This window comes from Streptomyces sp. NPDC091412 (assembly GCF_044756885.1).
GTDB lineage: Bacteria > Actinomycetota > Actinomycetes > Streptomycetales > Streptomycetaceae > Streptomyces.
Genome location: NZ_JBIVTV010000011.1, coordinates 24,034 through 80,061 on the forward strand (window position 1 = coordinate 24,034; position 56,028 = coordinate 80,061).

Sequence of the window (56,028 nt, forward strand, 5' to 3'; positions counted from 1 at the left end):
TGCCTTTATGTCTCCGCGTGGGTGTCGGCGTCGGGGGCGGGGGGGGGGGGGGGTGCGGATCCGGGCCTGTGCCGGGTGCACGCCCCCCCCCCCGCCGCCAGGCAGGCGTTTGACGTCACGGTGCACACCTGTGGAACGCCCGGGTACCGTGCGGTGCTCCGGTCACGATGAGCAGGGGCCCGTTGTGCACTCCGTCTATTGAGCAAGCAGCTTGGCCGAGGTGAACCGGTCTTCGGTCGTCACATGCTCCCGCAGGATCCGGGCGCGAGCCTGCCGCTTCCCCCACGGCAGGGCGTGTGCGGCGGCGGCGCACGCCGTGTCCGTGAGCGAACTCGCCGGCCGTGCCCTCCTGTCGGCGTCGGGTGAACCGTGACCCACTTTGGCCGCGTGAGTTCGCCGTCAGTGGGCCAGAGTTCGACCGTCTCCGAGACCTCCGCTCCGGAACGGACCGCATAACGGGCCTGCCACTCAGGCGTCTGCTGCTCGGGGCGGACGCGGACTTGCCTTCCCCGAGTTCTCGTGGGGAAAGACCCACGTTCCGAGCGCTTCCACGGGAGCGTCCAGCGTCACCTGCCGGAGCTGAACCAGCGGTGCAGGGCTTCGTGCACGCTGTCGGGCAGTGCACTGAGCTCCTCGATCGCCTCCCGGTCTCCTGGCCAGGGGGCGATCCCCGCCGCGGTCAGCGCCGCAAGCAGGTCCAGCCGCCGCAGGTCACGAGGATCGACACGGGAAGCAATGCGGGCTGCAGAAACGGGCGGGGCCAGCAGGAAGTCCTGCTCCGCGGCACGGTCCCACACTCGATCGGCTGACGCGGTGAAAGTCTGCATGATCTTGCTCCGTTCTGTGTGCGCTTCCTTTTCACGGCCCCGCCGTCCCCGCGGGCCGAGTGTCCTGCGGCTTCCTTCTCTACGGGCCTTGACCTTCTGGCGCGGCGGGCAGATCGATTCGCCGACCGACGGCAGCCGCCTCTTCGGCCCGTTGCAATGATCGGCACCAGGGACAGTCCGCTCCCGCGTAGTTCCCGCCTCGGCCGCCATGCAGGCACCAGGCGGCCACCGGCTCGGCGGGGCCGGGTACGAACTCGTCTCGCTCCACCGGGTCATTGCGCATGCCAGATCAACCCCATACAGCCAAACCCGTTGCGGGCCACCATCACCCGCAGACGAGGCCGTAACCGACAGGGCACTTCGTCCCCGAAGGGAATCAGATGTGTCTCCCCCAGCCTGTCGGTGACCGGCACGCATCGCATCCGTGCTACGGCACCCGGCGGCGCCCTCACAGCAGGGTGGCCGACCACCCGCCGGCCGTGGAGCGAGCAGCTGACCTCAACGTACGAGCCCGTGTGGCGCGCCTGGCACGCCCTCGCCCGCACCGTCCAAGCCGCCGTTACCGCACGGCGATCCCCACGTCACCGATACATCGGTACCGAGCGCGAGGAGAAGAACAGCGTCGCCATCGCCTCCAACGAGTCGTTCGGCAAAGCGCACATGATCCGGCGAACGTGTGCGAGGCGGCGCCGAAAGTCAACGAGTTCAGGCTGGAGGTTCCGCTCCGCCGACGACTGCGGCGGCGGTCAGTGCCACCAGGTTCTGGGTCCAGCAGTCTGACTGCTTGGTGGCGACATCGGCGCCGCAAGCCGCGCAGACGAGATTGGGGCCGTCCTGACCGTCGAGTCCGCAGCAGCCGTTGCGACGCCCGCGGTCGGGGTGCGGAGCCGTTCCCGGCACGTCGTCGGGATGCAGGATGAAGAGACTGGCGTCGTGGCTGATCGCATAGGTGCCCCGGGCCATCCGCGGAGGGGCGACCCGATGTCCGGGTCGCTTTTCGATGTCCCGCGAAGGCCGTGCTTTCTTGAGATCCCCAGTGAGTGGCTGTCGGCAGTTCGTGCAGGTGAAGAGGGCCATCGGGACATTGTGCCGGTCAGCGGCGCCCGACCAGGAGATTACCCCTGGGCTATGGGAGCCGACCAGCGTCGACGTGGTCGGCGAGGTAGATGATGACCCCCTTCGGAATCCATGCCGAGGGCTGCGGCGACGAGCTTGGGACTGAATCTCCGAGACGACCAAGCCGCGCGTTTCCTGGGCTCGGGTGGCTTGTGGCAACAACGGCTCCGGGCTGCGTCACCCATGCAGCGCATCGCTGGCTCCGCCGCCTACCTGAGCCTGATGCGCCGGCTCTGCGTCTTCATCGACGAACGCTCCGAAGCGAGATATCGGCAGGACACCTCGTGGCGGTCCCGTGTGACGGCGGTCATGGAGGGTGCCCACGCACCCGGACGGCCCCAACAGCCGAGAGTTGGCTGCAATCTGCCCCTCGTCCATCGCCGCTTTAGGACAGAATCTGACCGCTATGGCTCATAGCGTGGTCCTTGACCGACGGAACAGGAATACCGAAAGGCGAAGACCATGACCGTCAACAAGCTGACCACCCGCGACCTGGCCGGGGCCCCGGCCGTCACCGGTGAGCGCGCCGACTTGCTGGAGATGCTGGCCAAGCACCGGCACTTCCTGCGCTTCACCACACGTGACCTCACCGACGAACAGGCCGGGCTGCGGACCACCGCCAGCGAGCTTTGCCTGGGCGGCCTGATCAAGCACGTCACCGCGGTCGAGCGGAACTGGGTGGACTTCATCCTGAACGGCCCCTCGGCGATGGGAGACTTCACGGCCATGACCGAGGCCGACTGGGCCCGGCGGGCCGACGAGTTCCGGCTGCTGCCCGGTGAGACGCTGACTGGTGTATTGGCCGACTACGCCGAGGTGGCCCGCCGGACCGACGGCCTGGTCGCCACTCTGCCCGACCTGGAGGCCACGCGGCCGCTGCCGAAAGCCCCGTGGTTCGAGCCCGGCGCGCAGTGGTCGGCCCGCCGGGTGCTGATGCACATCATCGCCGAGACCGCTCAGCACGCCGGCCACGCCGACATCATCCGCGAGTCCCTGGACGGCGCCAAAAGCATGGGCTGACCGGCGGCGCGGTCAAGGGCTGGCGGCGGTTGCCAAAGGAGCCACAGCCGGATCGCGGCGCCGGTGACCGGTCCGTGGAAGGCATACGCTCTCTTGTCGTACCAGGTCGCTACGGCCCGGAAGTCCTTGAGTGCGTTGATGGTCCGCTCGACTTCGTTCCTGCGGGCATAGCGTGCCCGGTCGAAACCAGCGGGGCGCCCGCCTCGGCCACCGAGCCGTCGACGGTTGGCCCGCTGGTCCCGGCGCTCGGGAATCGTGTGCCGGATCTGCCGCCGCCGCAGGTACTGCCGGTTCTGGCGTGAGCTGTACCCCTTGTCGCCGCACGAGTGATCCGGACGCGTCCGCGGATGCCCGCCGGCCCGGCGCGGGACCCGGCTGGCTCGGTGAGGCCGAAGGACTCCAGGTCGCCTGCTTGACGGGAATCCAGACGATGAGCTCCAACCATCGACGCCGACGACCTGCCCACCGGGGACCCCCCTGCCAACGGAGCGACCGCGGACTCCACGCCCGCCCCGCCTCCGACACCTAACTCCCCTATGGGCATCCCGGCCTGCGGCCGACGGACCTGGACCTCGGCGGTGTCCAGGCGGAGTTCGATTCCTTCGGCATGGGCGTAGGCGAAGCCCAGGTCGAGCTTGCTGCCGTCGACGACGCACGGCAGTGCACGGGCGCCAGCGCCAAGGCGCAGGAGCGTTCCCTTGCGCGGTGGGAACAACCGATCCCGCCAGCGCTGTTGCACCAGCCGAGGGACTGGCGCCGCGCGGACGGGCAGCAGAGAGGCCAAAAGATCGTCCGGCCGACGTGATCCGGGGGCTCCCGGGCCGCGGTACGCCCGGTCACTCGATATCGGGGCGACCCCTTATACGCCTGCCGCAGACTCGGACCGCGGCCTTTTCACGCAGGAGGACTGTTTCATGAATGACCGGCCCTTGACGCTCATGGCGGTGCACGCCCACCCCGACGATGAGGCCACTGGCACGGGAGGTGTCCTCGCACGCTACGCGGCGGAGGGCATCCGCACGGTCCTCGTGACATGCACTGACGGCAGTTGCGGTGACGGACCGGGGGGTGTCAAGCCGGACGACCCCGGGCACGATCCGGCAGCCGTTGCCTTGATGCGGCGTCAAGAGCTTGAGGCGAGCTGCAACATCCTGAAGGTCAGTCATCTGGAGACACTGGACTACGCCGACTCCGGGATGATGGGCTGGCCGGCCAACGATGCCCCCGGATCCTTCTGGCAGACACCAGTGGAGGAGGGCGCTGCCCGACTCGCGGAACTCTTGCGCCGCTACCAACCCGATGTGGTCGTCACCTACGACGAGAACGGCTTCTACGGCCACCCCGACCACATCCAGGCACACCGCATCACGATGAAGGCGCTGGCGATGACCATGGCGACAGCGAAGGTGTACTGGACGACGGCGCCCCGCTCGATGATGCAGCGGTTCGGGGAGGCCATGCGCGAGTTCGGTGCGGACTGGCAGGAGCCGGATCCCGCCGAGGCCGCCGCGATGGCCGAGATCGGACTCCCCGACGAGGAGATCACCACCTGGGTGGACACCACCGCGTTCGGCGGTCAGAAGTTCGATGCGCTGGCCGCGCACGCCAGCCAGGGCGAGAACATCTTCTTCCTCAAAATGGGCCAGAAGAGGTTCACCGAATTGATGGGCGTCGAGACCTTCGTACGTGTCCAGGACACCACCGGCGCGGCCGTGCCCGAGAACGACCTCTTCGCCGGCCTGCGCTGATCCGCCCGCCTTCCCGGGGCCTGAGAAAGCTCATGGTCCGTACGGCTCGATCGAGCGTGCTCACACACCCGGAGGCTTGTTCACGTGGGTTCCGCTCCGGCGGCCCCTGATCATCAGGGTGGCCCTGCTCAGTGGCGTGGCGGTTACGAGGACGCCAGTCCCCCACCCGGGCAGGGCCATTGAGCGAGAAACGTTCGACAGGGCTGAGCGGGGATCAACCTGAGGCAGTCGCCGGCTTCGGCGTCACACCAGCGAGAGCCAGGGCGTGGGCCGGGCGTGCTGAAGGTGCCTGACCCTCGCACTCGCTCTCGCTGGGAAGTGTCAAGAATCCGGCCTCCGATGAGAGCCCGACACTAGAGCAGGTCGGCCCCCGTGCCCAGACGGCGGCGGCCTGGCGACCGCGTCACCACCTGCCCCTCACTCCCGGAGGCAGGAGAATCGGCGGCAGCCCGTTCCGCAGCCGTACGGCCTCGCTCGCGGCTGTCGCCCATAGGCGACAGCTCCGGCTCGGCGGCGGGTCGGGGACCGGTGCCCAAGGGGCGGCGGGGAGTGATCACGGCCCGAGTCTCCCAGTTCGCCGGATGGTCCAGCACGACGGACCCAGCCAAAGTGCGGCAGCATGGACGCTTGGCCGTCCGCGTTCACGGTCACGGGGGCGGTCTGCTCGCCTCCCGGCCGAAGCCGATCGGCGGAGCCTCCGGTAGGCCACCAGCACGCCCTACGCCTCCCTCCTCACCGCGGTGAGGACGAGCCAGCCCGCTGCCGCGCCGACCGCGTACCAGAGCAGGTCGGGCGCGTTGAAGGTGGAACCGAGTACGAGGCGGGCGACGGCACTGCGCCGGGAGAGCTCCGCCGGCACCTCGCTGAGCTGCAGGAACTCGATCCCCCAACTGACGGCCAACGCACTCGCGGCGGCCGTCAGGGGCGTCACCCGGGGCGCCACCAGAACGACGAGGGTCACAAGCAGGACCGTGTACAGCGCGTCTCCGCCATATTTGCCCGCGCTCCCCGCCGTCACGGCCCTGAGTCCCAGCCCCGCGGCGACGGTCATCACCGCGGCCGCGGCCGCCGCCAGGCGGATCCGTACCGCGGCGGCGGCGCCTGCGGCGCGGTCCTGGCTTCCGGGCGGTGAGGGCACGGGGTCATACTGCCGGATGTCCCGTGCTCGAAGCAGCTGCCCCCCCTCGGCCACGGCCGGCGGTGCGGTCTCCTCGCGCTCCCGCGATGGCGATCACACAGCGCCTGCTCCAGCAGCGCGACATTCGCCCGGTGATCGCCGAACGGGGTCAGTCCCACGCTTCCGCCCTGGGCATCTTCCGCTGGGTCGTCGAACGCGCCGTCTCCTGGCTCCACGGCTTCCGCCGCTTACGCATCCGCCGGGAAGGACGCGACGGCATCCACGAGGCTTTCCTCGGCCCCGCCGCCTGCCTGATCACCCACCGACACGTCCAACGCCCTTGTCGGGACCGCTTATTCGACGACGAGGTCCACCGGGATGTTGCCGCGGGTGGCGTTGGAGTACGGGCAGACCTGGTGGGCCTGCTCGACCAGCTTGCGGCCGGTGGCCTTGTCGATGCTGTCGGGCAGTTCGATGCGGAGGGTGACGGCGAGCGCGAAACCCTCGCCCTGCTTGCCGATGCCGACCTCACCGGTGACCGCGGCATCACTGACATCCACCTTCGCCTGCCGGCCGACCACCCCGAGGGCGCTTGCGAAGCAGGCGGCGTACCCCGCGGCGAACAGTTGCTCGGGGTTGGTGCCCTGCCCGTTGCCGCCCATCTCCACCGGGACGGCCAGCTGCAGGTCGAGCTTGCCGTCGGAGCTGACGGCGCGGCCGTCCCGGCCGTGAGTGGCGGTGGCGACGGCGGTGTAGAGCGTGTCCATGGGGGATCAAGACCTCTCGAAGCGAGACGAGTACCGGTTGCGCTGCACACACAAGTAGAGCACACAATTGAGTTGTGCACAATCGAATGGCCGGTGTCCGGTTATCCTGGCCGTATGACTACCGAGGTTCCGCCCAGCGCCCCACCGGACGAGGCGTGGCTGCGTCTGGACCGCCAGATCTGCTTCTCGCTGCATGCCGCCTCGCGTGCCTTCAACGGCGTCTACCGCGTGGTCCTCAAGGAGCTCGGGCTTACCTACCCGCAATATCTGGTGATGCTGGTGCTCTGGGAGCAGGGCGACACGCCCGTGAAGCGGCTCGGGGAACATCTGCGGCTGGACTCCGGCACCCTGTCCCCGCTGCTCAAGCGGCTGGAGGCGGCCGGTCTGGTGCATCGGGAGCGCAGCGCGCGTGACGAGCGGTCGGTCGAGGTGCGGCTCACCGAGGAGGGCGCGGCGCTGCGCGAGCGCGCGCTCCGGGTGCCGCACCGGATCGGCGCGGCGACCGGCTTCACCCTCGACGAGATCCGCGAGCTGCGCGCCCGCCTCGACCGGCTGACCATGGCGCTTGACGCGGCGGCCCTGGAGGAGGCTCCCGACTGCGGGTGACAGCTGCCGGACATGAGAGGGGCGCGGAGTGGGACCGGAGGCGTATGGACCGATGTGCGCGACGAGCCCCCCGTTACCGGTTGTCGTGGCTCCGCACTGGGGCCTCCGGCCTTCGGGCCCCGCATGACTTCCCTCTCCTGTTGTCGGTGATCCGGGGGAGGCACCGGATCCGGCCCTGACCTCGATGCCAGGAGTCGGTGTCAGGACCGGGGCCCGCATCCTGATCGAGGTCGGCCCACGTCGTGGATGCGGGCCCGCCGGGCACTGCGGTTCGCGTCGTCCACCGTGTACGGACAGCGTGCGGTGGAGTTCGGGCGGCTTGGGGTGGTGTGGTCCTCCACGGGCCTGGCCTGAGCCGCACGGGTGGATCCAGCGCTCGGCGGGGAAGCCGAAGAACGCCAGCAGCTCGGCCTCGTCGTCCGTGACGGCTCACGGGGTTTGAGGTCACTTCTTCGACAGCCAGGGGCTGAGGGCATCGATGAGCCGGTCGAGCGCGGGCTCGTCGCCGGAGCGGTCCGTCATGACTGTACGACCGTTGAACTGCAGCGTGTACTGGAGCATGTCGGCCGCCCCCATGTCCATGGTGAAGTCGGGAACGTCGGCCAGAGCCGGATCTCCGAGCAGCGTACGCAACTCCGTGAACTGGGCCGCGCTGGTGTGGCGGACGGCCGGCTGGCCTTTCTCGCTGGCGTAGACGGTGCCATCGCCCCGGAGGATGACCAACTGGTGGACGCCCGCGAAGCCGCCGGTGACGGTCATGGACACCAGCTTCTGATCGGGCCCGGTGACGGGGACCGGGCTCGGGCTGCCGGGAGCCGAGGGGGACGCGGAGCCAGTGGTTGAGTTGGGTAGCGGCGAGGCGGCGGAGGTGGTCACGCCACCGGTCGATGCGGCTGTCGGCGGCTCCGCAGCCCCGCCGCCCTCGAACGAGCAGCCGAGCAGGCCCAGCAGACCGGCCGTGAAGACCACCACCGCCGCCGCCGCGACCGCACCCCTACCCAGCACAGCGCCCCCCTGCCCGCCAATTCCCTCAACTGCACTGTGAATACCACGGAACCGCCCGTTCCGACTGCCTCCGATGGCGTCGGCGGCGATCTGCGGACCACCGACAGTGGAGGTGCCGGCCTTCTCCCAGGAGCAGTTCGGTCTGCTCCTGCTCGGTCACCACGTCCCCCGCCGCCAGACCGACCGCGGCCAAGCCTCGGCCTGTCCAGAACCCGGGTGGGACACCGGTCTCATCCTGCGCGGCGCGCAGCGGCTTGCCCGTCGGGCGGTGGCCGTCACTGACCATCACGCTGCGGAAGAAGTACGGTCAACCTCGCGGACCGACCTGAGCTTTGCTGAGCATCCGGCCATGGAAACCCGCCCGCGACCAGCGGAGAAGCGCGACCCAGGGGGCTTCCCGCCTGCTCCGCCACCGATCCCGACACCGCAAGCCCACCTGGCCTGGTCAGCCACCGACCTGGGAGCGTTCTCCTGGGGAACGCTCCCAGGGCTCGTCGGCGGTGGCCGGGCTCATGGGCCCCTGCTGTCCGTGGACTGTCACGAACCGCGCGGGCGGCCGGACGTCGGCCATGCGCCGCTCCGGGCCGCGCCGCCGCAGCACGAGGTACCCGCAGAACGCGGCCGGGCCGAAGAAGATCTGCGCGGGCACGATCTGCGGAAGGTGTCCGGTGAGCGCCTCGACCGTGACGGGTGTCAGCGTCGGGACGAGCGCGCCGAACACGGCGACCAGCCCAAGAGCCCAGGTCAGCCCCGCTCGTCCGTACGCCTTGTAGGCCACGGTGGTGAAGAGGGCGTACACCAGGAGGTCGCCCATGCCCACGACGGCGCCGAACTCGCCGACGCGCAGCCCCGCCGACGGTGCGAAGGCGTAGCCCTGCACCGCGTCGAACAGCTTCTGGGTGAGGGGGACGACGGTGGCGAAGAACAGGTCGTACACGGCGAGCGCCAGCGCGAACCGGGAGACGTGCCGCAGCTTCAGGCCGCCCTGCGCGTTGAGGTTGGCGGCGCCAATCGCCATCAGCATGATGACCAGGCTGTTGACCAACCAGTACGGGGTGGCATGGGTGGGATCGTCCTCGGCGCCGCGCGCGGTGAGCCAGTCGGCGACCAGCAGACCGGCGATGAGCGACCAGCGCACCGGTCCCCGCCGGACGGCCGGCCCGTAGCCGACCGCGAGACCACCGGCCAGGGTCAGCCCCAGCAGGGGAGGCAGCAGCCAGCCCGGGAGGGAGAGATACAGGAACGGCAGTACGACGACGAAGCCCATCATGATGACCATGTCGTTGCCGTTGAACACACCGACGGCCGGCCGGGGCAGGGTGACCCGGCGGAAGTAGGCGACCGAGGCGAGCGAGACGCCCAGGGCGACGGCGAGGGTCACGAGGACGAAGAACGCGCTCTGTGCGGCGGTCATGCTGCGCGCCCGGCGGAGGCGAAGCTGTTCTCGACCAGATCGCAGCGGTAGCGCCGCAGCTCACGTCCTTCTCCCGGGACGACCTCGACGGTGGCGTCGAGGCCGGCCTTGGCGAAATGACGCGCGATGTCGCTCGTCTCCGGCACCGATGAGGCGGCCACGTCCACATGCAGCCGTCCGTCCACCACGTCGGCGCGGTGACGCACGGGCCAGCATGCGCCGGGCAGCGCGTCGAGGACCTCGATGATCTCGCGCGGGGTCACCGGACCGTCCTGGGTGCGCAGCACATGGTCCGCCTTTCCGAGGATGTGCGAGGTCGCCGGCACGTTCGCCATCTCGCAGGTGCGCGGTGCGTCGGGCAACTGCCGCACCAGGTCTCGGGTGTCGTAGCGGAAGAGCGGCATGCACTCCCGGTACGGGAAGAAGGGAGTGGCGACGATCGTGCCGAGCGCTCCGGGCGCGGCCGGTGCCCCGGTGTCGAGGTCGCACACCTCCACGAGGCCGATGCCGGCGTCGATGTGAAGGTGCCGCTGTCGGCAGATGGCGCCGGCCACCGGTGTCACCTCGGTCATGCCGTAGCCGTCGCTGACGGGGGCGCCGAAGGTCTTTTCGGCGGCCTCCGCAAGGGCGGACGAGAGCACCTCGCTACCGACATTGATGCGGCGCAGCCGGAAGTCCGCGGGACCGAGTCCCCGTTCGCGGGCCAGGCGGGTCAGCTGTCCCAGATAGCTCGGGTAGGTGACCATCAGGGTCGGCGCCGATGTGCCGGTTCCCGCCATGAGGTCCAGCGTCTCGGCCGGTGGGACCAGGCCCACCATGCGGATCGCCGCCCCTGCCAGGCGGGCGACCTGCATCTCCGCGTACGCCGTGCCGGTCGCCCGGGAGCTGATGTTGAACTGGACCAGGTCGGTGGTGCGGACGGTGCCGCGCAGCACCTGGGAGAGGGCGACGAGCGCGGGCCACAGGCGTTCCTCGTAGCGGGAGTACCAGACCTCGGTGGGCCGGCCTGTCGTCCCGGTGGTCCGGGAGGCGAGGAAGGGCTCGCTGCACAGGAAGTCGCGGGCCCGCTCGACCAGGTCGGCCTTGGTGGTGACGGGCACGGCGGTGATGTTCTCGAGGGTCAGTGCGGCCGGGTCGACTCCGGCTGCCGCGAAGTGGTCGGCATAGAAGGGCGACTTGGCCTCGAGGCGTTTCGCGGTACGGCGCAGGGCCTTGTTCGTGAGGTCGGTACGCATCTGCGGGTCTGCGGCGGCGCCGCGCAGCAACTGTTCGACGTCCTCGCCGGGGGAGCCGAATTCGGCAAGTGTCGCCAGCGCGTCATCGACGAGTCTTTCGGCAGAGCGCACATTGATCGGACGGCCGAGCACCATGGCCAGCGCCATCCGGAACTGCCGTATCCCCGCGTCGAACATGGTCCTCCCCCGCCCGTCCCGACCCTCACCATGCCGGGGTGGGCGGCCGTGACCGTCCACCCCGTTCCCGCGTCAGCTGGGGCAGTTCGTGAACAGCACCGCAGCCAGGGAACCCATGACGTACTTCGTGTGCTTGAGCGTGGAAACGATCGCGGACATACGAAAACCCCCTTGTGTCGCTCAAAACCTGAGCCCTCACCGGTCAGCGAAGGCACACCGATACTCAAGTGGTGCAATATCTGCTGTCAAGGACTCGTCACACGATCAGACTTGTGCTGTCAAACATTCAATCGGCCCGTTTTTACGGCGCGTTCGCGCCACGGCGTGATCCGGAGACCCCGACCGGGCATGCCACCCCCGGCCCTTGACAGTCTCGGGGACGCAGGCCTGCTTGGCGACCTCGCCAAGCACAGCGTCACCACTCCTCGCTCATGTCCTCGCCGGTATCGAACGCGTAGACGTCCTTGTGCGCGCACACCACCAGTCGCCCGTCGGGGGCGTAGTCCAACGCGTTGATCTCGACCGGGCCGGGCAAGGTGAAGGTGTCGACGGGGCGATCGGCGACACCGGGCGGCCATCGGTCGCAGTCCGTCTCCGAGACGGTCACCCGGCCCGTGTCGTCGCCCGTTGCCACAAACAGGCGCCCGCCCAGCGTCCGCGCCGCGAGGGTGGTCACCGCAGTCGGGTGTTCCGCGACGACGGTGCCGTGACCAGCTGCGCCGTCCCAGATCCGTACAGTGCCGTCGTCACCCGCGATGACGGCCAGGGGGCGGCCGTGGGAGCGGACGCAGGCCAGCGCTCTCGCCGCCGACGGGCTGCGAAGTTCCCGGACGTCGTCGGCAGCGCTGAAGGGGCGCCACAGCCGTACGGTTCCGTCCGACTGGGCGGAGACGACGGCGAGCGGCCCGTCCTGCGGCGCGCACGCCAGTGCTGTCACCCGGGCGGTGTGTCCGGACAGGTCGCGCAGTACGGTGCCGGTGACCATGTCCCACACCCGTAGGCAGTGGGTGTGATCCGCCGTGACCGCGACGGGACGGGTCTCGTGGTGGCCGACGGCGGCAGCCGTGGCCCAGCGGGGCACATGCCGCTCCATCGTGTTACCGCTTGCCAGGTCCCACACCTCTGCCGGCCGGTTGACGGCCCGCGTCAGCACGAACGCGCGGTCGTTGACGGTGGCGGACGCGATGCCCGTGAACGTGGAGAGGTTGTCGCTGATGTGGCGCAGGGCGGGAGCCCCGGTGTCCGTCCGCCAGCTACGTATCGTGGTGTCACGGCCCGTCGTTACCACCACCGGCCGCTCACCATGCCTCAGGGAGGTGACGGCGGTGATGGCCTGGGTGTGGCCCTCGTTGGAGGCGCCGGGCGGCGGGGTCAGGTCACAGAGGTGGAGAGAGCCGTCGGCCGCGCCCACGAGGGCGGTGGTGGCGCCCCGGCCGGGGGTGTCGGTGTGCAAGGTGGTAAACGGTCCCGTCGCCGTGGGGCTGTTCGGTGCCCCGCCGCCGATCGGTCGCCGAGGCACTGATGAGGCGACCAGTCGGCGGGTTTCCAGGTCGAGCACGTGCAGCGAGGCATCTTTGCAGGCCAGGATGGCGGTGGGGCGGCCACCCAACTGCGTGCAGGAAACGGCGGTCGCGGGCGACGGCAGTACCAGGGCACCCACGTCCCGTGGCGGGGCCAGGCGGCGCAGGGACCAGATGCGCACCGCCTGCCGGTCGGCGGTGACGGCAACGGGCAGGCCGTGTACGAGGATGCAGCCGACCGCGTCCAGCGGCGGACGGCCCGGATCGGCGGCGGAGGCCACGCTCACTTCCTGTGCCGGATCCCAGACATGCAGGATGCCCTTGTGGTCACCGACGACGATCGCCTTTCGGCCCAGTCGCGAGGCAGCGGTGGCTGCCGTGGGGTTCGCGTCGACGGTTACCGTCGCCAGATTCCCGGGGCAGCCGTCCGGCAGAAGCAGCCGATGCGCGAGTGGTGTCGCGGTGGCGAGGTCCCAGGCTTGCAGGACGCCGTCCTCGGAAGCGCTCACCACGACGCGGCGGCCCCGAAGATCGAGGGTGACGAGGCTGGTTATCGCCGCCCTTTCGTCGTCGCCCGACGAACGGCCTGCACCGTTCGTGCCGCCGGTCATGAGGTCGTTGACGTACACAGCACCCGCCGCGGTGCCGGTCACCAGCAGGGCATGGCTGCCGAGTGTCGCGGCGGTCAGTGCTGTGAGGGGCTCCGGGGTGCCGGGAACGGGCAGGTCGAGCGGTCGGCCCGTCGCCAGGTACCAGGCGCGGAGCTCCTCGCCGTCGGTGGCGACGGCGACGTCCCGTCCGGCGAGCGCCGTACGGCCGACCGCGGTGATGGGCCTGCCGGAACCGTCAGCCAAGGGCTGTACGGACAGAGCTGCCTGGGAACTGCCCGCTGCCGCCCAGACCGGCCTCAAGCGGCCGGGCCGGAACCCCGCGTTCAGCCGGTCCAGCAGAACGGTGTGCCGGTGCCGGGCGGCATCACAGGCGAGGATGTGGCGGCGTTCCTCCGGACCCATTGATCTGTGCAGGTCGAGATGGTCACGGTAGACGGCCGCGGCCAAGCGTGCCGTGTCGGAACGCAGTCCGTGCAGCAGCGGGGCCAACCCCGAGGGGTGGGCGTGGACCAGGAATCCGGCATCATTGACCAGCTCTTCGAGGCGTCCGGCTGCGGCCGCCTTGGCGGGCAGACGGCGCAGGACATACGGGTCCGCCTCGGGCCACAGCCGCATGCCGTCACCGTCGCGCGGGACGGCGCCCAGCAGCCGCCGGTACCAGCGGTCCTCGGCGTCCTGGGGCGCGTCCCGGCGGAGGTCATCGGCGAGCGCCTGGTGATAGAGCCGGTAGACGCAGCGCCCGTCCTCGTCGAGGCTTTCGACCAGGTACGGGCCGACGGCGTCGCTGCGCAGCAGCTCGAGCAGGCGCTCGGTGGTTTGGCCGATCCGGTGCTGAAAGGGTGTCGCGAGTACGGCCCAGTGAGGCAGCGGCATGCCCTGGCCCTCGGCGTACGCCAGCGGCAGCAGCAAGTCCCTCACACGGACCACCTCGCGGGGCGGGAATTGCTGGGCGAGGGCCCAGCGGAAGGCCCGGCCGATTGCCGCCGCAGGACCGCCCGCGGTATCGGGTGGAGGCAACGCTACGGGCTGGGCGGCACATGGGGGCGCGGCGGTGGCCGTTGCGCGGGCAATGAGTCGCGCCACCAGATAGAGGGGATGGGCGGCGTGTGCGATCTCGGCGGCGGCGTGGACGATGAAGACGTCAGGAAGGTTCGTGTCGCTGCCGGGGCCGTGAGGGGCACGCAGCAGCCGCTCGGAGTAGGCGACGAGGTCATCGACGTCCGTCCATGCCGGATCGGCGAGGTTCATGACGTGGACGGGAAGCTCGGCACCGGTGATGGCGCCGACGATGTGCGGCCGAGTCCCGACTATCAGGCGGAGTTTGGGCGACTTGGCGGCCAGATGGGCAAGGAAGCGGGCGATGCGCCGCTCCTCGTCGTGCGCGACACCCGACTCGTCGAGCGCGTCGACGACGACGGTGGCGACGGAGTCCAGGCGGGCGAGGCGGTCCCGCAGTCCGGACTCGGTCGGCTCGGTCGCTTCCACAGCGGCGGCGAGGGCGGCGATGACCTGGGGCAGTGTCAGAGCGCGGGCGTGCACGGCGACGGTGATGACCCCAGGCCGCGGTTCTGTACCGGGCGCCACGGTGTCGGCCGGGATGCTGTCGCGTACACCAGGGTCGGACAAGGCGACCAGCCGGCCGAGGACTGCGGACTTGCCCACGCCGGGCGGGCCGGTCACGACGAAGACGCGGACCTCACGGTCACTCTCCCCACTCAGCCAGCCGGCGAGCCGTCGCAGGGCGCGGATGCGGCCGGTGAAGTAGTGGCCGATATCCCTGACCGTCTGTCGCCCGGTGCCCCGCGGAGCGAAGTGCTCGGCGAGATCCGCTTGCCGACGGCGTTGTTCGGCGAGTTCGAAAGGGGCGGCGCGGCCAAGGCGGCGGACGAAGTGGCGCTGTTCCGCGACGTCGAAATCGCGTCCGTCCGTGCGCAGTTCCGGTACGTAGTGCGGGTTCGGGAAGAACCCGGAGGTCGGATCGCCGTCCACGGTGTCGTCGCACAGCTGGGCCCAGTCGGCCCTCTGGTCGACGCCGCGCCGCCGGAACTCCGCGTTCAGCATGCCGGCGAGTTCGGGCAGGCTGATGTGACTGGCGCGGTGACCCAAGCGCGCCTCATCGGTGAGGACGTGGGCGAGCGCGGCGCTGAAGGCGCCGTCCTGTGCCTCGTCGGTGATTCGAGCAGCGCTGAGTACTCCGAAGGACTTCAGGAATCGATGGTTGGCGCCCGGTGCATGGGCGAGGGCGAGCTTGGCCTGTACGGCATGTTTCACGGCATCCACCGCGCCTTGGCCGGCATAGCAGGCGTCCAAAACGAGCAAGAGCCGACGGACGCCCTTCAGGGTGGGCAGTTCCACGAGGTGGTGGGCCGGGAGCGCACTGAGCCGGACCTCGGCGGAGTCCGGGTCGGAGTCAGCGCACATGAGGTAGTGGGCGCCGCCCTCTTCCCGACCGTGACCGCTGTAGTAGACGAGGAGGGTGTCGTGGTCCTCGAAGCCGTCGGTGAGCCAGCGCAGCAGGGGCCGCAGTACATCGTCAGGAGTCCGTGGGTCCAGCCTGCCGCTGGGGAAGGCGGGCACCGGTTCGTATCCGAGTGCGACGAGGGTGTCGAGGACGGCCGGCAGATCCTTGCCGACGCCGGGCAGTGCGGGCAGCTCGTCATGCGTATAGCGCGCAACACCGAAGGCCAGCACATAGCGTCGCGGCGTCGCCTCGCTCATCAGGACGCCACAAGCCCCTCGCCGATCGCCGCGCCGGTCTCGCGGGCGGTCAGGTGGCGCAGCACATCGTGCACCTTCCAGCCGTTGTCCACGGCGATGTCGCGGAGTGCGGCGCCGGGTTTCACGCCGGTCGGCACAGGATGGGGCTGATGGGGCCCGAACAATCCGGTCAGCTCCTTCACCGACGCGACCACGTCGTGCCGGTCCGCGAGGTTGGACCAGCGCTCCAGGCCGACCGGCCATTGCCCGCGTCCGGCGACGGGGGCAGGGCGCAGACGGTCGAAGACGAGGGTGGGCATGCCCAGCGGGGAGCCGAGGGTCACCAACGTGCGCACGGGCCAATCGGGATGAGCGCACAGGCTCTCGTACGCGACGACGGAGCCCAGCGAGTGGCCGACGAGCACAGTGGTGTCGGAGCCGATCCGGGCACCGACGGCCGCAGTTGCACGGGCCCGCACAGTGTCGTCGGTGAAGTAGCGGCGCACCTGGCGCAGCACCCCCAGCAAGAACCGCTCGGCCACTGGCCCGGGCAGGAAGGAGGAACGCAGCAGGATGTTCATCGCGCGCTGGAGGCTGCGCGGGGTGGGAGCTTTGGTCACGGCGGAGGAGGAACGGCCCTCATCCCGTGCGGCGGCGCCCGCCATGACCTCGAGCAGCGCCTGCTCATAGGGATCGGTCAGGTCGGTGACGGAACGCGGCGCCGGTGGCTCCCCCTTGCTGCCGGGCGCACGGAAGACATCTCCGTAGAACGCGACGTCGATGTCGTCCGGTGCAAGGGTGCGGCCGGTGGCATTCCCCGCAGCAGCGGCAAGCTCGACGCCATCAGCAAGCGCGGCGGCAATGGGGGCTCGCAGGGACCGCCGTCCGACGTACTCCTGCCCCACTCCGTGCACCACCACGACACGCGCCACGCCGCCGCCCCCGTCCTGCCACAGCTGTGACTCCATCATCCCCCAAGTAGCACTGCATGACACGGCAGTTGAGGTCCGCGCCGCCGGAGCGCGGCATGAACCCAAGGTCGCCCGGGGGCTCGGTGAACTACTGCCGGCGCTCGGCGTCCGGCGGTTCGGCCACGCGGAGGCACTGCTTCGGAAACCCGGTCGGTCCTGTACTGGGTGGTCGGCGTCACCGACACCGGAGCCCCCGCCACGGCACCGGTCGGATGCGATGCGCCCGATCCGCCCCCACGAGGTGGTCGGCATGATCGCTTACGTGGCGTCGGAGCAGGTCTCGGCGACCACGGGCAGGGCGCTCGGCGTCGACGGCGGCCTCGTCCCCACGATCCTCCCCTGACGGGCGCTCGGCATGGCGCCGATGCGCGTGTCGGACGGCTTGCACCCGTCGCGTCCGCGAGAGTGATCCACGGTGCCCGTCCTCTGCGCCCTGTTCGCTCCTCGGCGCGTCGAGCAACGTGCTTCCATTTGCCTTACCCCGCGTCTGCAATTATTGTTTCCACCAGTATGTTGCTTATGCATGTATCTGCACCGTACATCCGGCTCTGACGGGGTACCGCCGTCCATCCACTGCCACGGCCCCGCCGGCAGAGCCCGAGCCGCAGAGGCAGTCCGTCCACTCATGCCTCACCCCCGTGCCGGGATGCCGTCACGCCCCGGCACCAAGGCACCCATCGAAAGGCACTGTCATGTCCCTCCAGAAAATCCTTCCCGGCAAGCTCGGCTTCGGCACCGCCCCCCTGGGCAACATGTTCCGCGCAATCCCCGACGAGGACGCCCTCGCCACCGTCGAGGCGGCCTGGGACCAGGGCATCCGCTACTACGACACCGCCCCCTTCTACGGTGCCGGCCTCGCCGAGCAGCGCCTGGGCAAGGTGCTCTCCACCAAGCCCCGCGACTCCTATGTGCTGTCCACCAAGGCCGGCCGGGTCATCCTCGACGAGCCGGAGACCGATGTCCCCGAGTTCGGTGAGAAGGGCGGACTGTTCGAGCACGGCAATCCCAACAAGATGCTCCATGAGTGGACCGCCGAGGCCACCGAGCGCTCCATCGAGGGCAGCCTGAAGCGCATGGGCGTCGACCGCTTCGACATCGTCTGGGTCCACGACATCGCTCAGGACTTCCACGGGGATGTGTGGATCCAGAAGTTCGAGGAGGCCCGCACCGGCGCCTTCCGGGTGCTGTCGCGGCTGCGGGACGAGGGCGTCATCAAGGCCTGGGGCCTGGGCGTCAACCGCACCGAGCCGATCGAGATGACCCTGGCGCTGGACGAGCCGAAGCCCGACGGGTTCCTGCTCGCCGGCCGCTACACCCTCCTCGACCACGAGCACGCCCTGCAGCGGCTGCTTCCCATGGCCCAGGAGCAGAACGTCGACATGGTCGTCGGCGGACCCTACAGCTCCGGCGTCCTCGCCGGCGGCGCCCACTTCGAATACCAGCAGGCGCCGCCGGCCGTCATCGAGCGCGTCGGAAAGCTTAAGGCCCTCGCCGAGAAGCACGGCATCAGCATCAAGGCCGCCGCCCTCCAGTTCTCCCTCGCCCACCCGGTGGCCGCTGCCGTCGTCCCCGGCGCCACCCGCCCCAGCCGCATCGCCGAGGACATCGCCGCCCTGAACGAGACCGTCCCGGCCGCGTTCTGGCACGACCTGCGCGCCGCCAGCCTGGTCAGCCCGGCCGCCCCGCTGCCCAACGGCGCCTGACCGCCACCATCCCCACCTCAAGGCCCTCACGCCAGCACCAGAAACCAGGAGAAAGATCATGGCCTCGACGTCCGTCAGCCGCGTCGTCCCCGCCTCGCCCGACAAGGTCTGGAGCCTCGTCGGCGGCTTCGACGCCCTGCCCGACTGGCTCCCCTACATCGCCGAGAGCACAGCACTCGAAGGCGGCCGGGTGCGCCGGCTGAAGAACCCCGAGGGTGACGTCATCATCGAGCGTCTCGTCGACTTCAACGAGACCGAGCGCCACTACAGCTACGCCATCCTCCAGGCCCCCTTCCCCGTCAACGGTTATGTCTCCACCATCCGGGTCCACGCGGTCCCTGGCCGGGAGAACGCCGCCGAGGTCCAGTGGTCCGGCCGCTTCAACCCCGACGGCGCCACCGAGGACGAGGTCGTCGACCTGTTCACCGGGATCTACCGCGACGGCCTCGACGCCCTGCACAAGACCCTCGCGGCCTGACACCCGGGCCGGCCCGCCGAGGCGCCGGGGCGCGGCCTCACCCATGCCATGGCTCAACGACCAGGAGCCCGCCGAGCTGCTCGCCATGCTCAGCCGGCGGAACGAGGTACTGCTGGAGACCAGCGAGGAGAACCTCGCCCGACGGACCAGGGCTGTGGCGGAAGGTCCCCGCACGCCACGACGAGAAGCCGCCCCGGGGAGCCTTGGATCGCGGTCTGCCACGGATCACCGGCCGGCGCCGCGAACGCGCCGCGCGTCAGCCGTGACGCGGGCACCGTCGAACCGCTCCAATGGACGACCGCCACGCACCGGCGCCAGACAGCGTCCCGATCGGCTCAGCGGCCGCAGCCCGGCCCCCTCCGCCCCGAACTTCCCCTCACCACCCTCATTCACCTGGACATTCGTCCGCCCACGGCCCTTGGCCGGACTGCTCGCCGCTCCCTCGACGCCCATCCCCGGCGAGACGAATCCCCGCCGATTCACGCCCACCCCATTGACGCGCCCACCACCTCCCCCTACCTTCCTCCGTCGAAGCGCTTCGACGGCACGCATCGAAACGATTCGACAAGCGCTGCGTGACGACCCCTGATCCCCCTCCGACTCCCTTGGAGGCACTGGATGTTGACGGCACGAAGGTGTGTGGTGACGACAGCGGCGGTCCTCGCCGGATCCCTGCTCCTGGCCTCCTGTGGTGGCTCGGACGGCGGTTCCTCGGACGGCAAGACGCTCCGGCTGTGGCACTACGAGGGCCCGGACAGCGCGATGGGCGCCGCCTGGAACGAGGCCATCAAGGAGTTCGAGGCGAAACACCCGGGCGTGAAGGTGAAGTTCGAGGAGAAGGGCTTCGAACAGATCCAGAAGACCGCGCCCATGGTCCTCAACTCCTCGGACGCGCCCGACATCATGGAGTACAACAAGGGCAACGCGACCGCGGGTCTGCTCTCCCAGCAGGGGCTCCTCACCGATCTGACCCCCGAGGTCACCAAACGCGGCTGGGACAAGGAGCTCAGCGCGGGAGTGAAGACCACCAGCCAGTACGACACCAACGGCGTCATGGGTTCCGGCAAGTGGTACGGGATACCCAACTACGCCGAATACACCATGGTCTTCTACAACAAGGACCTCTTCAAGAAGTACAAAATCGCCGAGCCGAAGACCTTCGACGACCTCACCGCCGCCATGGACAAGTTCGTCGCCAAGGGCGTCACCCCGCTCGCCAACGCCGGCGCCGAGTACATGGCCCAGCAGTACCTGTACCAATTGGCACTGTCGAAGGCCGACCGCTCCTGGGTCGACTCCTACGAGCTCTACCGGGGCAAGACCGACTTCCACGACGCCGCCTGGACATACGGCGCGACCACCTTCGCCGACTGGGTGAAGAAGGGGTACATCAGCAAGACGTCCAGCGGCACCAAGGCCGAGGACGCGGGCGTCGCCTTCATCCAGGGCAAGAACCCGATCCTGTTCAGCGGCAGCTGGTGGTACGGCCGCTTCACGACGGAGAACAAGTTCGACTGGGGCAGCGTGCTGTGGCCCGGGTCCGGCCTCACCCTCGGCTCCGGCGGCAACCTCTGGGTCGTCCCCCAGGGCGCCAAGAACAAGGACCTCGCATACGACTTCATCGACATCACCATGTCGCAGAAGATCCAGAACCTGCTGGGCAACAAGGGCGGCGTGCCCGTGGCGGCAGACCCGTCCGCCATCACCGACCCGCGGGCCAAGACCCTCATCGCCGACTTCAACACCCTCTCCGGCCGCGACGGCCTGGCCTTCTACCCCGACTGGCCCGTCCCCGGCTTCTACGACGTCCTCGTCTCCGAGACACAGAAGCTGATCACGGGCAGCGCGACACCGGACGCCTATCTCGGTGCACTGCAGAAGGCGTACGACAAGGGTGCGCCGAAACAATGACGGTCACCGTCGAACGGGGGTCGCGGGCCGTCGGCACGCACCAGCACGCCGGCCCGCGCCGCCCCCGCCCACACCAGTCCTACGCCCTCTTCCTCGTCCCCGGTGTCCTCGCCTTCCTCGCCGTCATCGTCGTCCCTTTCCTGATGAACACCGGCGTGAGCTTCACGGAGTGGCAGGGGGTCGGCAGCCCCCGGTGGTCCGGACTCGCCAACTACCGCGAACTGATGGACGACTCGGAGTTCTGGGCGTCGTTCCGGCACAGCCTGTTCATGGTCGTGGCCATGGCCGTCCTGCCGACGATGGTCGGGCTGGTCCTCGCCGCGGCGCTGTTCGACTACGTCGGCAAGCACTTCGGCAGCAGGACGGCCACCGTCCTGCGCGCCTGCTTCTACCTCCCCCAGGTGCTTCCCATCGCGGTCGCCGGCATCGTCTGGAGCTGGATCCTCGCGCCGGACAACGGCACCCTGAACACGCTGTTGAAGGCAGTCGGCCTCGGCTCCTGGCAGCAGGACTGGCTCGGTGACCCGGACATCGCCCTGTACAGCGTCATGGGGGTGATGGTGTGGGTGCAGATCGGCTTCCCGCTCGTCGTCTTCATGGCGGGGCTCCAGCGCGTCGACCCGCAGTTGTACGAGGCGGCCGAACTGGACGGCGCCGGCTGGTGGCGCCGCTTCTGGCACGTCACGCTGCCGCAGATCAGACCCGAGATCTCCGTCGTGCTCACCTGGTGCAGCATCGCCGCGCTCAAGGTCTTCGGCGCGGTGTACGTGCTCACCAAGGGCGGTCCGGGCGGCGCGACCGACGTCCCGTCGTACTTCTCCTTCACCACGTTCTTCGAGAAGACCCAGGTCGGTTACGGCGCCGCGATCTCCACCGTGCTCACCGTGATCATCATGCTGCTCTCGCTGATCGGCCTGAAACTCCAGACCCGCGCCGAGGACGCCGAGGAAGGGGTCCGCACATGACGACGAGTGCCCTGCGCCGCTATCCCGTTCTCGTGGCCCTCTGCATCGCGGCCCTGTTCATGGTGCTGCCGTTCGTCATCGTCGCCGTCAACGCGGTCAAGTCACCGGCCGAGTACTCCCAGCACGGACCGCTGAGTCTGCCGAGGGGCCTGTACCTGGACGGGCTCAAGGACTTCTGGCAGCGCGTCGACTACGGCCAGAAGCTCGTCAACTCGGTCCTGATCAGCGGCTGTGTGGCGGTCCTGGCCGCGGCCCTGTCGATCCTCAACGCGTACGCGATCGGCATCGGCCGCGTCAAGGGCCGCACCTGGGTTCTGGCCTTCTTCGTCCTCGCCAACATGCTGCCGCAGGAGGCGCTGGTCTACCCGCTGTACTACCTGAGCAAGCAGGCCGGCCTCTACGACACCCGGCTGAGCGTGATCATCGTCTTCACGGTGATCCAGGCCGCCTTCGGCACCTATCTGCTCTCCTCCGTCCTCGGCCGGTTCCCGCGCGAGATCATCGAGGCCGCCCTGATCGACGGGGCGAACAAGTGGCAGGTGCTGTGGCGGATCGTGGTCCCCGTCAGCCGCCCCACCATCGGCGTGCTGCTCGTCTTCTTCTTCATCTGGACGTGGAACGAGTTCCTGCTCCCCCTGGTCATGCTGATCTCCAACGACAACCAGACGGTGTCGGTGGCGCTCGGCGTCCTCCAGGGTCAGCGCCTGATGGACGCCACGATGACCAACGCGGCGGCCCTGCTGGGCGTCCTGCCCGCCCTCGTCTTCTTCCTCGTCTTCCAGCGGACTCTCACCCGCGGCATCGCCGTGGGTGCCGTCAAGTAGGGAGTACACGTTTGAAGTTCACCGACGGCTACTGGCTGCTGCGCGAAGGCGTCACCGCGGCCCACCCGGTCGAGGTCCTGGACGTGACCGCCTCCCCGGGAGCCCTGGAGATCCACGCGCCGACCCAGCCGATCCGCCACCGCGGCGACCTGCTGAAAGGACCGGTCGTGACGATCAGCGCGCACGCGCCGATGCCGAACGTCATCGGCCTCACCATCACCCACTTCCAGGGCGAGCAGCCCCGGGTGCCGCGGTTCGAGGTGCGGCGGGACGACCTTCCGGGGCCCGAGGGACGTCCCCCGGAAGGCGGCACGGCGCAGGTCGAGTACGACGACGAGTACGCCACCCTCACCTCCGGAACCCTGTCGGTGCGCGTCGCCCGCACCGGCCCCTGGCACGTCGACTTCCTCGCCCACGGCCGTGTCCTCACCAGCAGCGGCCCCAAGGGCATGGGCATCATGCGCGACGCCGACGGCGCCCACTACCTGCGCGAGCAGTTGGGCCTGGGGATCGGCACCTCGGTGTACGGGCTCGGCGAACGCTTCGGGCCGCTCGTCAAGAACGGCCAGGTCGTCGACATGTGGAACGCCGACGGCGGCACGGCGACCGAACAGGCCTACAAGAACGCCCCGTTCTACCTGACGAACGCGGGATACGGCGTCTTCGTCGACCATCCGGGCAAGGTGTCCTTCGAAGTCGGCTCGGAGGCGGTGTCCCGGGTCCAGTTCAGCGTGGAGAGCCAGCAGCTGACGTACTACGTCATCCACGGGCCCACCCCGAAGGACATCCTGCGCACCTACACGGCCCTCACCGGCCGCCCAGCGCTCCCGCCCACCTGGTCCTTCGGCCTGTGGCTGTCCACCTCCTTCACCACCTCGTACGACGAGGCCACCGTCACCTCCTTCATCGACGGCATGAGGGAACGCGAACTGCCGGTGTCCGTCTTCCACTTCGACTGCTTCTGGATGCGCGAGTTCAACTGGTGCGACTTCCAGTGGGATCCGCGGGTGTTCCCCGACCCGGAGGGCATGCTGGCCCGGCTCAAGGCCAAGGGCCTCCACATCTGCGTCTGGATCAACCCGTACATCGCGCAGCGCTCGCCCCTCTTCGCCGAGGGAAAGGCCCTGGGCCATCTGCTCAGGAAGCGCGACGGCAGCGTGTGGCAGTGGGACCTGTGGCAGCCGGGCATGGCGCTCGTCGACTTCACCAGCCCGGCCGCCCGCGACTGGTACGCGTCCAAACTGGAGGCGCTGCTCGCACAGGGCGTCGACTGCTTCAAGACCGACTTCGGCGAACGGATCCCGGTCGACGTGGCCTACGCGGACGGCTCGGACCCGGAACGGATGCACAACTACTACACGTACCTGTACAACCGCACCGTATTCGAAGTGCTGCGCAAGCACCGGGGCGAGGACGAAGCCGTCGTCTTCGCACGCTCGGCGACCGCCGGAAGCCAGCGCTTCCCCGTGCACTGGGGCGGCGACTGCGAGGCCACCTACGAGTCGATGGCCGAGTCGCTGCGCGGCGGGCTCAGCCTCGGCCTGTCGGGGTTCGGGTTCTGGAGCCACGACATCGGCGGCTTCGAGGGCACCCCGACCCCGGCCCTGTTCAAACGGTGGATCGCCTTCGGGTTGCTGTCCTCGCACAGCCGGCTGCACGGCTCCTCGTCGTACCGCGTGCCCTGGCTGTTCGACGAGGAGGCCGTGGACGTCCTCAGGCTGTTCACCCGGCTGAAGATGCGCCTCATGCCGTACCTGTACGAGGCCGCCCGCACCGCCCGCGCGGAGGGGGTGCCGATGATGCGGGCGATGGTGCTGGAGTTCCCGGACGACCCCGGGTGCGCGCATCTGGAGCGGCAGTACATGCTCGGGCCCGATCTGCTCGTCGCTCCGGCCTTCAACGACGAGGGGGACGTCTCGTACTACGTGCCCGAGGGCACCTGGACCCACTTCCTCAGCGGGCACACCGTGACCGGCCCGCGCTGGGTGCGCGAGCGGCACGGATTCTCCAGCGTTCCGCTGCTGGTCAGGCCGGGTACGGTGATCCCGGTCGGCGCGGTGGACGCCCGCCCCGACTATCCGTACGCCGACGGGGTCACCCTGCGCACCTACGGGCTGGAGCGCGGGGCGCGGGTGAGCGTGCCCGTGGGGGACGTGACCTTCACCGTCGTCCGGGAGGGCGACACGCTGCGGGCCTCCAGCAGCGACCCGTCCGCACCCTGGGCGCTGGCCTGCGGGGAGCGGATCGCGCGGGCGCCCGCGGGCACCGGATTCCTCTCGCTGGAGCTGAAGTCGGCCTGATGGTTCCTCCCCCACTGGAGCTGGACTGACCATGGTGAAGATCACGGACGTGGCACGGCACGCGGGGGTCTCCCCGAGCACCGTCTCGTACGCCCTCAGCGGCAAGCGCCCCATCTCCGAGGAGACCCGGCAGCGCGTCGAGGCGTCCATCCGCGAGTTGGGCTACCGCCCGCACGCCGGGGCCCGCGCTCTGGCCAGCAGCAGGTCGAACGTCCTGGCGCTGGTGGTCCCGCTGCGCTCCGGTATCCACGTCCCGGTGGTCATGCAGTTCGCGGTGTCGGTGGTGACCACCGCGCGCAGGCACGACCACGACGTGCTGCTGCTCACCCAGGAGGAGGGCGACGAGGGACTGCGCAGGGTCGCGGACACGGCTCTCGTGGACGCGCTGATCGTCATGGACCTACAGCTGCGCGACGCGCGGCTGCCGTTGCTGCGGTCGCTCGACCGGCCCTCCGTCATGATCGGGTTCCCCCTGGAGCCCGGGGGACTCACCTGCGTCGACCTGGACTTCAGGGCGGCGGGCGAGCTGTGCGTGGAGCGGCTGGCGGGGCTGGGGCACCGGGTCGTCGCACTGGTCGGATCGCCGCCCGAGGTGTACGTGCGGGAGACGGCGTTCGCCCAGCGGGTGGTACAGGGGTTCACGGCCGCCGCCGACCGCAACGGGCTCTCGTCCTCCGTCCACCCGTGCGAGGCCACGCCCGCCGCCGCCCGCCACATCGCCGAGCAGCTGCTGCGCGAGCAGCCCGCGCTGACCGGGGTGGTCGTGCACAACGAGGCGGTCCTGGAGCCACTGATCGACGCCTTCGAGCAGCTCGGACTGCGCGTCCCCGGCGACCTGTCCGTCACCGCGATCTGCCCCGACGAACTCGCCGCATCCCTCCGCGTCCCCGTCACCTCGGTCGCCCTGCCGTCCGCCGAGCTGGGCGCACGGGCCGTGGAGCTGCTGATGAAGAAGCTGGACGGCACGGCCGTACCCGAGGCGACGCTCCTGCCGCCCCGGTTGACGGAACGCGCGAGCACGGTGCCGCGCGATGTCCCCTGAAGTTCCTCACCCGCAAGGCACTGGCCGAAGGAGCCGTGACATGAAAGGCACGAGAGGAAGACGCAGAACCACCCTCGCCGTGGCGCTCGCCCTGATCGCGGGCCTCTGCGCCACCGTTCCCGCACACGCCGACGACCCCGTGTACCCCTTCCGCGACCCGCGCCTGCCCGTCGACCGGCGCGTCGACGACCTGCTCTCCCGACTGACGCCCGACGAGAAGATCTCCCTCCTCCACCAGTACGAGCCCGCGATCCCCCGCCTTGGCATGAAGGAGTTCCGCACCGGCACCGAGGCCCTGCACGGCGTGGCCTGGCTCGGCGAGACGACCGTATTCCCGCAGGCGATCGGGCTCGCCTCCACCTGGGACCCGGAGCTGGTCCGGCAGGTCGGCTCGGCGGTCGGCGACGAGGCGCGCGGCTTCCAGCGGGAACGCCCGGCCGGCTGGGGCCTCAACCTGTGGGCGCCCGTGGTGAACCTGCTGCGCGATCCGCGCTGGGGTCGCAACGAGGAGGGCTACTCCGAGGACCCCCACCTCACCGGCTCGATCTCCACCGCGTACGGCAGCGGTCTGACCGGCGGCGACCCGGACCACCTCAAGACGGCTCCCACGCTCAAGCACTTCCTCGCCAACAACAACGAGTACCAGCGCGACACCACATCCTCCGAACTGCGCCCGCGCGTGCTGAAGGAGTACGACGAGCAGGCCTTCAAGCCCGCGATCGAGGCGGACGCGGCAACCGGGGTGATGTCCTCCTACAACCTCGTCAACGGCCGCCCCGACACGGTGGACCCGGCCCTGAACGACACCGTGCGCACCTGGACCTCCCGGGATCTGGTGAACGTGACGGACGCCTTCGCGCCCGGGAACCTGACGGGCAGCCAGAAGTACTACGGCACGCAGGCGGAGGCGGACGCGGCGGCACTGAAGGCCGGCATCGACAGCTTCACCGACAACGACACCGATCCCGGCCCGACCACGACGGCCGTCAAGTCGGCGCTGTCCAGCGGTCTGCTGAAGTCCTCGGACATCGACACCGCCGTCCGTCACATCCTGAGCATCCGCGTCCGGCTCGGCGAGTTCGATCCGGGCGGCGGCAGGTACGGATCGATCGACGCGTCCGTCATCGACAGCCCCGCGCACCGGAAGCTGGCACGCACGGCGGCGACCGAGGCGGCGGTACTCCTGAAGAACGACAGTGCGCTGCCGCTGAAGAGATCCTCCAGTGCCGCCGTGGTCGGGCCGCTCGCCGACACCCTCTACACCGACTGGTACTCCGGCACCCTCCCTTACGCGGTCACCCCGAAGGACGGCATCGCGGCCAAGCTCGGCACGCCGGTGGCGAGCAGCGAGGGCGTGGACCGGATCACGCTGAAGGACACGGCGACCGGGAAGTACGTGACGGCGGGGACGGGCGAGGCGGGCGCGGCCCTGAAGGAGACCGCGGACGCCGGTGCGCGTACGCAGTTCGACGTGTTCGACTGGGGTTCGGGCGTCATCACCCTGCGCTCGGCGGCCAACGGCAGGTACGTCGGCTACAACTGGTCGGATTTCGTCAACGACCAGATACAGCCCAACGGCTGGTTCGTGCAGCAGCAGTTCGCGCTGGAGCGGCAGGCCGACGGGACGTACCTGCTGCGGTACGCCGGGTACGAAACCGGCGAGTCCTGGTGGTCGGGCCCGGTCTACCTCGGCCCGGCCGGCGCGGACGGCACGCTCGGCCTCGTAGCGAAGGACCGGGCCGCGCACTACGCGAAGGACGTGGTCCGCAGCGGCGTCGACGAGGCGGTCGCCGCGGTCAAGGGCAAGGACACGGCCGTGGTGGTGGTCGGCTCGATGCCCGCGATCAACGGTCGCGAGGCACACGACCGCACCGACATGGGCCTGGCCCCTTCCCAGGAAGCCCTGGTCAAAGCAGTCCACCGGGCCAACCCCCGGGCCGTGGTGGTCGTCGAGAACAGCTACCCCACCACCCTCGGGGCCCTGCAGAAGGAGGTCCCGGCCCTGCTGTGGACCACGCACGCGGGCCAGGAGACGGGCAACGCCCTCGCCGACCTCCTGTACGGCGACGCGAATCCGGCGGGCCGCCTCACCCAGACCTGGTACCGGTCCACGTCCGACCTCCCCTCCATCCTCGACTACGACATCATCAAGTCCGACCGCACCTACCAGTACTTCAAGGGTCAGCCGCTGTACCCCTTCGGCTACGGCCTGTCGTACACGACGTTCCGCTACGGCGGTCTGAAGAGGGTCTCGGACGGCTACGAGGTGGCGGTGACGAACACGGGCCGGCGGGCCGGCGATGAGGTGGTCCAGATGTACGTCCACCAGCGGACATCCCGCGACAAGCAGCCGCTGAGGCAGCTGAAGGCGTACACGCGGGTGTCCCTGAAGCCGGGCGAGACGAAGACGGTACGGCTGAAGCTGGGGACGTCGGATCTCGCACACTGGGACGTCACGCGCTCGAAGTGGGTGGTGGAGACGGGGACGTACGACGTGATGGCCGGCGCGTCGTCGGCGGACATCCGGGCGCGTACGTCACTGAAGGTCCAGGGTGAGACGATCCCGCCCCGGGACCTCGGAAAGTCGACACGGGCCGAGAACTTCGACGACTACCGCGCGATCAGCCTGGTGGACGAGTCGAAGGAGAGGGGAACGGCGGTTGCCGCGACGGCCGACGGGGCGTGGCTGAAGTTCGCGGACACCGAACTGGGCTCTGGAGCTGCGCGGTTGACCGCCCAGCTGGCTGGGGCGTCCGGCACGCTGGAGGTGCGCCTCGGCTCCCCCAACGGCAGGCTCGTCGGTACGGCACGCTTCGACGGCACGTCGTCCCCGTACGCGTACGGGGCGGTGACGGCCCCGCTGACGGCCGGCTCGAAGGGCCGTACGGACGTCTACCTGGTGCTGAGCAAGGGACTGCGTCTGTCGGCGTTCAGCCTGCACTGAGTCCGCACGTGGCGAGGACTGCGGGAGGGGTCGTCCACGGTGGCCGCCGCCGGCCGAGCGGTCGAGCGGCGGTGGATCGTGGACGGCCCTGATGCCGGTCCGCGACCGCGCCGTGGGCGCCTCCAGAACTATGGGCGCACCCGGCCGGCCCGGGACTCCAGGTAGCGTCGCTCGGCGATGCTGGCGGTGGCCTTCGCGGCGCGCCGATAGTGCTCGTACGCCCCCGCCGCCTCGCCGGTCTTCTCCAGCAGATGCGCCCGTACGGACAGCAGCCGGTGATGCCCGGCCATGCGGTCGTCGCCGTCCACAGTGGACAGCAGGGCGAGCCCGGCCTGAGGGCCCTCGGTCTCGGCGAGCGCGATGGCGCGGTTGAGGGTGACCATCGGATTGGGCGCGATCCGTTCGAGGATCAGGTAAAGGGCGTGCACCTGTGGCCAGTTGGTCTCCTCGGCCGTGGCCGCGTCAGCGTGTGTGGCGGCGATGGCGGCCTGCAGCTGGTAAGGCCCCAGAGCCGGGCCGGCCAGCGCCGCCTTGACCAGCTCGATGCCCTCCTCGATCAGAGCGCGGTCCCACTTGGTGCGGTCCTGCTCGTCCAGCGGCACCAGGTCGCCGGACGCTGTCGTACGTGCCGTGCGGCGGGCGTGGGTCAGCAGCATCAGCGCCAGGAGCCCGGTCACCTCTCCGTCCTCGGGCAGCCGCGCGTGCACCGTCCTGGTCAGCCGGATCGCCTCGTGCGCGAGGTCGGCGCGGTGCAGCCGGCTGCCCGAGGAGGCGGTGTAGCCCTCGTTGAAGATCAGGTAGAGCACGTGCAGGACGACCCGTAGCCGGCCCTCGAGCTCCGCGCCGCCCGGCAGGGTGAAGGTGCTGCCGGCGGCCTTGATGCGCTGCTTGGCCCGGCTGATCCTGGCCGCCATCGTGGCCTCCGGCACCAGGAACGCGCGGGCGATCTCAGCGGTGGTCAGGCCGCCGACCGCCCGCAGTGTCAGAGCGGTCTGGGAGGCCGCGGTCAGCGTCGGATGGCAGCACAGGAACAGCAGGACGAGGGTGTCGTCGGTGTCCGGCACCTCGGCGGGCGCGGCCTCCGTGGCGGTCGCGGCCTCCCGTTCGCGGCGGGCGTGGTCACTGCGCATCTGGTCGATGAGCCGGCGGGAGGCGACCGTCGCCAGCCAGCCGCGTGGGTTGTTCGGTACTCCCTCGGCCGGCCACTGCACGGTGGCGGCGAGGACGGCTTCCTGCACAGCGTCCTCGCACCCTTCGAACCGGCCGTGCCGTCGTACCAGCGCGCCGAGGACCTGCGGCGTGAGCTCACGCAGCAGGTCCTCGATGTCCGGTGCCGTCATGCCTCCAATTGTCCGTCAGCGAACATCACCTGCCGCACCTCGACGCCCAGCCCTTCGATCGCGGCGTCCGGGATCCGCGCGGCCAGCTCGACCGCTCGTTCCTTGTTCTCGCAGTCGATCAGGTAGAAGCCGCCCAGGAACTCCTTGGACTCCAGGAAGGGCCCGTCGGTCACCACGGGCTGGCCGTTGCCCACGGACACCACGGCGGCCTGTGACGGATCGACCAGCGCCAGCGTGTTGATCAGCTCGCCGGACTCCTTCAGCGCCTCGATGAGCTTGCTGTGACCGTCGCCGATCGCCGCCTTCTCCTCGTCGGTCAGCGCGTCCAGCACGGCCGGGTTGATGTGCAGGCTGATCAGGAACTTCATGGCGTACTCCTCGTGGTTCGCGAGCCCCGGCAGGGGCCTCTTCGCCTGGTGGTCGGAGCCGCCGCTGCCGTCTTGACGTCGTCCGCCGGAAGATCTCGCACGAGTCCGGTGTCAAGAACCTCTCCACCACTCCGACCGACGGGCGAAATGTCAAGAGAACAGAGAGGTTCGGATGCGCGTCAACCGGACGTGGCTGGGGCTGATTCTCCTCATGCTGCCGACCTTCCTCGTCGCGCTGGACACGACGGCGCTGCTCCTCGCGCTCCCGCGACTGAGCGCCGACCTGGGGGCGGACAACGTCGAGCAGCTGTGGATCCTGGCCTCGGTCGGTCGGCACAGAGGCGCCGGGACCGCGTCCCGCCGGTACCTTCCCGGCGCCGCCGAGGAAGTCCTCGACGGTCGTCGGCACGCTGGGGGACGGAGTTCGCCGTCGTGGGCCTGATGCAGAGTCTCGCCCCCGACCTTCTCGTCCAGCGCCCTGGCTGGTCGAGCGCGCCTCGTCCTGGCTGATGGGCTGCCGCCGCCTGCACCGCCGCTACGAGCGCAAGGCCGGACACTTCCTCGCCTTCATCGACATGACCGACACCCTCATCCGCCATCACAGAGGCATCGACTGAGACACCGATGTGAGCCAGGAGGTCAGCAGCCCGTTGATCTCCTCGGGGCGCTCCTGCTGGAGCCAGTGGCCGCAGCCGTCCAGGAGGTGAGAGGAGACCAGGCCGGGAAGCGTGGCCGGGTAGGCGTCGATCGCATCCGCCATCCAGGTCGTGGAGGCGTCCAGGGTGCCGCCGATGAACAGGGACGGCTGGGCGAGGGGGGAGCCATGGAATTCGGTGAGGTCCTCCCAGTCGCGGTCCATGTTCCGGTAGCGGTTGAGTGCTCCGGTCATGCCGGTGCGCTCGAACTCCCCAGCGCAGTGGTCGAGATCGGCTTCGGTGAGCCAGGAGGGCAGCCGGTCCTTGGGGAACCGGTCACGCAGGGTTCCGCCGCTGCCGACGAAGTGCGGATCGGGCTCCCCTTGCGCCGGCATGGTGTCGGCGGACAGGGCCGCGTAGAAGCCCGCAAGCCAGCCCCGCACGTCGGGCTCGATCTCGGCTTCGGCCCGGCCCGGCTGCTGGAAGTAGGAGACGTAGAACTCCTGGTCCCCGCCCATCTGCGCGAAGATGTCGCTGGGGCGGGGGCCGCCGGGCGGGGCGTAGGGAACGCTCAGCAGACCCACCGCGCGGAAGACCTCGGGGTGGAGCAGGGCGGAGGTGGCCGCGATGTTCGAACCCCAGTCGTGCCCGATGATCACCGCGGTCTCCTCGCCCAGGGCGTGCACGAGAGCGAGGTTGTCCTCCACGAGGGCGCGCATCCGATACTCGTGCGTCGCGGCCGGCTTGGAGGAGCGACCGTAGCCGCGCACGTCGAGTGCGGCCGCCCGGTATCCCGCCGCCGCGAGAGCCGGGAGCTGGTGGCGCCAGGAGTACCAGGACTCGGGGAAGCCGTGGACGAGCAGGACCAGCGGCCCGGTGCCCTGCTCGACCAGGTGCAGCCGTCCGGCGGGTGCGTCGATGAGGCGGTGGCGCAGGTCTGCGGACGGCACGGGCTGGTGCATGGCTTCTCCTCGGATTCAGGTGGCCGCGGCTACCCATCGATCATGCGGTGCGGTGGCCCGGGGACGCGACCTTCCTTGACACTTTGGCAAACTTGCAGGACAGGGGCGGTGCACGGACCGGTTGGAGAAAGAATGGGCGAGATGACGGACGACGACGTCGCTGAGGTCCTGGCCGCCATGGGGCCGCGGCTGCGGGCCGTGCGCGAGCGGCACGGAGCCACGCTCACCGACGTGAGCCGCACGACCGGCATCGCCCTCAGCACGCTGTCGCGGATCGAGAACGGCCGGCGCAAGCCGAACCTGGAACTCCTGCTGCACCTGGCGAAGGCGTACGGCGTCTCCCTGGACGAGCTGACCGGCACCGCGCCCGCCACGGTCGAGAAACCGCACACCCCTCCCCCGCAGCGTCCGGTGGACGACAAGGCGGTGCTGCCGCTGACCCGGTACGTCGGGGGCCTGCACGCCCACAAGCACGTCCTGCCCGCCAACGTCGACCAGCCGCCACGGCCGCGCCAGGCGTCGCACGAAGGGTACGAATGGCTGTGTGTGCTGTCCGGACGGCTGTGGCTGGCACTCGGAGAACACGACCTCGTCCTCACCTCCGGGGAAGTCGCCGAGTTCGACACCCGCACCCCTCACGGAGTCGCCAACGCCGGACTCGACGGACCAGTCGAATACCTGATCATGTTCGGGCCACAGGGCGAACGCCTACGACCCCGCGTCCAGCCAACGTCCAACTGAGACATCCTCAAGTTCGAAGTCCCCGTTCACCCGCGAGGAGCTGATGGCCGCCCGGGCCGGTATGCCGCGATGGTCAACGCCCAAGCCGTGGCTGCTCCTCGCCCAGCCGATCTCGTTCGATCCCCGGTCCATCGGTCCGAGCCGTTGCCGTCACGTGATCGACGTCTACGCCTTGCAGGCGAGGAGCTGGACCTCTTGGAACTGCCGCTGGTCGGTGGGCTTCGGCTCGATCACCGTGCGGGCTGTCTCAGTCAACCCGTGGTCGCGCAGGAGCGCGGCGAGACGGTCGGGGAACCAGCGGTAGGCCGTTGCCACCGCATGGTCGTAGGCCTGCGTCTCGTGGTGGAGGCCGTCAGTGGCGGGGAAGTCGATCAACAGGTGCCCGCCGGGTGCCAGGACCCGGGCGATCTCGGCCAGGACGGCGGGCACGTCCTGCGGCGGGGTGTGGATGACGGACCACCGCGAGAGCACCCCGCCCAGCGTGCCGTCCTCGATGTCCAGTGCGGCCATCGAGCCGACCTCGAACCGAAGTCCGGGGTGCGCCTCGCGAGCGAGCTCGACCATCACGGGGGAGGCGTCAACACCAAAGGCATCCAGGCCCAACCCGTGCAAGTGAGCTGTGACGTACCCCGGTCCACAGCCGAGGTCTGCGACCTCACCGTCGCCGTTTGCCCGTACCAGCTCGGCGAAAGCGCTCAGGAGGGCGCGCTCCAGGGGACGGTCCCGCAGGGAGTCGTGGAACAGCTGCGCGTAGGTGGGTGCGATGGCGTCGTAGGCCTCACGGGTGGCATGCAAGGTCGGGAGTTCGGTCACCCGGAGACCGTAGCGGGTGACCGATGCATGCGCTTCAAGAACGTCTGGAGGGGGCTTCGTTGCGGGCGGGACATGCGGACGGCAGTCCGGCACGGCCGGGGCCGGGGCAGGTGCATGTTCCCGCGCGGCCAGGCGGCCTCACAGGTGGAGGGGCAGGTGGCGGGGTCCGCGGAGCATGGCGTTCTGTCGGTAGGGGGGCGGGTCCTGGACCAGGCGTGCCGCGCCGAGGTGAGGGAGCAGTGCGCCGAGGGCGGCTTGGGCCTCGATGCGGGCCAGTGGTGCGCCGTAGCACAGGTGGATGCCGCTGCCGAAGCCGAGATGCTGGTTGTCCGGACGGGTGGGGTCGAACCGGTCGGGGTCGTGGAACCGCAAGGGGTCACGGTTGCCCGAGGCCAGCACCAGAATGACGGATGCGCCTCGGGGGATCTTGGTGCCGGCGACGTCGATGTCGTCGCGCGGAATGCGCTCGCGCATGTGGACCGGGGGTTCGTAGCGCAGGAGTTCCTCGACCGCTCGCGGCAGCAGGTCGGGTTCGCGGCGCAGGTGGTCCAGGTGCTCCGGGTGGCGCAGTAGGGTGAGCACCCCGTTGGTGATCAGGTTGACCGTGGTCTCGTGTCCCGCGATGAGCAGCAGGACGGCGGTTTCCGCGAGTTCCTCCCGCGTGAGCCGCAGGGCCGGGTCCGGCTCGTTGGCGAAGGCGGTGAGCAAGTCGTCGCCCGGGCGGCCGAGGCGCTGTTCGGCGAGGTTCACCAGGTACAGGCCCATCTCGGTCCGCGCCTGGTCGCCGGCCTTGTCCGTCTCGGCGGAGTCGCCCTCGGGCCTGACGTCGGCGGATGCGACGATCGTGTCGGACCAGGCCCGGAACAGTGGCTCGTCCTCGCGTGGCACGCCGAGCAGGCGGCAGATCACCGTGACGGGCAGCGGGTAGGCGAAATCGTCGACGACGTCGATCTGCCGGCCCGCCTCGAAGGATCCCAGCAGTTCCTTGGTGACCCGGTCGATCTCGCCGCGCATGGCGTCGACCCGGCCCGGGCTGTGCGGCGGTCCGAACGGCCGCATGGCCAGGGTGCGCAGCCTGTGGTGCTCCGGGTCGTCGAGCCTCAGGAACGGCGGCTTGTGGGTCACCGCGCCACGGGTACGGGGATCGGCACTCATCCGCGGGTCGTGGAGCAGGGCGGCGATCCCGTGGTAGGTGCCGACCAGGTAGCTGCCGTCTGCCTGCCGCACCACGGGTCCGGCCTCGCGGAGTTCCGCGTACAGGGGGTAGGGGTTGGGGCGGTTGGCATAGTCGGTGATCCGTGTCAGCAGGGTCTCGGGGTCCATGGCGGCTCCTCGCGGTGGGCGTGATGTGGGTCAGCCGGTGGGCGGCACCACGGTCAGCCGGCGGTCGGGGAGGTATCCGGTGAGTGCCACAGTGGGGCCGTGGGAGAGCCCCTTCGGATCCGGCACGTCGGATGGAATCGGGACGTCGGCCGCGATCGCACGGTCCTGTGCACCGGGTGGGGGCGGGAACGGAGCCGCCGTCTCGATCAGGTGCCGGTAGTAGTCGAGCGACTTGGCCATGTCGACGGTGACCGCGGCGGTCACCCGGCCCTGGAAGCCGTAGACCATCGCCAAACGGCGCGCCTCCAGAGAGCCCTGGGCGATGACCACGTAGTCGGAGAACGTGGGCACGCCCACGGACTTGATGTTGAGGCCGAACTGGGTCGACCAGAACGTGGGGATGGCCAGGTGCGGGCGTCGCAGGGGTCCCGGATTGATCATGTTGTGGGCCGCTACTTCGGCCTGCTCGACCGCGTTTCCCCAGTGCTCCAGGGAGAGCATCTGGTAGCCGAACAGCGGGTGGGGGAAGCGGGAGACGTCGCCGGCCACGAAGATGTCGTCGGTGACGATTCCGTACATGTTGAACGCGCGGCATCCGGCGTCGCAGGCGATTCCGCGCGGGCCCGCCGCCAGTCCGGTGTCCGCAAGCCATTCGACGTTGCGGATCGCCCCCAATGCCGCGACGCACACGTCGGCGTCGACGCGGCTGCCGTCGGACAGGTCCGCGCCGGTGAAAGTGCCGTTCCCGCGCAGGGCGGTGACCGTCACCCCGGTGCGCAGGTCCACGCCATGGTTGCGCTGCATGACGGCCGCGAGCTTCGACAGGGTGCCGCCGAGGGCGCCCACCAGAGGTGCGGGCCCGCGTTCGGTGACCGTGACGTCCAGCCCCATTTCCCGGCAGGCCGAGGCGATCTCCGAGCCGGTGAAGCCGCCGCCGATCACCAGCACCCGCCGTGGCCCGGCGGCCAGCCGCTCGGCCAGCCCCGCGGCGTCCTCACGCGTGCGCAGGGTGAACACCCCGTCCAGGGCGGCCTCCTCCGGGTTGGGCCAGGGCCGCGCGCGTGTCCCGGTGGCGATCAGCAGCCGGTCGTACGGCAGCGACTCGCCGTCCTCGAGCACCACTCGTTTCGCGAGAGGGTCCAGGCCGGTGGCGCGTACTCCCAGCCGCCAGTCGGCATCCGGATCCCGGCGCATCGGCAGCTCGGTGGTGTCCGCCGTCGCCTTGCCGAGCAGCACCTGCTTGGACAGCGGCGGCCGGTCGTACGGAGCGTGGGGCTCGTCCCCGACCACGGTCAGTGAGCCGGTGAAGCCCCCCTCACGCAGCGCCTCCGCGGCCCGCAGCCCGGCCAGCGACGCGCCCACGATGACGATACGGCCGTCCATGAGATCATCGGGCACCGCCGCCCACCTCCTCACCGACGAGGATGGCCTGGACCGGGCACGCCGCCGCGGCCTGACGCACGCGCTCCACCTGATCGTCGGGCACGGCCGTGGTGTACAGCAGTCCCTCCTCCCCGTGCAGCTCGAACATCTTCGGTGCGAGGAACACGCACTGTGCGTAGCCCTGGCAGCGTGTGAGGTCGACAACGGTTCGCATCCTCACCACTTCCTCCGTTGTTTCACCCCCGCCTTTCCAGGATGGAGTGAGAGCGGGAGGCTCGCACGGCCACGCCGGGGACGGCGGGCCGGCACCGTGGGAGGGTGCCGGGTCAGCCCAGGGTTCGGTCGAGGTCAAAGGCCGCGCTGATGAAGATCAGACCTGGCACGGGTCGTACCCGCGCGGTGCGGTCAGACTCACGCGGTAGTGGCGGTGCTCCGTGCGGGATCCTCAGTGATCTTGAGGGCGACCACGACGGCTGCAGCCGGCACAAGGGCTCGGTCACCGGCAGCCGTTCCCGCCGCCGCACCGGGCTGTCGGTCACTCGGCGGAGACCGGCGCCGTCCTGCGGTCAGCCCGCCGATTCGGCCGCGTGCGGGCTGAGGACACCGGCCATGACCAGCCCGATGATGACGATGCCGAGGACGATCCGGTACCAGACGAACGGCATGAAGCTCTTCGTGGAGATGTACTTCATGAACCAGGCGATGACGGCGTACCCGGAGACGAAGGCGACCCCCGTGGCGAACAGCGTCGGCCCCCACGCCACGTGGTCGCTCTCCATCGCGTCCTTCAACTCGAAGACACCGGAGGCCAGTACGGCGGGAATGGCCAGCAGGAAGGAGTAACGGGCCGCCGCCTCACGCCGGTAGCCCATGAACAGCCCACCGCTGATGGTGGCGCCCGAGCGGGAGACACCCGGGATCAGGGCCATGGCCTGGCAACAGCCGTAGATGAGGCCGTCCTTGACGCCCAGGTCCCGCAGCACCTTGCCCTGCTGGGGCGCCCGGTGCCGGCCGCCCCTCTCGTCACGCGCCGCCAGCCGGTCGGCGACACCGATGACCACACCCACGACGACCAGCATGGTCGCGGTCACCCGCAGATCACGGAACGGCCCCTCGATCTGGTCCTTGAGAGTCAGCCCGAGCACCCCGATCGGTATCGATCCGACGATCACCAGCCAGCCCATGCGGGCGTCCGGATCACGGCGCATCGCCCTGCTCCCCAGCGAACGGCACCAGGCCGACAGGATCCGGCCGATGTCCTTGCGGAAGTAGATCAGCACCGCCGCCTCCGTGCCGATCTGGGTGATCGCCGTGAAGGCGGCGCCGGGGTCCTGCCACCCGGAGAAGGCCGCCGTCAACCGCAGATGCGCACTGGAGGAGACGGGAAGGAACTCGGTCAGCCCCTGGACGAGTCCGAGGATGAGGGATTCAAACCAAGACATGAAGGTACGGAGTCCAAGGAGCCGATCCGGAAAGGGCGATGGACACACCGGTCCACCGTGCCTGGTGATCGAGTGCGCCGCGGGGGCACGGTAACGCCCGCAAGTGACGGGACCGCGAACAACGCCTTCACAGATCGCCACGCGCTCCTGACGACACGGTGGGTGCGGGCATCCGGACGCGTGCAGGGGAAGCCCGAACCGGCTCGCGCGCAGTGGCTGTCGTCAGCCACGCCGCAGTGGTGGCGCCTGCGCCGGGCGACCGCCGTGACCAGCAGGGCCGGGACCGTCGTGCAGGCCATCGCATGGAGGAAGGCCGGGCAGGTCGGTGCGGAGGTGCGGGCGCCTGCGACGGCGTAGGTGGCGGTGTTCGGGAGGGAGCCGGGGACCGAGGCGAGGAGGAAGGCGGGCCAGTACCGTCACGGGGTCTGCACCGAGATCGCGGCGGTCACGAGCCACGGGTGACTGGCTCGCCAGGCGATCTTCGGCATCCTTCCGCAGGATGGGTTCCGGTTGCCCGGCCGAAGCGAGGGACGGCGGGCGCTCTTCTGCGCGGCAGCCATGCCGCCCCGAGCTCAGGAGCCCCACATGACAGCGAAGACGGATGTGCTGATATCGGCACTGGAGGACGCCCGTGACGCCCACACCGCGGTCATCGGCCGATTCCGGACGGATGCGGCCATCACCCCGCCGGGCGCCGACCGGCAGCGAATCGAAAGCCAAGTGATCGAGGCGGAATACCACCTCGGGCGGATCGAGGCCCGGGTGCGCGAGCTGCGCCCGCCTCGTGGGCTGCTGTCGGCCTCCGGGCAGCTGATGGGCATGGTGACCCGCGGCGCCGTGCGGGCCAGCGTGCTTCCGCTGGAGGTGGGCATGTCGGCCGTGACGGAGATCGTGCGCGGCAGGAGGCCGGCTGATGAGCGTCGGCTGCTGAGGGCCGCAGAGGACCAGTACACGGCCGCAGCCCGGGCCCTGGCGACCTGTCAGGCGGGCAAGGACATCGCCGAACGGCTCGACGACCAGGAGACCGCCGAACTGTTCGCCATGCTCAGCCGGCAGAACGAGGTACTGCTGGAGACCAGCGAGGAGAACCTCGCCCGACGAACCAGGGCTGTGGCGGAAGGAGCCCGTACGCCGCGGGAAGCAGCCGCCGAAGGCGGCATCCTGCTGCAGGCGATCAAGCGCAAGACGCAGGCGGCCACTGCCGGGCTGCGGGCACTCCTCCTGAGGATCACCAGACGCGTGAGGGGCGCGGCCGAGGAAGCCTGGTGGGAGATGCCCGCCGTCACCCGTGTGGCGGAGAAGGTGCAGGGCGCGATGACCCGCGAGGAGGCCCTGCCCATCCCCGGCCTCAGTCAGCTCGGCGTCACGGAGATCCAGCAACGCCTGCGCGACCTGTCCCGGACGGAGCTGACGATGATCGAGGGCTACGAACGCGCACACGCGGGCCGCCCCGGGGTCCTGGACACCATCGAGCATCTCAGCCCGGCCCAGCCCTGAGCCGACACCGAATCGGCCCCCTCAACCTGTCAGGCGATCCTCCCCCGAGGTCATGTTCGACCAGCTACGGCGGCCTCCCCTGACGCCATACCCCATGCTTGCGCCACCATCCGGCTCTCAGGTGAGCCGCGGCCCACGGCGGTCAGCACTTTTGTGCGGTTTGACCTGCCCAGGCGTGCTCCCGGCGCTCGAGCCGCTCGTGCACGTGTGTCCCGGCCGGGTAGACCAGGCAGCACGGGGTAGAACGGCTGGTGGCTCCTTTGTTACGGGAGCCGGAACATGCCCATGATCAAGGGCTGTTCCCAGGCATGAACGAAGGAATAGCAGCATGGCCAGCGGCACCGTGAAGTGGTTCAACTCCGAAAAGGGTTATGGCTTCATCGCCCAGGACGACGGAGGCCCGGACGTCTTCGCCCACTACTCCGAAATCCAGGGCGGGGGCGGCTACCGTGAGCTGACCGAGGGCGAGCACGTCACCTTTGACATCGGCCAGGGTCAGAAGGGCCCGCAGGCACAGAACATTGTCCGGGGCTGACTGCTCACGATGATGGGAGGCGGGTTGCCTGACCAGGCAACCCGCCTCTTTTGTGCAACGCACACGCCGTGGCCGCGGTCACGGCGTGTGCGAGGGGGCAGGATCGCGGGGCACCGCAGCCCCAGCCGGCCGAGGGCACCTCGGCCGGCTGGCCGGCATCTGCTCCGTCCGCTCGCCGACCGGCGTTCGGCTTGCCGTGCATCGCTGAACGTGCTGGCGGAGGCCTTCGAGGGCACCTTGGTCTGAAGCGCCGACAGTGGGCCGACCGCGAGGTGGCGCTGGGGCCGGGAGAGGTCGCCGAGTGGGCGGCGCGGCTCAGGGACGCGTTGCGGGAGGAGCTGTCGGCGTGAGGCTCCGCGCAAGCGATTCGCTTTCTTCCCTGTCGATCACGTAGTGTTCTGTTCACCGACGCGGGGTGGAGCAGCTCGGTAGCTCGCTGGGCTCATAACCCAGAGGTCGCAGGTTCAAATCCTGTCCCCGCTACTGAAGGCCGAGGGCCGGAATCCGATCAGGGATTCCGGCCCTCGGTGTTGCCGTCCCCGGTGTGCCGCCGCCAGGGCCCATCGCAGCCGCTCGCTACCTCGATGTTCACGTTCACCGACAGCACCGCGACTTGAGCGATCGATGGCGGACGACCGCGACCTTGCCCTGGACGTTCAGACCGGCGCAGTCGGACGCGTCGCCCTGCCCGGCGTAGACCGTCGAGAGCTTCCAGGAGCCGTCGGGCAGCATGGTGGAGCCGGTCTGCGACAGCACGTCGTCGAAGCTGCGGGTCGCGCCTCGGAGCTCCCGACAGGGCCCCGACGACCGTGGCTCGTGCCCTCGCTCTGGCCCCCAGGTCACGTCGTCCTACCCGTCGGCGCGGTCGTCGTCGGCGGCCGGCTGCACGGGCAGGGCCTGGCCGGCGGACACCGATTCCACTTCGCCGATGTCCTGCGGCGTGAGGTCGAGGTCGGAGCTCTCGTCGTCGCCGGGTCCCTCTGCCTCTCGTCGGGCCTTGCGCCGGTCGTTGAGAAGGGAAGAGGCAACGGCGGCGAAATAGAGAATCGCGATCGGGGCGGCCAGCGCCAGCATGGTCAGCGGGTCCGTGCTCGGCGTCGCCACAGCAGAAAAGACCGTGATCCCCACGATCATGCCGCGCCACCGGCCGAGCATCCGCCGGCCGGACAGCACTCCGGTGAGGTTCAGCATCACCAGCAGCAGCGGCATCTCGAAGGAGAGACCGAAGACGACCACCATGCGGGTGACGAGGTCGAGCAGATCGTCCAGCGGCAACAGGTTGTCCACCCCGCGCGGGGTGAAGCCGATCAACACCTTCGCGGTCGTGGGCAGCACCCTGTAGGCGAAGAAGGCACCGCCGAAGAACAGCGGGACGCCCGCGCCGACGAACGCGTAGGCGTATTTCCGCTCGTGCTTGTGCAGGCCGGGGGCAACGAACGCCCACAGCTGGTACAGCCATACCGGCGAGGCCAGCACGACACCGGCCATCAGGGACACCTTCAGCGCCAGGGTGAAGGGCGCGAGCAGACCGTTGATCGTGATCCGCGCGCAGGTGGTGCCGGCGGTCTGCTTGGCCAGATCGGCGAAGGACGTCGGGCATCCGACCGAGTCCAGCACCGGCCTGGTGAAGAAGTTGATGATGCCCTTGTAGGAGAAGGCCGCGGCGATCGTGACGACCAGGATGGCAAGGACGGCCCTGGCGAGCCGGTTGCGGAGCTCACGAAGGTGATCCGCGAGCGGCATCCGCCCCTCGGGATCCTTCTCCTTGTTGCGGGCCGACTGGGGCACGCCAGGTCCTCATCTCGTGCGGCAGACCGGAGACCACCGGCCCTGCGTCAGTACTTGATCGTCTCCATCACCCGGTGGGGCGCGAGCTCAGCGCTGCTCCGGCCAAGACGCCGACCGGTATCGCAGACAACGACGCGGGCGGCCCGACAGCGCATGAGGTGAGCCGGCCGGAGAGGCTTCGGGCAACGTCTCGTGCGGGGAAGAGCCAGGGGCGCGCAGGACCGGGCTCAGTCTCTGTGGCTGGTCCTGCTGTCCGTGGGCGCAGTGCGGGCGGTGGCGGTGTCTCCGAGAGTGCCCGAGATCGTCCGCGGTCCCGGTGCGGGCTCAGGCTCGGGGCGTGGCTCGTGGGAGACGCCGTCGTCCTTCAGGGCCCTGGTCTCGCTCTTGAGGATCCGCAGGGACTTGCCCAGCGCCCGGGCCGTCTCGGGTAGTTTCTTCGAGCCGAAGATCAAAACCACCACCGCGACCAGGATCAGCAGGTGCCAGGGCTCCAGCGCATTGCGGAACATCGTCACACCACCCTTTCGAACGCGTCGGCCCTCATATCCGCCTCGGCGATCCGTGCCGCTTGCTCCTGCGCGGCAGCGGTGGGAGCGGGAGCACCCGCGGCGCATCGTGTCTTGCCGCTCCAGGCATGCACCGGTGGCCGGCACTCGTCGTCGCGGAAGGAGATCCGCAGGAGGTGGGCGGGCAGGCCGGAGTCCGTGCCCGCGGTCTCGTGCGCGGGCGCCTGGGAGGAGGCTTCCCGGTGCACTTGGCACGACGGATTCGCCGGTGTCCGCCGCCCGCGCCACGGATGGACGCCCAGGCGCTGCCCCTGGGAGCAACCGCATTCGGGCACCTGGAACAGCCGATGGGTCCTCGCGTTCGGCCACGGTGCGTTCATCGGCCTTCCCTGGCGCGACCGTTCCTGTCGCCGGCCGGCGGGATGTTCACGCATGGCTGTCGGGCGTGGGAGGCGAGGCGAGTGGAGTCGGCCGACCGCCTCGGGGGCGCGCCGGGTGTCGCTGTCCTTGCGGGTCATGTGTCCTTCTTCTTGTCGGGGCGGGGTCGATTCGGATTCCGGGGCGCCAGGCAGCCGTCCAGGCGGCGTACTCCTGGCGGACGTAAAAGCGGCTGCCGGGGGCGAGCAAGCCTGATCGGTGATCCGTCGCCGGGCTGCGGTGCCGGCCCTGGCAAGGGGCCGCAATCCGTGCGGTACGCCCGGCCCGGTCATGGCGAGCACCTCAGGCAGGCACGGACTTCGCGGCCGCCGCGTGTCTGGTGGACCTCGATCGACTGGGCGAGGTACTGGACGATGCCGGTGCCGCGGCCGTGTTCGTCGGAGGCGATGTCGGGGCGACGGCGCTCCACTGCCATGCCGGAGTCAGTGACCACGATGTGCAGAGTGCCGTCGTCGAGGACGAGCCGCAGGGTCATGCGCTCGCGGCCGTACTGGGCGGCGTTGGCGGCGAGTTCGTCGACGATGAGAACGGCGGAGTCCCGTTCGCTTGCGGGCACGCTCCAGGCCTCCAGCAGATCAGCCGCGAAGTGACGGGCGGCGGAGACGTGTGCCTCCTGCGCGGGCAGGGTGAGCAGCGCCTCGTGGCGGCAGGGCCGGCCGAGCAGTGAACTCGGGCTGAGGGAGTCGGTCACAAACATGGTCTTCTGGCTCTTCTGTGGGTGTGCGGAGACCGGAAGGGGGAGACCACCAGCGACTTCCGGGTGTCGGTCAGCGGGATCCTGCATCGGCGCGCTCATTTGGTTCCACGGGCGACACATGCCGAGCGGTTCGAGGTATTCACCCCTTTTTGCTCGACTTCTTGCGGGTCACGTCCATGCCAGCGGCCTGCCTGGGCTCACTCGCCTCTGCCGGAGCTCGACGCCGTACTCGGGTGGACCGGGTCCCGGCAGCTCGCTCCTTCGCCCGTGGTCGTCCGGACGACCCTGCGGGAACGTCGCACCGCAGAGCCGGACGAACGTCCCCCCAGTGACATGACGACCCTGGCCTCGCCTCACGCCCGGATTGTGACCAGCTTCCGGCCGTTGCCCGCGAGGATCTCGAAGTGCTCGATGGCCCCGGGGGCCATGGCGACCGCCCCGGGGATCGTGGTGCCGGGAGGGTACTCGCCTGCCCGCCAGGTGGCGCCGTCCGCCCGGGCTCCGCCGGGCCCGACCGCCTGCAGCCGGCAGGTGATTCCGGCGGGTGCCCCCTTGGCGGAGACCTGCAGGACACTGCCCCAGGCAGAGGGTGAGACCTTCACCGAGGCGGAGACGCCGGTGGTGGGATCGCTTCCGGAGACGGTGCGCCAGGCCGTGGGCGCGGTCGGCCCGGGCGGCGTCGCCACGCTGCCCACTGTGCCGGTGGCCGCCAGCCATGTGCCACTGGCCGCCGCCGCGACGAACGTGAGTGAGGCGGCTGCGCCGGCCAGTTGCAGACGCCAGGTCCTGCGGCGCCGGGTCGCGGCCCGCTGGAGCAGCTTCTCCAGCACACCTCCCTCCGGCGCCCGCGACACCGCGGGCCCGGCGGGCACGGCGTGCCGTTCGGGCGAGGAGCCCTGCGCGGTTTCGGCTGCTCGTGCCACCAGCCGGTCGGCCAGGTTCCCGTCGGCCGCCAGCACGGTCCGGCCTGCGGCTTCCGCCGCGGTCACCGTCGTCAGCAGCGCGGGCAGTCCCGTCAGCTGGGCGTGTTCAGCCTGGCACTCGCCGCATTCCGCGAGGTGGGCGCGCACCCGCTCCGCTTCCGCCAAGGGCAGGGTGCCCAGGACGTGTGCTCCCAGCGCCAGCCGGAGGTCGTCGTGCTGCGCGCTCATGGTCGCCACCTCCCGCACGCCACGGTCATGGCTCGATCCCCCGTTCCTGGAGCGCCAACCGCAGGGCGTGCAGGGCGTAGTACGTCCGCGACTTCACGGTGCCCAGCGGGATGCCCAGCACCCGCGCTGCCTCCGTCATGGTCCGGCCCCGGTAGTAGGTCTCCAGCAGGACGGCGCGGTGGTCCGGGGACAGCGTCCGGAGGGCGTCGGCGACCGCCCGGCTCTGCAGTGCCTGCTCGATCTCGTCCTCGCCCGGCTTCTGCTCGGCGGCACGCTCCAGCGCCTCGTCGCCTGCCTCGGCCGGCCTGGCCTGCCGGGCCCGGTGGGCATCGATGACCAGGTGCCGTGCGACCGTGCACAGCCATGCCCGGGCCGGGCCTCGCGCGGGATCGCATGCGGCGGGATGCCGCCACGCCCGGAGCAGTGTCTCCTGCACCACGTCCTCCGCCCATTGCCCATCTCCCGAGGTCAGTCGCAGTACGTAGGGGAACAGGGCTCCTGCGTGCTCCGCGTACAGAGTGCGCGGCAGTTCCTCATCTGCGGTCGAAAGGGTCCCTTTACCGGAGACACGGTCCGCGGAGCGATCCGGATCGGTCCGCGGGTCACGTTTTCGGGAACTCACGGGCATGGGCCGATCAACGCGCACATGTGCGACTTTGCCCCGTAACGCACGAAAGGGTGCAGGTGTCGCTCTGTGAGCGTCGTGGGCGTGGCGCGCCTGCCGGGCCTTGCGGCACCGCCAGGGCCAAGCGTGCGCGACGCCCGGAAGGCCGGCTGATCCGCGGCGACACCAAGAGGTCTCACAAAAGTGCGTATCTGCCGAACCGCGGGACCCCCGCCGTCCGTGGAGCCGGACGAGAGCCGACTTACGCGCAATTCCAATTGATTGGGGACTGATGACCGGGCACACGGGCGCGCGGATGCGGCGTCCCGCACGAACGGTGGCGGGCGTTCTGGCTGCTTTGTTGCCGGTCGCGGTCGCGGTGGGGGTGTATGCGTTCGGCCGCACGCACACCCCCGACTACACCAGCGGCCTGTTCGGGCGGCACGGCGTCGGCGCCAACGATCTCAAGGCGCGTCTGGGCAGCGCGCTGATGACACTCGCGGTCGTCCAACTGCTGCTCGGACTGTGGATATACCGACGCCTACCGGGAGCGAGGGCCGCACCGCACCGGGTGCACCCCGCACACCGGCTCATCGGCCTCCTTGCCTTTCTGCTCTCGCTGCCCATCGCCTACCACTGCATCACCGCCTACGGAGTTGAGTTCACGAGCAGCCGAGTGGCGGTGCACTCCATCACGGGCTGCGTCCTGTACGGCGCGTTCGTCGCCAAGGTGCTGGTGGTACACAGCCGCCGACTGCCCGGTTGGGCGCTTCCGGCCGCCGGCGGCGCCCTGGTCACCGCCATAGCGGTGATGTGGTAGACAGCCGCCGTGTGGTTCTTCGTCGGCTCCGCCCCCGGCTTCTGACCGCTGCGACGGCACCGCCGGAGGTGTGACGGAACCGAACCGCTCACAGTCCCGGTGGATGCCGTCCGCCGGTCTCAGAGGGTGAGGGTGGGACCTTCGAGGTCGGCCCAGACGGCGAGGTCGAGGGTGCGTTCGAGGCCGTTGCGCTCGCTGGTGGTGATGTCCACGGGCTTGGTGGTGGTGATCTGCTGCAGCCGGGTCCGGTCGAGGAGGTCGAGGGCGGGGCTGTTGCCCGACGACAGCAGTTCGCGGACCTGGACCTGCAGTTCGGTCACGTAGGCGGGGTCCTGAGTGGAGGGATAGGGGCTTTTGACCCGCTCCACGACGGACAGCGGCAGGAGTTCCGAGGTGGCTGCCCTCAGGAGGCTCTTCTCGCGGCCGTCGAAGGTCTTCATCGACCACGGGGTGTTGAAGACGTACTCGACCAGGCGGTGGTCGCAGAACGGAACGCGGACCTCCAGACCGGTGGCCATGCTGAGGCGGTCCTTGCGGTCCAGGAGCATGCGGACGAAGCGGGTGAGGTGCAGGTAGCACACCTCCCGCATCCGGCGTTCGAGGGGGTCCTTCTCGCTGTCCAGGCGCGGTACCTGGACCAAGGCCTCCTGGTACCGCTGGGCGAGGTAGCCAGGCAGGTCCAGTCGTTCCCGCAGCTCCGGATCGAGCAGCGAACCGCCGCCCCGGCCATGCTGGCGTTCCAGTGCCGCCAGCCAGGGGAAGGTGCCGGCGTCCCGAGCGGCGGGGTCGTGGAACCACGCGTAGCCGCCGAAGACCTCGTCGGCGGACTCCCCGGACAAAGCCACCGTGGAGTGCTTGCGGATCGCCCGAAACAGCAGCAGAAGTGACTGGTCCATGTCGCCCAGGCCCAGGGGCAGGTCCCGGGCGCGAACGGCGGCGGCGCGGACGTTCGGATCCGCGAGGTTCTCGGGATCGAGGACGATGTCCTGATGGTCGGTGCCCACGTGCCGAACGACGTCGTGGACGTACGGCGTGTCCGGCGTCGCGCGCAGGTCGTCGGGGATGAAGTTCTCGCTCTGGCCGACGAAGTCGACGGCGAAGCTGCGGACGGTTTCCTTGCCGCGGAGTTGCTGCGCCGCCAGTGCGGTGATGGCACTGGAGTCCAGGCCGCCCGAGAGCAGGACGCACCGCGGCACGTCCGAGACCAGCTGGCGGCGCACGGTGTCCTCCAGCAACTCGCGCACCCGCGCGATGGTGTCCTGCCGGGTATCGGTGTGCTCGGCGGCGCTGAGCTGCCAGTACGGACGCGTGCGCAGGCCGGCGCGCTCAACGGTCACCACGGTGCCGGGCTCCACTTCCCGCATTCCCGCCCAGATGGCGTGGCCGGGGGTCTTGGCCATGGAGAACAGTTCACGCAGCCCGTCGAGGCCGACGGTGCGGGGTGCGAGGGGGTTGGCCAGGATGGCTTTGGGTTCGGAGCCGAACAGTACGCCGTCCTCGGTGGCGAAGTAGTACAGGGGCTTGATACCCATGCGGTCGCGGATCAGCAGCAGCTGGTCGGTCCGTCCGTCCCAGATGGCGAAGGCGAACATGCCGTTGAGGTGCTCGGGGAGGTCGGCCCCCCACTCCAGGTAGCCACGCAGAACGACCTCGGTGTCGCTGTCGGTGTGGAAGGAATGGCCGCGGCGGCGTAGCTCGTCACGCAACTCGGTGTAGTTGTACGCCTCTCCCGAGTACACCAGCACGACATCGCCGTCCGGTGTGTGCTCACTCATCGGCTGGACGCCGCCGGGCAGGTCGATGATGGCGAGCCGACGGTGGCCCAGAGCCGCGTGCGTGTCGAGCCAGAGGCCCTGCGCGTCCGGTCCGCGGCAGGCCATCGTGGCGTTCATGGCTTCGATGGTGGGGCGTTCGGGTCGCAGGTCGCGCTGGTAGGACACCCAACCGGAGATTCCGCACATGGGGTGGCACTCCTTGCTGTGGAGAAGCATCCAGCACCGTGGATGGCACCCCCTACAGGACCGTAACAAGGACCGCCGACCGGCGCAGCTCGCACGGGCGGAGCTGCGGCGCGGTGACGGTCCCTGGGGATCGCCTCGGGTGCGGGAGTCGGATCCACCGCCGGATATCAGGAATCGAGAAGCGCGAGGCACGGAGCGGGTTCTAGCCTGCTCGCCATGGACTTCACCATTCATACGAGTTATCTGCCGCACGACGACCCGGACGCGTCGCTCGCCTTCTACCGCGACGTTCTCGGCTTCGAGGTCCGCAGCGACGTCGGGCAGGGCAGGATGCGCTGGATCACGGTCGGCCCGGCCGGTCAGCCCGACACGTCCCTCCTCCTGGCGCCGCCGGCCGCCGACCCGGGAGTCACCGAGGACGAGCGCCGCACCATCACCGAGATGATGGCGAAAGGCACCTACGGCTGGATCCTGCTGGCCACCCCGGACCTCGACGCCACGTTCGAGAAGGTACAGGCCGGTGACACCGAGGTCGTCCAGGAGCCGACCGAGCAGCCGTACGGCATTCGTGACTGCGCCTTCCGCGACCCGGCGGGCAACCTGGTTCGCATCCAGGAGCTTCGCTGAGCCGCGTCCGCAGCCTTGGCCGGCCCCAGTGGGCCGGCCCGCATCACCGAGCGCCTGGGGTGCCTGTCCCAGCAGGCATTCCCGGCGCCGGTAGGCGTCGGTGGAAGAGGAAAGAAAGGGGATTTGTCCCATGTGTCATCCCGAGTGGCGGCGCGCACGCGTCGAGGCGCAGCGTTTGACCGATCTCGCGCGGCTGCGGCGCGTCCGCGACCGGATCGACAGGGAGTACGCGCAGCCGCTGAACGTGGAGGCGCTGGCCCGCGGTGTGAACATGTCCGCCGGGCACCTCAGCCGGCAGTTCCGGGCCGCCTACGGTGAGTCGCCGTACGCGTACCTGATGACGCGTCGCATCGAGCGCGCGACGGCGCTGCTGCGGCGGGGCGACCTCAGCGTCACCGAGGTCTGCTTCGCGGTCGGCTGCGCGTCGCTGGGCACGTTCACCACCCGCTTCACCGAACTGGTCGGCATGTCGCCCGGGGCTTTCCGGCGCCGCGCGGCGGATGCGGCGGGCGTGGCGGCGGACCGTGCCGATGCCGCGAGTACGGCCGGTGACGCGAGACCCGCGGTCAGGGTGGAGGGGATGCCGGCGTGTGTGGCGAAGCAGGTGACGAGACCGGTCAGGAATCGAGAAGCCCCGGCCGCCGAGCAGCCCCTAGCGTGATGGCCATGGCAACCACCGCGTCCACCGCATCCCGCACGTCCGTCGCATCCGTCACCCTCGAGGTGGCCGACCCCGAGGCCGCCCACCGCTTCTACACCGCCTTCGGAGTGGACACGCACGTACGCCTCCGGGCGTCCGAGCCGCACTCCGCCGGATTCCGCGGCTTCACCCTGGCGCTCACGGTGTCCGGGCCCGCCACCGTCGACAGCTTCCTCGGCGCCGCCGTGGACGCGGGCGCCACGGTGCTGAAGCCCGCCGCGAAGTCGCTGTGGGGCTACGGCGGCGTCGTCCAGGCCCCGGACGGGACGATCTGGAAGGTCGCGACCTCGGCGAAGAAGGACACCGGCCCGGCCACCCGCGAGATCGACGAGATCGTCCTCCTGCTCGGCGTCGAGGACGTGAAGGCCAGCAAGCAGTTCTACGTCGGCCGGGGCCTGACCGTGGCCAGGAGCTTCGGCGGCAAGTACGCCGAGTTCGCCTCCGACGAGTCCAGCCCCGTCAAGCTGGCGCTGTACAAGCGCCGCGGCCTGGCCAAGGATCTCGGAGTCCCCGCCGACGGCACCGGCTCGCACCGCATCGTGCTCGGCAGCACCGCCGGCCCCTTCACCGACCCTGACGGATTCGCCTGGGAAGCCGCCACGTCGCTCACCCCCGCGCCGTCCACGGCGTCCGCACCGTCCTGACTCACGGACCTGAACTCCCGCCCCGCCCTGTCTCATCCCTGAACGAGAGGAAGTCTGCCCTGCAGCACACGACGTCGTCTGCCGAGAACTCCGGCACGGACGCCGAGGAGTGCAACGGGTTCACTGCCGAAGAGCGGGCCGCGATGAAGGAGCACGCGCAGGAGCAGAAGCAGGCGGTGGCGCGGCGCGGTTCGCGGGCGGAGAAGGAGGCCGCTGCGGAGCGGGATGTGCTTGCGAAGATCGCCGAGATGCCGGAGGCGGACCGGGTCCTCGCCGAGCGGATCCACGCTGTCGTCAAGGACGCCGCTCCGGACCTCACGCCCAGGCTCTGGTACGGGATGCCCGCCTACGCCAGGGACGGCAAGGTCATCTGCCACTTCCAGAGCGCGCAGAAGTTCAAGTCGAGGTATGCCACGCTCGGATTCAGCGACCAGGCGGCTCTCGACGACGGCGCCGTGTGGCCGACCGCCTACGCCCTGAAGGAGCTGACCGCAGCCGACGAACAGCGCATCATCACGCTCGTCAAGAAGGCGATGGGCTGAGGCCAACCGGGGCGGACCTCTTCTGCCTGCGGGTCTCGGCCCCGCTGACACCGGCGTCGCCCCCCGCCGCACTTCTCGGACCCGCGCTGGAGATGTGCGGCTGAATGCACTCAGCTCGCGGCGAGCCGCTGGAGCTCGTCGTCCTGCCAGCTCTGGCTCGTTGCCGTGGCGACGGCCACATTGACCGTGCTCCCTCACCCCGCACTGTTCCCGGCGGTTCCCGCCGTCCCGGAGTGGCCGGCCCGCGCCGGGCGACGCGTCTCTTCACCGCCCGAAGCGGATCGTGGTGTACGCGTAGGCCTCGCCCTCCCGCGGCGCGCGGTTCCAGGACCGTGTGGTCAGTCGCGGCAGTATGCCCTCGACCAGGGCGTGCCGAGGGAGGGACAGACCGAACTCGTCCTGCACGGCGGCCAGCAGGCACCGCTCGCGGTCCGCCTCGCCGACGCCGTGCAGGACCCGTTCCGGATCGAGGGTGCCGGGCACCGGCCCCGAGCGTTCGACGTCTGTGCCGCGCAGCGTGTACGCGTACAGCTCCTCGCCCCGCTCAGCGACCGAGAGGTGGAACACCGCCAGACCACCGTCGCGAGCGCTGTGCGCCCACAGCACCACCGCGCGTCCTCCGCGCGAGGCGTAGGCGGCCGGGGAGACGAAGAAGTGCCCGGCCGCCGACGTCCGTGGGGCCGCGTCACAGGCGAACGCCCACCCGGAGCCCGTCCGGCCCACCGACACAACGGCCCGGTCCTCCCACGGCGCCGATTCGTCCCACTGCCCATGGCCGTGGTGGAACCACGCGGCGCGGCGGCCGGACGGAGCGGTCAGGCCCGCGCACCCGCCCTCGCCGACCAGGTCGGGCAGCGCCTCCGGCTCCGCACCCTCCACCCACAGACACCGGTAGGAGTCGTGCGGGGCGTTCCACCGCGGAGTGTCCGTCAGCCAGCGCAGTCCCGGCGGATCCAGGTCCGGCACCGGATAGGGCACAGGACCCGGCCGGCCGGCCCGAGGCGTGGCCAGCAGCTCCAGGCCCCGCTCCCGCGTCACCACCGGCCCCAGTACGGGGTCCGCCAGCAGACCGAGCGGCGCCAGCAGGTCCGGCCCCGGCGGCGACCACGACGGCAGCGCGGCACGGATCACCCGCCACGCCGCGTCCGTGTCCCCCCACCTCGCCGACTCCCGCGCCTCGGCCGCCGCCCGTCCGAAGGCACCGTCCGGCGCATAGCGGTAGGAACCGTCGCGCACCTGGGCGAGGATCGCGTCCGCGGCCGTCGAGACGCCGTCGTCGGTCTCAGTGCCGAGCACGAACCGGTGGGGCAGGGCGCCGGAACGGTTGTCCCGCAGGTGCGCGGCAGCCATCACGGGCACCAACTCGCCCGTGTAGCGCGGATCGGCCACAAGCTCACCGAAGCCGTAGTATCCGCCGCCGTGCGCCAGCACCTCCAGCTGCCGCAGCATGCCCCGAGCGCTGGGCCGTCCGTAGCGCTCCGCCTCGGTGAGCAGCTCCCGGGCGGTCTCCCACCTCCCGCTCAGGGCTTCACTCCGCGCACGCTCCACGTCGGCGTCCAGGGCGCGGGTGGTGTCGTTCACGAAGCCGGGACCGGCCGCACGGGCGGAGTGGAAGTCCTGGTACATCCGCTGCATGTAGGCGCGGAACGACGGATACCGATCCGGTAGTTCGCCGCTCCATCCCTTGTAGACGTACAGAGCCCACTCGCCGTCCTCATCGGTGTCGCCTGGGTCGAGCAGGGCATAGGAGATGTCCGAATCGGTCTCCAGCTGCAGTGCCCGCTGCCACATCCCGGCCAGCAGCACGTCCTGCTCGGTCGAGTGCTCGGTCAACGCCTCCTGGTAGATCGCGGTCAGGTCGAGCGGATCGCCGAACCAGGCGATCTCGTGAGCCGCGCCCAGCCGGTAGATGGACCCCTTGTCGAATCGCCAGCCGTTGCTGGCCCCGAGGAACTGCCGGTAGGACGGAGGGAACCGGGTGCCCAGGCGGTCCTCGGCGGCGGTTATCTCCGCCTCGGCCGCCGGCGAGGCGGAGAGCGCGAGGTCGGCGAGGGTGAGGCCGCCCTCCGCCAGGTCCTCCGCATCGTCCTCGTCCGGGATCCATTCCTCCTGCCAACGGCGGAGGAACTGCTGCCAGTCAAAGCGGTTCTCGATCACGGGCCGATTGTGGCAGCGGCCACCGACAGCGGGCCCGTGCGCCCGACCGGCCCGGCGGCGGTCCTGAGCTCTTCAGCAGACCGAGGTCCCTGCCGGTCGCCGGAGACAGAACGGCTCATCCTCGTGACGATCCAGGCCGGACAACGGCACGGGACGGGCAGCATGCGGGATCATCGGCGGCGCCGGGCGTAGAGCGCGGCGGTGAAGTCGTCCAGGGCCGCGAGGTTGTGGGCGCTGACGACGGCGTCGCAGTAGGGCAGTGCCGCAGCCATGCCGGCCACGAGCGGACGGTAGCGCGGGCTTGCCGTGCGCGGGTTGACCCATACGACGCGGTAGGCGACCCGGGACAGCCGCGCCATCTGGGTGGCGAGGTCGGCGGGCGCGCCGGTGTCCCAGCCGTCGGAGATGAGGGTGACCACGGCGCCGTGCGCCATGCCGCGCCGGCCGAACCGCTCGTTGAACTCCGCCAGGCAGTCCGCGATCCGGGTGCCCCCGGACCAGTCCGGAGCCGCCTGTCCGGCCCGTGCCAGGGCGTCGTCCGGCCCGCCCCGCCGCAGGACGGGCGTGAGCCGTGTGAGCCGGGTGGCGAAGGTGAAGACCTCGGCGCGGGTCGCACGGGCGGCGCAGTAGAGCAGTTGGAGCATCGCGCGGGCATAGGGCTCCATCGATCCGGAGATGTCGCAGAGCACGATGAGGTCGCGGGGGCGGTCGCGGGGCGCGAAGCGGTGCAGCCGCAGCGGGTATCCGCCGGTGCGCCGGCTGGCGGAGAGGGTGCGGCGCACGTCGATGCGCGCACCGTGGTGCGCTGTGCGGCGTCGGCGGGACGGCCGGGTCGGAGTGCGCAGGACGAGGGTGCGCATCACCTCGGAGAGCCGCGCCAGTTCCTCGGCGGACAGGTCCGCGAAGTCGCGGCCCGCGAGACGGTCGAGCGGACTGGCGGCGAGGGGCACGGGAGCCGTCCGCGGCTGTGTGTCGGCATCCCGGCCTCGTCCGTCCGCGGTGTCCTTCCGGGTGCCGGGGACGCGGCCGGGAACGGTGTTCGGGAGCGATCGGGGCGGGTCGCCGGGTTGCCCGCGCTGTGCCTCGCGGTCGGCCGGGTCGGCGAAGACCTCGTGGAAGACCCTGTCGAACAGCTCGATCTGCTCGGGGTCTGACACCAGGGTGGCGAGCGCGCAGTGCCGCAGTTCGCACGTCGTCGACGGTGCCAGCAGGGTGAGCGCCCGTGCGAAGCTCCGGGTGCGGTCGGGGCCCACCGCGATCCCCGCGTCGTGCAGGGCGGCGGTGAACGAGGCGACCAGGTCAGGCAGGTCAGGCATCGGAGCGGGCCTCCGCGTCGACCAGCTCCGCCAGTCCGGTCCGGCGCACGGCCTCCAGGTCCTCGGCGTACTTGAGGACCGCCCCCAGGGTGCGGTCGGCGGCGTCGGCGTCGAGAACGGAGAAGCCCAGCGTGTGCAGCGCGCCCGCCCAGTCGATCGCCTCGGCGATGCCGGGCGGCTTGGTGAGTTCCTGGCGGGCACGCAGGCGCGCCACCCCGCGCGCCACGCGTTCCGCCAGCCACTCGGCCGACTCCGGTACCTGTCTGCGGATGATCGCGGCGACTCGTGCGGTGTCCGGGTAGGCGATCCAGTGGTAGAGGCAGCGGCGTTTGAGCGCGTCGTGCAGATCCCGGGTGCGGTTGGAGGTCAGTACCGCCACCGGCGGCACCACAGCCGTCCGGGTGCCGAGTTCGGGGATGGTGACCGCGGCGTCCGCGAGCAGTTCCAGCAGGAACGCCTCGAACTCGTTGTCGGCGCGGTCCACCTCGTCGATGAGCAGCACCGCCGGCCGCGGTCCCGGGTGGCAGATCGCGGCGAGCAGCGGCCGTGGCAGCAGGTAGTCCTCGGTGAACAGGTCGGCGTCCCGCAGGGGCTCTCCGCGGGACTCGGCCAGCCGGATGGCCAGTAGTTGCCGTGGGTAGTTCCACTCGTAGAGGGCCTCGGCGGAGGACAGTCCCTCGTAGCACTGCAGCCGGATCAGCGGGGTGTGGAGCACGGCGGCGAGCGCGCGGGCCGCCTCGGTCTTGCCGACGCCGGGCTCGCCCTCCAGCAGGATCGGCTGCCGCATGCGCACGGCCAGCAGCAGCGCCGTGGCCAGATCGTCGTCGGCCAGGTAGCCGACTGTGTCGAGCTGCGAGCGCAGGGCGGGGACATCGGGTACGAGGGGGTCGAGGTCAGGCATGCGCGTAACGGGAGGGGTCGTCGGCGAAGGCGTGCCGGCACCCCGGCCCGCAGAAGTACACCCTGGTGCCGGCCCGGTCCAGCGCGAGGGTGTCCGGTGTGATCGCTACGGTCATGCCGCACACGGGATCCACGTCCTCGGCCAGGGGCTGCGGCGCGGCGGATTCGGCTCGGCGGCGCGCGGCTGGGGCCGCCGGGGGCCGCAGTGCGATGATCTCGGCGTACACCGACAGCGCGATCTCCGCCGCGGTCCGCGCGCCGATGTCGAGCCCGGCCGGGGTGTGAACGCGCGCGCGTTGTTCCTCGGTGAGGTCCAGCGCGGTGAGTACCGCCGCGCCGCGCTTCGGGCTGGCCACGAGCCCGATGTACGGGACCCTGGCGCGTGCGGCCTCGATCAGTACGGTCTCCTCGTCGCGGCCGTGCGTGGCGATGACGACGACGTCCAGATCGGGCGGCAGCGGCTTTCCGGGCGAGGCCGGCCGGGCGTCGAGGTCGAGCACACGGCCGAGGTCGAGCAGAGCGCGGGCGATGGGGGCGTGCCCGTAGACGTACGCCAGCGCTGGAGGGAGGTTGGCCTCCAGGAAGATGTCGAGCGTCCCGCCCGACAGGCAGGGATTGGCCACCGTGACCAGGCCTTCGGCGGGCTCCTGCGGACCTTCGGTGCCGGTGTCCGCGCCGGGCGTGATTCTCAGCAGCAGCGACTCGCCGGTCCGCAGTACGCGCAGGCCCTGCAGTTGCACCGTCGTCTCGGCGCAGCTGCCGCCCACGAAGCCCTCGACGGTGCCGTCGGGCAGCACGAGTGCGCTGTCCCCGGGTTTGGCGCTCGTGGGGCGTTCCACGTGGACGACGGTGGCCAGGACGAATGGGGTCCGGCCGTGCCGGAGTTCGTCCGCGCGGGTCAGCAGTTCGGTGTTCGTCATCACGGGGCCTCAGGTGATGGCCATGTCGGTGCGCAGCGGCCGGCCCTGGGCGGCCCGCCACACCGCGGCGGGCGTCAGCGGCATGTCGACGTGGCGCACGCCAAGCGGCTTCAGGGCGTCGACCACGGCGTTGACCACCGCGGCGGGCGAGCCCACCGTGGCGGACTCGCCGACGCCCTTTGCCCCGACGGGGTGGTGCGGGGAGGGGGTGACGGTCTCG

The 56,028-nt window shown here is 70.2% G+C and carries 50 protein-coding genes, 1 tRNA gene and 3 pseudogenes (1 of these 54 only partly in view); 23 read left to right on the forward strand and 31 right to left on the reverse strand.

Annotation, left to right across the window (positions count from 1 at the left end; all coding sequences use genetic code 11):
* Positions 1-566: 566 nt before the first annotated feature.
* Positions 567-827, reverse strand: coding sequence for a hypothetical protein (locus ACIQMV_RS24565; protein ID WP_141367763.1), 261 nt, complete (start codon positions 825-827; stop codon positions 567-569).
* 705 nt (positions 828-1,532) lie between these two features.
* The gene (locus ACIQMV_RS24570) at positions 1,533-1,904 is read right to left on the reverse strand and encodes a hypothetical protein (protein ID WP_402595553.1); all 372 of its coding nucleotides are present in this window, start codon (positions 1,902-1,904) and stop codon (positions 1,533-1,535) included.
* Positions 1,905-2,405: 501 nt separating this feature from the next.
* Between ACIQMV_RS24570 and ACIQMV_RS24575 the strand changes: the two genes are divergently transcribed.
* Positions 2,406-2,963 carry a DinB family protein gene (locus ACIQMV_RS24575; protein ID WP_402595554.1) on the forward strand — a complete coding sequence of 186 codons (558 nt, stop codon included), beginning with the start codon at positions 2,406-2,408 and terminating at the stop codon, positions 2,961-2,963.
* A gap of 38 nt (positions 2,964-3,001) precedes the next feature.
* Here ACIQMV_RS24575 and ACIQMV_RS24580 read toward each other — a convergent pair.
* Positions 3,002-3,337, reverse strand: a pseudogene (locus ACIQMV_RS24580) (transposase); the annotation flags it as partial.
* 540 nt (positions 3,338-3,877) lie between these two features.
* Between ACIQMV_RS24580 and ACIQMV_RS24585 the strand changes: the two are divergent.
* A complete protein-coding gene (locus tag ACIQMV_RS24585; RefSeq protein ID WP_402595556.1) occupies positions 3,878-4,711 on the forward strand; it encodes a PIG-L family deacetylase in 834 nt (277 codons plus the stop codon).
* A gap of 718 nt (positions 4,712-5,429) precedes the next feature.
* On the opposite strand, the gene ACIQMV_RS24590 is transcribed toward ACIQMV_RS24585, so the two are convergent.
* Positions 5,430-5,762, reverse strand: coding sequence for a DUF2809 domain-containing protein (locus ACIQMV_RS24590; RefSeq protein WP_402595824.1), 333 nt, complete (start codon positions 5,760-5,762; stop codon positions 5,430-5,432).
* A gap of 185 nt (positions 5,763-5,947) precedes the next feature.
* Between ACIQMV_RS24590 and ACIQMV_RS24595 the strand changes: the two are divergent.
* Positions 5,948-6,124 (forward strand): annotated as a pseudogene (locus ACIQMV_RS24595) (IS5/IS1182 family transposase); the annotation flags it as partial.
* A 57-nt stretch (positions 6,125-6,181) separates the two neighbouring features.
* Here ACIQMV_RS24595 and ACIQMV_RS24600 read toward each other — a convergent pair.
* The gene (locus ACIQMV_RS24600) at positions 6,182-6,595 is read right to left on the reverse strand and encodes an organic hydroperoxide resistance protein (protein WP_401782108.1); all 414 of its coding nucleotides are present in this window, start codon (positions 6,593-6,595) and stop codon (positions 6,182-6,184) included.
* Positions 6,596-6,709: 114 nt separating this feature from the next.
* Between ACIQMV_RS24600 and ACIQMV_RS24605 the strand changes: the two genes are divergently transcribed.
* The gene (locus tag ACIQMV_RS24605) at positions 6,710-7,201 is read left to right on the forward strand and encodes a MarR family winged helix-turn-helix transcriptional regulator (RefSeq protein ID WP_141367758.1); all 492 of its coding nucleotides are present in this window, start codon (positions 6,710-6,712) and stop codon (positions 7,199-7,201) included.
* Between the two features lie 444 nt (positions 7,202-7,645).
* Here ACIQMV_RS24605 and ACIQMV_RS24610 read toward each other — a convergent pair whose 3' ends face one another.
* The 5 genes from ACIQMV_RS24610 to ACIQMV_RS24630 form a co-directional block, all read right to left on the reverse strand.
* Positions 7,646-8,206 (reverse strand): hypothetical protein, encoded by a 561-nt coding sequence (locus tag ACIQMV_RS24610; RefSeq protein WP_402595558.1) that lies wholly within the window; start codon positions 8,204-8,206, stop codon positions 7,646-7,648.
* 445 nt (positions 8,207-8,651) lie between these two features.
* Positions 8,652-9,620 (reverse strand): hypothetical protein, encoded by a 969-nt coding sequence (locus ACIQMV_RS24615; RefSeq protein ID WP_402595560.1) that lies wholly within the window; start codon positions 9,618-9,620, stop codon positions 8,652-8,654.
* Positions 9,617-11,032 (reverse strand): phenylacetate--CoA ligase family protein, encoded by a 1,416-nt coding sequence (locus ACIQMV_RS24620; RefSeq protein ID WP_402595562.1) that lies wholly within the window; start codon positions 11,030-11,032, stop codon positions 9,617-9,619. The genes ACIQMV_RS24615 and ACIQMV_RS24620 overlap by 4 nt, the downstream gene beginning before the upstream one ends.
* Positions 11,033-11,447: 415 nt before the next feature.
* Positions 11,448-15,881, reverse strand: a complete 4,434-nt coding sequence (locus tag ACIQMV_RS24625) for a caspase family protein (protein WP_402595564.1) — start codon at positions 15,879-15,881, stop codon at positions 11,448-11,450.
* The gene (locus ACIQMV_RS24630; RefSeq protein ID WP_402595566.1) at positions 15,881-16,831 is read right to left on the reverse strand and encodes an alpha/beta hydrolase; all 951 of its coding nucleotides are present in this window, start codon (positions 16,829-16,831) and stop codon (positions 15,881-15,883) included. Before ACIQMV_RS24630 ends, ACIQMV_RS24625 begins: the two co-directional genes overlap by 1 nt.
* Positions 16,832-17,523: 692 nt before the next feature.
* Between ACIQMV_RS24630 and ACIQMV_RS24635 the strand changes: the two genes are divergently transcribed.
* The 8 genes from ACIQMV_RS24635 (at position 17,524) to ACIQMV_RS24670 (ending at position 28,998) form a co-directional block, all read left to right on the forward strand.
* Positions 17,524-18,534 carry an aldo/keto reductase gene (locus ACIQMV_RS24635; RefSeq protein WP_402595568.1) on the forward strand — a complete coding sequence of 337 codons (1,011 nt, stop codon included), beginning with the start codon at positions 17,524-17,526 and terminating at the stop codon, positions 18,532-18,534.
* Positions 18,535-18,592: 58 nt separating this feature from the next.
* Positions 18,593-19,012, forward strand: a complete 420-nt coding sequence (locus ACIQMV_RS24640; RefSeq protein ID WP_402595570.1) for an SRPBCC family protein — start codon at positions 18,593-18,595, stop codon at positions 19,010-19,012.
* Positions 19,013-19,630: 618 nt separating this feature from the next.
* Positions 19,631-20,923 carry an ABC transporter substrate-binding protein gene (locus ACIQMV_RS24645; RefSeq protein WP_402595572.1) on the forward strand — a complete coding sequence of 431 codons (1,293 nt, stop codon included), beginning with the start codon at positions 19,631-19,633 and terminating at the stop codon, positions 20,921-20,923.
* Positions 20,920-21,888, forward strand: coding sequence for a carbohydrate ABC transporter permease (locus tag ACIQMV_RS24650; protein ID WP_402595573.1), 969 nt, complete (start codon positions 20,920-20,922; stop codon positions 21,886-21,888). Before ACIQMV_RS24645 ends, ACIQMV_RS24650 begins: the two co-directional genes overlap by 4 nt.
* A complete protein-coding gene (locus ACIQMV_RS24655) occupies positions 21,885-22,712 on the forward strand; it encodes a carbohydrate ABC transporter permease (RefSeq protein WP_402595575.1) in 828 nt (275 codons plus the stop codon). The genes ACIQMV_RS24650 and ACIQMV_RS24655 overlap by 4 nt, the downstream gene beginning before the upstream one ends.
* Positions 22,713-22,723: 11 nt before the next feature.
* Positions 22,724-25,012 carry an alpha-xylosidase gene (gene yicI / locus ACIQMV_RS24660; protein ID WP_402595577.1) on the forward strand — a complete coding sequence of 763 codons (2,289 nt, stop codon included), beginning with the start codon at positions 22,724-22,726 and terminating at the stop codon, positions 25,010-25,012.
* 31 nt (positions 25,013-25,043) lie between these two features.
* Positions 25,044-26,054 carry a LacI family DNA-binding transcriptional regulator gene (locus ACIQMV_RS24665; RefSeq protein ID WP_402595579.1) on the forward strand — a complete coding sequence of 337 codons (1,011 nt, stop codon included), beginning with the start codon at positions 25,044-25,046 and terminating at the stop codon, positions 26,052-26,054.
* Positions 26,055-26,094: 40 nt separating this feature from the next.
* Complete coding sequence (locus ACIQMV_RS24670; RefSeq protein WP_402595581.1) at positions 26,095-28,998, forward strand: glycoside hydrolase family 3 C-terminal domain-containing protein; 2,904 nt, start codon at positions 26,095-26,097, stop codon at positions 28,996-28,998.
* A gap of 128 nt (positions 28,999-29,126) precedes the next feature.
* Here ACIQMV_RS24670 and ACIQMV_RS24675 read toward each other — a convergent pair whose 3' ends face one another.
* Positions 29,127-30,338 carry an RNA polymerase sigma factor gene (locus ACIQMV_RS24675; protein WP_402595583.1) on the reverse strand — a complete coding sequence of 404 codons (1,212 nt, stop codon included), beginning with the start codon at positions 30,336-30,338 and terminating at the stop codon, positions 29,127-29,129.
* Positions 30,335-30,706, reverse strand: coding sequence for a YciI family protein (locus tag ACIQMV_RS24680; RefSeq protein ID WP_141367745.1), 372 nt, complete (start codon positions 30,704-30,706; stop codon positions 30,335-30,337). Before ACIQMV_RS24680 ends, ACIQMV_RS24675 begins: the two co-directional genes overlap by 4 nt.
* Positions 30,707-30,878: 172 nt before the next feature.
* On the opposite strand from ACIQMV_RS24680, the gene ACIQMV_RS24685 reads away from it, so the two are divergent.
* Both ACIQMV_RS24685 and ACIQMV_RS24690 read left to right on the forward strand, forming a co-directional pair.
* Positions 30,879-31,148, forward strand: coding sequence for a hypothetical protein (locus ACIQMV_RS24685; protein ID WP_402595586.1), 270 nt, complete (start codon positions 30,879-30,881; stop codon positions 31,146-31,148).
* 37 nt (positions 31,149-31,185) lie between these two features.
* Positions 31,186-31,323: pseudogene (locus ACIQMV_RS24690) on the forward strand (IS5/IS1182 family transposase); the annotation flags it as partial.
* Here the strand turns inward: ACIQMV_RS24690 and ACIQMV_RS24695 are convergent.
* A complete protein-coding gene (locus ACIQMV_RS24695; protein ID WP_402595588.1) occupies positions 31,305-32,303 on the reverse strand; it encodes an alpha/beta fold hydrolase in 999 nt (332 codons plus the stop codon). The pseudogene ACIQMV_RS24690 and the gene ACIQMV_RS24695 sit on opposite strands and share 19 nt — an antisense overlap.
* 141 nt (positions 32,304-32,444) lie before the next feature.
* On the opposite strand from ACIQMV_RS24695, the gene ACIQMV_RS24700 reads away from it, so the two are divergent.
* Positions 32,445-33,044 (forward strand): helix-turn-helix domain-containing protein, encoded by a 600-nt coding sequence (locus ACIQMV_RS24700; protein WP_402595590.1) that lies wholly within the window; start codon positions 32,445-32,447, stop codon positions 33,042-33,044.
* A gap of 165 nt (positions 33,045-33,209) precedes the next feature.
* Here the strand turns inward: ACIQMV_RS24700 and ACIQMV_RS24705 are convergent, their stop codons facing one another.
* From ACIQMV_RS24705 to ACIQMV_RS24725, 5 genes are all read right to left on the reverse strand, one after another.
* On the reverse strand, positions 33,210-33,857 hold the full coding sequence (locus ACIQMV_RS24705) for a class I SAM-dependent DNA methyltransferase (RefSeq protein ID WP_402595592.1): 648 nt from the start codon (positions 33,855-33,857) through the stop codon (positions 33,210-33,212).
* Positions 33,858-33,995: 138 nt separating this feature from the next.
* Positions 33,996-35,180, reverse strand: coding sequence for a cytochrome P450 (locus ACIQMV_RS24710; protein WP_402595593.1), 1,185 nt, complete (start codon positions 35,178-35,180; stop codon positions 33,996-33,998).
* A gap of 30 nt (positions 35,181-35,210) precedes the next feature.
* Positions 35,211-36,578, reverse strand: a complete 1,368-nt coding sequence (locus tag ACIQMV_RS24715) for an NAD(P)/FAD-dependent oxidoreductase (protein WP_402595595.1) — start codon at positions 36,576-36,578, stop codon at positions 35,211-35,213.
* A complete protein-coding gene (locus ACIQMV_RS24720; protein ID WP_141367738.1) occupies positions 36,568-36,777 on the reverse strand; it encodes a ferredoxin in 210 nt (69 codons plus the stop codon). Before ACIQMV_RS24720 ends, ACIQMV_RS24715 begins: the two co-directional genes overlap by 11 nt.
* A gap of 352 nt (positions 36,778-37,129) precedes the next feature.
* Positions 37,130-38,005: an undecaprenyl-diphosphate phosphatase gene (locus ACIQMV_RS24725; RefSeq protein ID WP_402595597.1), complete on the reverse strand. Its 876-nt coding sequence runs from the start codon at positions 38,003-38,005 to the stop codon at positions 37,130-37,132.
* Between the two features lie 585 nt (positions 38,006-38,590).
* Here ACIQMV_RS24725 and ACIQMV_RS24730 point away from each other — a divergent pair.
* The 3 genes from ACIQMV_RS24730 to ACIQMV_RS24740 all read left to right on the forward strand — a co-directional run bounded on the left by ACIQMV_RS24730 (position 38,591) and on the right by ACIQMV_RS24740 (position 40,520).
* Entirely contained in the window at positions 38,591-39,502 is a 912-nt protein-coding gene (locus tag ACIQMV_RS24730; protein ID WP_402595599.1) for a hypothetical protein, read from the forward strand.
* Between the two features lie 328 nt (positions 39,503-39,830).
* Positions 39,831-40,037 carry a cold-shock protein gene (locus ACIQMV_RS24735; protein WP_141367736.1) on the forward strand — a complete coding sequence of 69 codons (207 nt, stop codon included), beginning with the start codon at positions 39,831-39,833 and terminating at the stop codon, positions 40,035-40,037.
* Between the two features lie 409 nt (positions 40,038-40,446).
* Positions 40,447-40,520, forward strand: a tRNA-Met gene (locus ACIQMV_RS24740).
* 111 nt (positions 40,521-40,631) lie between these two features.
* Here the strand turns inward: ACIQMV_RS24740 and ACIQMV_RS24745 are convergent.
* The 7 genes from ACIQMV_RS24745 to ACIQMV_RS24775 all read right to left on the reverse strand — a co-directional run bounded on the left by ACIQMV_RS24745 (position 40,632) and on the right by ACIQMV_RS24775 (position 45,245).
* Positions 40,632-40,793 (reverse strand): hypothetical protein, encoded by a 162-nt coding sequence (locus ACIQMV_RS24745; RefSeq protein WP_402595601.1) that lies wholly within the window; start codon positions 40,791-40,793, stop codon positions 40,632-40,634.
* A 93-nt stretch (positions 40,794-40,886) separates the two neighbouring features.
* Positions 40,887-41,825: a twin-arginine translocase subunit TatC gene (gene tatC, locus ACIQMV_RS24750; RefSeq protein ID WP_402595603.1), complete on the reverse strand. Its 939-nt coding sequence runs from the start codon at positions 41,823-41,825 to the stop codon at positions 40,887-40,889.
* 227 nt (positions 41,826-42,052) lie between these two features.
* A complete protein-coding gene (gene tatA, locus ACIQMV_RS24755) occupies positions 42,053-42,334 on the reverse strand; it encodes a Sec-independent protein translocase subunit TatA (RefSeq protein ID WP_402595605.1) in 282 nt (93 codons plus the stop codon).
* A 2-nt stretch (positions 42,335-42,336) separates the two neighbouring features.
* Positions 42,337-42,849, reverse strand: coding sequence for a hypothetical protein (locus tag ACIQMV_RS24760; RefSeq protein WP_402595607.1), 513 nt, complete (start codon positions 42,847-42,849; stop codon positions 42,337-42,339).
* Between the two features lie 188 nt (positions 42,850-43,037).
* Complete coding sequence (locus tag ACIQMV_RS24765) at positions 43,038-43,460, reverse strand: ATP-binding protein (RefSeq protein ID WP_402595608.1); 423 nt, start codon at positions 43,458-43,460, stop codon at positions 43,038-43,040.
* A gap of 359 nt (positions 43,461-43,819) precedes the next feature.
* A complete protein-coding gene (locus ACIQMV_RS24770) occupies positions 43,820-44,617 on the reverse strand; it encodes a zf-HC2 domain-containing protein (protein WP_402595610.1) in 798 nt (265 codons plus the stop codon).
* A gap of 25 nt (positions 44,618-44,642) precedes the next feature.
* Complete coding sequence (locus ACIQMV_RS24775) at positions 44,643-45,245, reverse strand: sigma-70 family RNA polymerase sigma factor (RefSeq protein WP_402595612.1); 603 nt, start codon at positions 45,243-45,245, stop codon at positions 44,643-44,645.
* A 268-nt stretch (positions 45,246-45,513) separates the two neighbouring features.
* Here ACIQMV_RS24775 and ACIQMV_RS24780 point away from each other — a divergent pair, with 268 nt between their 5' ends.
* Positions 45,514-46,041: a DUF6529 family protein gene (locus ACIQMV_RS24780; protein WP_402595614.1), complete on the forward strand. Its 528-nt coding sequence runs from the start codon at positions 45,514-45,516 to the stop codon at positions 46,039-46,041.
* A gap of 119 nt (positions 46,042-46,160) precedes the next feature.
* Here the strand turns inward: ACIQMV_RS24780 and asnB are convergent, their stop codons facing one another.
* Positions 46,161-48,002 (reverse strand): asparagine synthase (glutamine-hydrolyzing), encoded by a 1,842-nt coding sequence (asnB, locus tag ACIQMV_RS24785; protein ID WP_402595615.1) that lies wholly within the window; start codon positions 48,000-48,002, stop codon positions 46,161-46,163.
* Between the two features lie 216 nt (positions 48,003-48,218).
* Here asnB and ACIQMV_RS24790 point away from each other — a divergent pair, with 216 nt between their 5' ends.
* The 4 genes from ACIQMV_RS24790 (at position 48,219) to ACIQMV_RS24805 (ending at position 50,515) form a co-directional block, all read left to right on the forward strand.
* A complete protein-coding gene (locus ACIQMV_RS24790) occupies positions 48,219-48,629 on the forward strand; it encodes a VOC family protein (protein ID WP_402595617.1) in 411 nt (136 codons plus the stop codon).
* 130 nt (positions 48,630-48,759) lie between these two features.
* Complete coding sequence (locus ACIQMV_RS24795) at positions 48,760-49,290, forward strand: helix-turn-helix transcriptional regulator (RefSeq protein WP_401771802.1); 531 nt, start codon at positions 48,760-48,762, stop codon at positions 49,288-49,290.
* On the forward strand, positions 49,290-49,973 hold the full coding sequence (locus ACIQMV_RS24800) for a glyoxalase (RefSeq protein ID WP_402595619.1): 684 nt from the start codon (positions 49,290-49,292) through the stop codon (positions 49,971-49,973). Before ACIQMV_RS24795 ends, ACIQMV_RS24800 begins: the two co-directional genes overlap by 1 nt.
* Positions 49,974-50,116: 143 nt before the next feature.
* Entirely contained in the window at positions 50,117-50,515 is a 399-nt protein-coding gene (locus tag ACIQMV_RS24805; protein WP_402595621.1) for an iron chaperone, read from the forward strand.
* Between the two features lie 264 nt (positions 50,516-50,779).
* Here ACIQMV_RS24805 and ACIQMV_RS24810 read toward each other — a convergent pair whose 3' ends face one another.
* The 5 genes from ACIQMV_RS24810 to ACIQMV_RS24830 all read right to left on the reverse strand — a co-directional run.
* Positions 50,780-52,672 (reverse strand): SMI1/KNR4 family protein, encoded by a 1,893-nt coding sequence (locus ACIQMV_RS24810; protein ID WP_402595623.1) that lies wholly within the window; start codon positions 52,670-52,672, stop codon positions 50,780-50,782.
* Between the two features lie 170 nt (positions 52,673-52,842).
* Positions 52,843-53,988 (reverse strand): VWA domain-containing protein, encoded by a 1,146-nt coding sequence (locus ACIQMV_RS24815; protein WP_402595625.1) that lies wholly within the window; start codon positions 53,986-53,988, stop codon positions 52,843-52,845.
* The gene (locus tag ACIQMV_RS24820) at positions 53,981-54,889 is read right to left on the reverse strand and encodes an AAA family ATPase (protein ID WP_402595626.1); all 909 of its coding nucleotides are present in this window, start codon (positions 54,887-54,889) and stop codon (positions 53,981-53,983) included. Before ACIQMV_RS24820 ends, ACIQMV_RS24815 begins: the two co-directional genes overlap by 8 nt.
* Positions 54,882-55,808: an XdhC family protein gene (locus tag ACIQMV_RS24825; RefSeq protein ID WP_402595628.1), complete on the reverse strand. Its 927-nt coding sequence runs from the start codon at positions 55,806-55,808 to the stop codon at positions 54,882-54,884. Before ACIQMV_RS24825 ends, ACIQMV_RS24820 begins: the two co-directional genes overlap by 8 nt.
* Before the next feature lie 9 nt (positions 55,809-55,817).
* Positions 55,818-56,028, reverse strand: partial view of an aerobic carbon-monoxide dehydrogenase large subunit gene (locus ACIQMV_RS24830; RefSeq protein ID WP_402595630.1) — the 3' portion only. It continues 2,162 nt past the right edge of the window; only the last 211 of its 2,373 coding nucleotides appear in the window; the start codon falls outside the window, past its right edge — the gene reads right to left on this strand; its stop codon occupies positions 55,818-55,820.

Coding starts and splice junctions, on each gene's coding strand:
- ACIQMV_RS24565 (WP_141367763.1), bottom strand. CDS start 827: ATGCAGACTTTCACCGCGTCAGCCGATCGAGTGTGGGACCGTGCCGCG.
- ACIQMV_RS24570 (WP_402595553.1), bottom strand. CDS start 1,904: ATGGCCCTCTTCACCTGCACGAACTGCCGACAGCCACTCACTGGGGAT.
- ACIQMV_RS24575 (WP_402595554.1), top strand. CDS start 2,406: ATGACCGTCAACAAGCTGACCACCCGCGACCTGGCCGGGGCCCCGGCC.
- ACIQMV_RS24585 (WP_402595556.1), top strand. CDS start 3,878: ATGAATGACCGGCCCTTGACGCTCATGGCGGTGCACGCCCACCCCGAC.
- ACIQMV_RS24590 (WP_402595824.1), bottom strand. CDS start 5,762: ATGACCGTCGCCGCGGGGCTGGGACTCAGGGCCGTGACGGCGGGGAGC.
- ACIQMV_RS24600 (WP_401782108.1), bottom strand. CDS start 6,595: ATGGACACGCTCTACACCGCCGTCGCCACCGCCACTCACGGCCGGGAC.
- ACIQMV_RS24605 (WP_141367758.1), top strand. CDS start 6,710: ATGACTACCGAGGTTCCGCCCAGCGCCCCACCGGACGAGGCGTGGCTG.
- ACIQMV_RS24615 (WP_402595560.1), bottom strand. CDS start 9,620: ATGACCGCCGCACAGAGCGCGTTCTTCGTCCTCGTGACCCTCGCCGTC.
- ACIQMV_RS24620 (WP_402595562.1), bottom strand. CDS start 11,032: ATGTTCGACGCGGGGATACGGCAGTTCCGGATGGCGCTGGCCATGGTG.
- ACIQMV_RS24625 (WP_402595564.1), bottom strand. CDS start 15,881: ATGAGCGAGGCGACGCCGCGACGCTATGTGCTGGCCTTCGGTGTTGCG.
- ACIQMV_RS24630 (WP_402595566.1), bottom strand. CDS start 16,831: ATGATGGAGTCACAGCTGTGGCAGGACGGGGGCGGCGGCGTGGCGCGT.
- ACIQMV_RS24635 (WP_402595568.1), top strand. CDS start 17,524: ATGTCCCTCCAGAAAATCCTTCCCGGCAAGCTCGGCTTCGGCACCGCC.
- ACIQMV_RS24640 (WP_402595570.1), top strand. CDS start 18,593: ATGGCCTCGACGTCCGTCAGCCGCGTCGTCCCCGCCTCGCCCGACAAG.
- ACIQMV_RS24645 (WP_402595572.1), top strand. CDS start 19,631: ATGTTGACGGCACGAAGGTGTGTGGTGACGACAGCGGCGGTCCTCGCC.
- ACIQMV_RS24650 (WP_402595573.1), top strand. CDS start 20,920: ATGACGGTCACCGTCGAACGGGGGTCGCGGGCCGTCGGCACGCACCAG.
- ACIQMV_RS24655 (WP_402595575.1), top strand. CDS start 21,885: ATGACGACGAGTGCCCTGCGCCGCTATCCCGTTCTCGTGGCCCTCTGC.
- ACIQMV_RS24665 (WP_402595579.1), top strand. CDS start 25,044: ATGGTGAAGATCACGGACGTGGCACGGCACGCGGGGGTCTCCCCGAGC.
- ACIQMV_RS24670 (WP_402595581.1), top strand. CDS start 26,095: ATGAAAGGCACGAGAGGAAGACGCAGAACCACCCTCGCCGTGGCGCTC.
- ACIQMV_RS24675 (WP_402595583.1), bottom strand. CDS start 30,338: ATGACGGCACCGGACATCGAGGACCTGCTGCGTGAGCTCACGCCGCAG.
- ACIQMV_RS24680 (WP_141367745.1), bottom strand. CDS start 30,706: ATGAAGTTCCTGATCAGCCTGCACATCAACCCGGCCGTGCTGGACGCG.
- ACIQMV_RS24685 (WP_402595586.1), top strand. CDS start 30,879: ATGCGCGTCAACCGGACGTGGCTGGGGCTGATTCTCCTCATGCTGCCG.
- ACIQMV_RS24695 (WP_402595588.1), bottom strand. CDS start 32,303: ATGCACCAGCCCGTGCCGTCCGCAGACCTGCGCCACCGCCTCATCGAC.
- ACIQMV_RS24700 (WP_402595590.1), top strand. CDS start 32,445: ATGACGGACGACGACGTCGCTGAGGTCCTGGCCGCCATGGGGCCGCGG.
- ACIQMV_RS24710 (WP_402595593.1), bottom strand. CDS start 35,180: ATGGACCCCGAGACCCTGCTGACACGGATCACCGACTATGCCAACCGC.
- ACIQMV_RS24720 (WP_141367738.1), bottom strand. CDS start 36,777: ATGCGAACCGTTGTCGACCTCACACGCTGCCAGGGCTACGCACAGTGC.
- ACIQMV_RS24725 (WP_402595597.1), bottom strand. CDS start 38,005: ATGTCTTGGTTTGAATCCCTCATCCTCGGACTCGTCCAGGGGCTGACC.
- ACIQMV_RS24730 (WP_402595599.1), top strand. CDS start 38,591: ATGACAGCGAAGACGGATGTGCTGATATCGGCACTGGAGGACGCCCGT.
- ACIQMV_RS24735 (WP_141367736.1), top strand. CDS start 39,831: ATGGCCAGCGGCACCGTGAAGTGGTTCAACTCCGAAAAGGGTTATGGC.
- tatA (WP_402595605.1), bottom strand. CDS start 42,334: ATGTTCCGCAATGCGCTGGAGCCCTGGCACCTGCTGATCCTGGTCGCG.
- ACIQMV_RS24760 (WP_402595607.1), bottom strand. CDS start 42,849: ATGACCCGCAAGGACAGCGACACCCGGCGCGCCCCCGAGGCGGTCGGC.
- ACIQMV_RS24770 (WP_402595610.1), bottom strand. CDS start 44,617: ATGAGCGCGCAGCACGACGACCTCCGGCTGGCGCTGGGAGCACACGTC.
- ACIQMV_RS24775 (WP_402595612.1), bottom strand. CDS start 45,245: ATGCCCGTGAGTTCCCGAAAACGTGACCCGCGGACCGATCCGGATCGC.
- ACIQMV_RS24780 (WP_402595614.1), top strand. CDS start 45,514: ATGACCGGGCACACGGGCGCGCGGATGCGGCGTCCCGCACGAACGGTG.
- asnB (WP_402595615.1), bottom strand. CDS start 48,002: ATGTGCGGAATCTCCGGTTGGGTGTCCTACCAGCGCGACCTGCGACCC.
- ACIQMV_RS24790 (WP_402595617.1), top strand. CDS start 48,219: ATGGACTTCACCATTCATACGAGTTATCTGCCGCACGACGACCCGGAC.
- ACIQMV_RS24795 (WP_401771802.1), top strand. CDS start 48,760: ATGTGTCATCCCGAGTGGCGGCGCGCACGCGTCGAGGCGCAGCGTTTG.
- ACIQMV_RS24800 (WP_402595619.1), top strand. CDS start 49,290: ATGGCCATGGCAACCACCGCGTCCACCGCATCCCGCACGTCCGTCGCA.
- ACIQMV_RS24805 (WP_402595621.1), top strand. CDS start 50,117: ATGAAGGAGCACGCGCAGGAGCAGAAGCAGGCGGTGGCGCGGCGCGGT.
- ACIQMV_RS24815 (WP_402595625.1), bottom strand. CDS start 53,988: ATGCCTGACCTGCCTGACCTGGTCGCCTCGTTCACCGCCGCCCTGCAC.
- ACIQMV_RS24820 (WP_402595626.1), bottom strand. CDS start 54,889: ATGCCTGACCTCGACCCCCTCGTACCCGATGTCCCCGCCCTGCGCTCG.
- ACIQMV_RS24825 (WP_402595628.1), bottom strand. CDS start 55,808: ATGACGAACACCGAACTGCTGACCCGCGCGGACGAACTCCGGCACGGC.